The sequence below is a fragment of the Arthrobacter sp. S2(2024) genome, from assembly GCF_036662515.1.
Taxonomy (GTDB): Bacteria; Actinomycetota; Actinomycetes; order Actinomycetales; family Micrococcaceae; genus Arthrobacter.
In genome coordinates, this window is the sequence record NZ_JAYKZI010000011.1 from 1 (window position 1) to 57,253 (window position 57,253).

General features: G+C 65.3%; 50 protein-coding genes. 12 read left to right on the forward strand and 38 right to left on the reverse strand.

Annotated elements, in window-relative coordinates:
* Positions 1-475: 475 nt before the first annotated feature.
* Positions 476-1,786, reverse strand: coding sequence for a tyrosine--tRNA ligase (gene tyrS / locus VLA65_RS17315; protein ID WP_332603235.1), 1,311 nt, complete (start codon positions 1,784-1,786; stop codon positions 476-478).
* Positions 1,787-1,830: 44 nt separating this feature from the next.
* Positions 1,831-4,059, reverse strand: a complete 2,229-nt coding sequence (locus tag VLA65_RS17320; RefSeq protein WP_059387784.1) for an AAA family ATPase — start codon at positions 4,057-4,059, stop codon at positions 1,831-1,833.
* A gap of 158 nt (positions 4,060-4,217) precedes the next feature.
* Between VLA65_RS17320 and VLA65_RS17325 the strand changes: the two genes are divergently transcribed.
* Positions 4,218-4,853: a GNAT family N-acetyltransferase gene (locus tag VLA65_RS17325; RefSeq protein WP_084784356.1), complete on the forward strand. Its 636-nt coding sequence runs from the start codon at positions 4,218-4,220 to the stop codon at positions 4,851-4,853.
* Between the two features lie 19 nt (positions 4,854-4,872).
* Here VLA65_RS17325 and VLA65_RS17330 read toward each other — a convergent pair whose 3' ends face one another.
* Positions 4,873-5,535 carry a DNA-3-methyladenine glycosylase gene (locus tag VLA65_RS17330; RefSeq protein ID WP_284989295.1) on the reverse strand — a complete coding sequence of 221 codons (663 nt, stop codon included), beginning with the start codon at positions 5,533-5,535 and terminating at the stop codon, positions 4,873-4,875.
* A gap of 94 nt (positions 5,536-5,629) precedes the next feature.
* Here VLA65_RS17330 and VLA65_RS17335 point away from each other — a divergent pair, with 94 nt between their 5' ends.
* Positions 5,630-7,195, forward strand: coding sequence for an AlkA N-terminal domain-containing protein (locus VLA65_RS17335; RefSeq protein ID WP_332603236.1), 1,566 nt, complete (start codon positions 5,630-5,632; stop codon positions 7,193-7,195).
* On the opposite strand, the gene VLA65_RS17340 is transcribed toward VLA65_RS17335, so the two are convergent.
* The 9 genes from VLA65_RS17340 to argC form a co-directional block, all read right to left on the reverse strand.
* The gene (locus VLA65_RS17340) at positions 7,101-7,838 is read right to left on the reverse strand and encodes a maleylpyruvate isomerase family mycothiol-dependent enzyme (RefSeq protein WP_332603237.1); all 738 of its coding nucleotides are present in this window, start codon (positions 7,836-7,838) and stop codon (positions 7,101-7,103) included. The genes VLA65_RS17335 and VLA65_RS17340 overlap by 95 nt on opposite strands.
* Positions 7,839-7,964: 126 nt before the next feature.
* A complete protein-coding gene (gene argH, locus VLA65_RS17345) occupies positions 7,965-9,437 on the reverse strand; it encodes an argininosuccinate lyase (RefSeq protein ID WP_332603238.1) in 1,473 nt (490 codons plus the stop codon).
* Positions 9,434-10,639, reverse strand: coding sequence for an argininosuccinate synthase (locus VLA65_RS17350; protein ID WP_236816785.1), 1,206 nt, complete (start codon positions 10,637-10,639; stop codon positions 9,434-9,436). Before VLA65_RS17350 ends, argH begins: the two co-directional genes overlap by 4 nt.
* Before the next feature lie 103 nt (positions 10,640-10,742).
* Positions 10,743-11,279 carry an arginine repressor gene (locus VLA65_RS17355; protein WP_284989299.1) on the reverse strand — a complete coding sequence of 179 codons (537 nt, stop codon included), beginning with the start codon at positions 11,277-11,279 and terminating at the stop codon, positions 10,743-10,745.
* Positions 11,279-12,277, reverse strand: a complete 999-nt coding sequence (argF, locus tag VLA65_RS17360; RefSeq protein WP_332603239.1) for an ornithine carbamoyltransferase — start codon at positions 12,275-12,277, stop codon at positions 11,279-11,281. Before argF ends, VLA65_RS17355 begins: the two co-directional genes overlap by 1 nt.
* The gene (locus VLA65_RS17365) at positions 12,274-13,566 is read right to left on the reverse strand and encodes an acetylornithine transaminase (RefSeq protein WP_284989301.1); all 1,293 of its coding nucleotides are present in this window, start codon (positions 13,564-13,566) and stop codon (positions 12,274-12,276) included. Before VLA65_RS17365 ends, argF begins: the two co-directional genes overlap by 4 nt.
* Positions 13,563-14,507 carry an acetylglutamate kinase gene (argB, locus tag VLA65_RS17370; protein ID WP_059387787.1) on the reverse strand — a complete coding sequence of 315 codons (945 nt, stop codon included), beginning with the start codon at positions 14,505-14,507 and terminating at the stop codon, positions 13,563-13,565. The genes VLA65_RS17365 and argB overlap by 4 nt, the downstream gene beginning before the upstream one ends.
* Before the next feature lie 11 nt (positions 14,508-14,518).
* Positions 14,519-15,685, reverse strand: a complete 1,167-nt coding sequence (argJ, locus tag VLA65_RS17375) for a bifunctional glutamate N-acetyltransferase/amino-acid acetyltransferase ArgJ (RefSeq protein ID WP_284989303.1) — start codon at positions 15,683-15,685, stop codon at positions 14,519-14,521.
* The gene (gene argC / locus VLA65_RS17380; RefSeq protein ID WP_306962901.1) at positions 15,682-16,713 is read right to left on the reverse strand and encodes an N-acetyl-gamma-glutamyl-phosphate reductase; all 1,032 of its coding nucleotides are present in this window, start codon (positions 16,711-16,713) and stop codon (positions 15,682-15,684) included. Before argC ends, argJ begins: the two co-directional genes overlap by 4 nt.
* A 185-nt stretch (positions 16,714-16,898) precedes the next feature.
* Between argC and VLA65_RS17385 the strand changes: the two genes are divergently transcribed.
* From VLA65_RS17385 to VLA65_RS17400, 4 genes are all read left to right on the forward strand, one after another.
* Positions 16,899-17,987, forward strand: coding sequence for a fatty acid desaturase family protein (locus VLA65_RS17385; RefSeq protein ID WP_059387786.1), 1,089 nt, complete (start codon positions 16,899-16,901; stop codon positions 17,985-17,987).
* Positions 17,988-18,122: 135 nt separating this feature from the next.
* A complete protein-coding gene (locus VLA65_RS17390; protein ID WP_332603240.1) occupies positions 18,123-19,088 on the forward strand; it encodes a quinone oxidoreductase family protein in 966 nt (321 codons plus the stop codon).
* 65 nt (positions 19,089-19,153) lie between these two features.
* Entirely contained in the window at positions 19,154-23,086 is a 3,933-nt protein-coding gene (locus VLA65_RS17395) for a Pls/PosA family non-ribosomal peptide synthetase (RefSeq protein ID WP_332603241.1), read from the forward strand.
* Between the two features lie 81 nt (positions 23,087-23,167).
* Positions 23,168-24,565 (forward strand): M1 family metallopeptidase, encoded by a 1,398-nt coding sequence (locus tag VLA65_RS17400; protein WP_332603242.1) that lies wholly within the window; start codon positions 23,168-23,170, stop codon positions 24,563-24,565.
* Between the two features lie 26 nt (positions 24,566-24,591).
* On the opposite strand, the gene VLA65_RS17405 is transcribed toward VLA65_RS17400, so the two are convergent.
* From VLA65_RS17405 to pheS, 3 genes are all read right to left on the reverse strand, one after another.
* Positions 24,592-25,155 (reverse strand): 4'-phosphopantetheinyl transferase family protein, encoded by a 564-nt coding sequence (locus VLA65_RS17405; RefSeq protein ID WP_306962889.1) that lies wholly within the window; start codon positions 25,153-25,155, stop codon positions 24,592-24,594.
* A 128-nt stretch (positions 25,156-25,283) separates the two neighbouring features.
* Positions 25,284-27,833: a phenylalanine--tRNA ligase subunit beta gene (pheT, locus tag VLA65_RS17410; RefSeq protein ID WP_306962888.1), complete on the reverse strand. Its 2,550-nt coding sequence runs from the start codon at positions 27,831-27,833 to the stop codon at positions 25,284-25,286.
* Positions 27,834-27,835: 2 nt separating this feature from the next.
* A complete protein-coding gene (gene pheS, locus VLA65_RS17415; protein ID WP_078105647.1) occupies positions 27,836-28,897 on the reverse strand; it encodes a phenylalanine--tRNA ligase subunit alpha in 1,062 nt (353 codons plus the stop codon).
* Between the two features lie 186 nt (positions 28,898-29,083).
* On the opposite strand from pheS, the gene VLA65_RS17420 reads away from it, so the two are divergent.
* Complete coding sequence (locus tag VLA65_RS17420; RefSeq protein ID WP_332603243.1) at positions 29,084-29,734, forward strand: SIMPL domain-containing protein; 651 nt, start codon at positions 29,084-29,086, stop codon at positions 29,732-29,734.
* 32 nt (positions 29,735-29,766) lie between these two features.
* Here VLA65_RS17420 and pcp read toward each other — a convergent pair whose 3' ends face one another.
* The gene (pcp, locus tag VLA65_RS17425; RefSeq protein WP_332603244.1) at positions 29,767-30,414 is read right to left on the reverse strand and encodes a pyroglutamyl-peptidase I; all 648 of its coding nucleotides are present in this window, start codon (positions 30,412-30,414) and stop codon (positions 29,767-29,769) included.
* Between the two features lie 111 nt (positions 30,415-30,525).
* Here pcp and VLA65_RS17430 point away from each other — a divergent pair, with 111 nt between their 5' ends.
* Positions 30,526-31,620, forward strand: a complete 1,095-nt coding sequence (locus tag VLA65_RS17430; RefSeq protein WP_332603245.1) for an Rv2578c family radical SAM protein — start codon at positions 30,526-30,528, stop codon at positions 31,618-31,620.
* Here VLA65_RS17430 and VLA65_RS17435 read toward each other — a convergent pair.
* Positions 31,617-32,057, reverse strand: a complete 441-nt coding sequence (locus VLA65_RS17435) for a (deoxy)nucleoside triphosphate pyrophosphohydrolase (protein ID WP_059387790.1) — start codon at positions 32,055-32,057, stop codon at positions 31,617-31,619. The genes VLA65_RS17430 and VLA65_RS17435 overlap by 4 nt on opposite strands.
* A gap of 144 nt (positions 32,058-32,201) precedes the next feature.
* Here VLA65_RS17435 and VLA65_RS17440 point away from each other — a divergent pair, with 144 nt between their 5' ends.
* Positions 32,202-33,410: an MFS transporter gene (locus VLA65_RS17440; RefSeq protein ID WP_306962879.1), complete on the forward strand. Its 1,209-nt coding sequence runs from the start codon at positions 32,202-32,204 to the stop codon at positions 33,408-33,410.
* Here the strand turns inward: VLA65_RS17440 and VLA65_RS17445 are convergent.
* From VLA65_RS17445 to infC, 5 genes are all read right to left on the reverse strand, one after another.
* The gene (locus VLA65_RS17445; RefSeq protein ID WP_284989314.1) at positions 33,407-34,324 is read right to left on the reverse strand and encodes a cation diffusion facilitator family transporter; all 918 of its coding nucleotides are present in this window, start codon (positions 34,322-34,324) and stop codon (positions 33,407-33,409) included. The genes VLA65_RS17440 and VLA65_RS17445 overlap by 4 nt on opposite strands.
* A gap of 102 nt (positions 34,325-34,426) precedes the next feature.
* Positions 34,427-35,323, reverse strand: a complete 897-nt coding sequence (locus VLA65_RS17450; protein ID WP_284989315.1) for a TrmH family RNA methyltransferase — start codon at positions 35,321-35,323, stop codon at positions 34,427-34,429.
* 26 nt (positions 35,324-35,349) lie between these two features.
* On the reverse strand, positions 35,350-36,030 hold the full coding sequence (rplT, locus tag VLA65_RS17455) for a 50S ribosomal protein L20, sunset domain variant (protein WP_332603246.1): 681 nt from the start codon (positions 36,028-36,030) through the stop codon (positions 35,350-35,352).
* A gap of 117 nt (positions 36,031-36,147) precedes the next feature.
* Positions 36,148-36,342 (reverse strand): 50S ribosomal protein L35, encoded by a 195-nt coding sequence (gene rpmI, locus VLA65_RS17460; protein WP_059387794.1) that lies wholly within the window; start codon positions 36,340-36,342, stop codon positions 36,148-36,150.
* A gap of 117 nt (positions 36,343-36,459) precedes the next feature.
* Entirely contained in the window at positions 36,460-37,503 is a 1,044-nt protein-coding gene (gene infC, locus VLA65_RS17465; RefSeq protein WP_442880323.1) for a translation initiation factor IF-3, read from the reverse strand.
* A gap of 378 nt (positions 37,504-37,881) precedes the next feature.
* Between infC and VLA65_RS17470 the strand changes: the two genes are divergently transcribed.
* Positions 37,882-38,268 (forward strand): DUF1844 domain-containing protein, encoded by a 387-nt coding sequence (locus tag VLA65_RS17470; RefSeq protein ID WP_284989317.1) that lies wholly within the window; start codon positions 37,882-37,884, stop codon positions 38,266-38,268.
* An 81-nt stretch (positions 38,269-38,349) separates the two neighbouring features.
* On the opposite strand, the gene VLA65_RS17475 is transcribed toward VLA65_RS17470, so the two are convergent.
* The 8 genes from VLA65_RS17475 to VLA65_RS17510 all read right to left on the reverse strand — a co-directional run bounded on the left by VLA65_RS17475 (position 38,350) and on the right by VLA65_RS17510 (position 44,586).
* Positions 38,350-39,684: an MFS transporter gene (locus VLA65_RS17475; RefSeq protein ID WP_332603248.1), complete on the reverse strand. Its 1,335-nt coding sequence runs from the start codon at positions 39,682-39,684 to the stop codon at positions 38,350-38,352.
* A 57-nt stretch (positions 39,685-39,741) separates the two neighbouring features.
* Entirely contained in the window at positions 39,742-40,644 is a 903-nt protein-coding gene (locus tag VLA65_RS17480; RefSeq protein WP_332603249.1) for an SseB family protein, read from the reverse strand.
* Positions 40,644-41,390, reverse strand: a complete 747-nt coding sequence (gene priA / locus VLA65_RS17485) for a bifunctional 1-(5-phosphoribosyl)-5-((5-phosphoribosylamino)methylideneamino)imidazole-4-carboxamide isomerase/phosphoribosylanthranilate isomerase PriA (protein WP_059387797.1) — start codon at positions 41,388-41,390, stop codon at positions 40,644-40,646. Before priA ends, VLA65_RS17480 begins: the two co-directional genes overlap by 1 nt.
* 45 nt (positions 41,391-41,435) lie before the next feature.
* Positions 41,436-41,594, reverse strand: a complete 159-nt coding sequence (locus tag VLA65_RS17490; RefSeq protein ID WP_172465499.1) for a hypothetical protein — start codon at positions 41,592-41,594, stop codon at positions 41,436-41,438.
* A gap of 1 nt (position 41,595) precedes the next feature.
* Complete coding sequence (gene hisH, locus VLA65_RS17495) at positions 41,596-42,351, reverse strand: imidazole glycerol phosphate synthase subunit HisH (protein WP_059387798.1); 756 nt, start codon at positions 42,349-42,351, stop codon at positions 41,596-41,598.
* Positions 42,348-42,974 (reverse strand): imidazoleglycerol-phosphate dehydratase HisB, encoded by a 627-nt coding sequence (hisB, locus tag VLA65_RS17500; protein ID WP_332603250.1) that lies wholly within the window; start codon positions 42,972-42,974, stop codon positions 42,348-42,350. The genes hisH and hisB overlap by 4 nt, the downstream gene beginning before the upstream one ends.
* Before the next feature lie 43 nt (positions 42,975-43,017).
* On the reverse strand, positions 43,018-44,136 hold the full coding sequence (locus VLA65_RS17505) for a histidinol-phosphate transaminase (protein WP_284989322.1): 1,119 nt from the start codon (positions 44,134-44,136) through the stop codon (positions 43,018-43,020).
* A gap of 90 nt (positions 44,137-44,226) precedes the next feature.
* A complete protein-coding gene (locus VLA65_RS17510; RefSeq protein WP_332603251.1) occupies positions 44,227-44,586 on the reverse strand; it encodes a LysM peptidoglycan-binding domain-containing protein in 360 nt (119 codons plus the stop codon).
* A gap of 367 nt (positions 44,587-44,953) precedes the next feature.
* Here VLA65_RS17510 and lexA point away from each other — a divergent pair, with 367 nt between their 5' ends.
* The gene (gene lexA, locus VLA65_RS17515) at positions 44,954-45,703 is read left to right on the forward strand and encodes a transcriptional repressor LexA (protein ID WP_059387803.1); all 750 of its coding nucleotides are present in this window, start codon (positions 44,954-44,956) and stop codon (positions 45,701-45,703) included.
* Positions 45,704-45,745: 42 nt separating this feature from the next.
* Here the strand turns inward: lexA and VLA65_RS17520 are convergent, their stop codons facing one another.
* Both VLA65_RS17520 and hflX read right to left on the reverse strand, forming a co-directional pair.
* Entirely contained in the window at positions 45,746-47,809 is a 2,064-nt protein-coding gene (locus VLA65_RS17520) for an ATP-dependent DNA helicase (RefSeq protein ID WP_332603252.1), read from the reverse strand.
* Positions 47,802-49,364, reverse strand: coding sequence for a GTPase HflX (hflX, locus tag VLA65_RS17525; RefSeq protein ID WP_284753588.1), 1,563 nt, complete (start codon positions 49,362-49,364; stop codon positions 47,802-47,804). The genes VLA65_RS17520 and hflX overlap by 8 nt, the downstream gene beginning before the upstream one ends.
* A 402-nt stretch (positions 49,365-49,766) precedes the next feature.
* On the opposite strand from hflX, the gene VLA65_RS17530 reads away from it, so the two are divergent.
* Complete coding sequence (locus VLA65_RS17530; protein WP_332603253.1) at positions 49,767-50,381, forward strand: class I SAM-dependent methyltransferase; 615 nt, start codon at positions 49,767-49,769, stop codon at positions 50,379-50,381.
* On the opposite strand, the gene dapF is transcribed toward VLA65_RS17530, so the two are convergent.
* The 6 genes from dapF to recA form a co-directional block, all read right to left on the reverse strand.
* Entirely contained in the window at positions 50,362-51,330 is a 969-nt protein-coding gene (gene dapF, locus VLA65_RS17535) for a diaminopimelate epimerase (protein WP_332603254.1), read from the reverse strand. The two genes, VLA65_RS17530 and dapF, sit on opposite strands and share 20 nt — an antisense overlap.
* Positions 51,331-51,361: 31 nt before the next feature.
* On the reverse strand, positions 51,362-52,303 hold the full coding sequence (miaA, locus tag VLA65_RS17540; protein ID WP_332603255.1) for a tRNA (adenosine(37)-N6)-dimethylallyltransferase MiaA: 942 nt from the start codon (positions 52,301-52,303) through the stop codon (positions 51,362-51,364).
* Positions 52,304-52,309: 6 nt separating this feature from the next.
* Positions 52,310-53,905, reverse strand: a complete 1,596-nt coding sequence (gene miaB / locus VLA65_RS17545; RefSeq protein ID WP_284989327.1) for a tRNA (N6-isopentenyl adenosine(37)-C2)-methylthiotransferase MiaB — start codon at positions 53,903-53,905, stop codon at positions 52,310-52,312.
* Positions 53,906-53,927: 22 nt separating this feature from the next.
* Positions 53,928-55,181, reverse strand: a complete 1,254-nt coding sequence (locus tag VLA65_RS17550) for a lytic transglycosylase domain-containing protein (protein WP_332603256.1) — start codon at positions 55,179-55,181, stop codon at positions 53,928-53,930.
* Positions 55,182-55,309: 128 nt separating this feature from the next.
* Complete coding sequence (locus tag VLA65_RS17555; protein WP_332603257.1) at positions 55,310-55,900, reverse strand: regulatory protein RecX; 591 nt, start codon at positions 55,898-55,900, stop codon at positions 55,310-55,312.
* A gap of 64 nt (positions 55,901-55,964) precedes the next feature.
* Entirely contained in the window at positions 55,965-57,014 is a 1,050-nt protein-coding gene (recA, locus tag VLA65_RS17560) for a recombinase RecA (protein WP_059387807.1), read from the reverse strand.
* Between the last annotated feature and the right edge of the window lie 239 nt (positions 57,015-57,253).

Here is a 57,253-nt window from a genome sequence, read left to right on the forward strand (position 1 = left end):
TGAAAACCAGACCCCACCCACAGGGGCGGACAAGGCCCGGCAAAATCAACCAATTCATAAAAACAAATCGGTATCAACAAACTTGGCACACTATTGAGTTCTCAAACAACAGACACAATCCGAATACTCCTCGGAACAAATTCGATGTTCCGCATTTCCTCGCTGCGATGTTTCTACTTTATTTCATTCATTTCAACTTTGCAAATCCAGGATTTCTCCAGAAATTTACCCAAGTGAATCGAATTTTCCCCACAGAGTCGATAAATTATCCGATTTCCAGACTTTTGGTCTAAACCGAATTATTCACATTCAATGGGATTTTGTTCGCAATTTATCCGCTTCAGCGGCAGCGACTCAGAAAACGATACACGCTCCCCCGGAGCCGCGCAAGTCGGCTTGGAGGAGCGTGCAATAGAACATGGAACAGCCCGTCTGGCGCGCCCACACAAGAACACACCGTGGAGCTAAGTAGGCGTCAGACGGTCACTTCGACGGTGGCCAGATTCTTCTTGCCGCGGCGCAGCAAAAGGTACCGGCCGTGTAGCAGTTCCGCCTGGTCGATGACGGCGTCGGGGTCGGTCACCTTGCTGTTGTTCACGTAGGCGCCGCCCTCCCCCACCGTGCGGCGGGCAGCGGACTTGCTCTCGGACAATCCAGACGCAACCAAGAGGTCGATGATCCCGAGGCCATCCAGGCCGATCGAGGCAGACGGCAGCTCTGCAGTTGCCGACGCCAAGGTCACTTCGTCCAGAACCGAGAGATCGCCATTTCCGAACAGTGCAGCCGAAGCAGCGATCACTTTCTCCGTCGCGTCCACTCCGTGCACCAGTGAAGTGACCTCGAAAGCGAGCCTGCGCTGGCCTTCGCGGGCGAACGGGCGCTCGGCAACAGCGGCTGCGAGTTCCTCAATCTCGGCGCGGCTAAGGAACGTGAAGACCTTGAGGCGGTCAACGACGTCGGCATCCGCAGTGTTGAGCCAGAACTGGTAGAAGGCGTACGGGCTGCACATGTGGGCGTCGAGCCAAATGGCGTTGCCTTCGCTCTTACCGAACTTGGTGCCGTCAGAGTTGGTGATGAGGGGCGTCCCCAGGGCGTGGACAACCTTGCCGTCGACCTTGCGGATCAGCTCCGTGCCACTGGTGAGGTTGCCCCACTGGTCCGAGCCACCCGTCTGCAGCACGCAACCGTAGTCGCGGTTGAGCTGGAGGTAGTCCATGCCCTGCAGGATCTGGTAGCTGAATTCGGTGTAGCTGATGCCCTCGTCGGAACTGAGACGGGAGGCAACTGCATCCTTGCGGAGCATGGTGCCCACGCGGAAGTGCTTGCCGATTTCGCGCAGGAAATCGATGGCGCTCAGGGGCGCGGTCCAGTCAAGGTTGTTCACCATGCGTGCGGCATTGTCGCCCTCGAAGCTGAGGAAGCGTCGGACCTGGGCCTGAAGGTAGCCGACCCACTCCGACACGGTGTCCTTGGTGTTCAAGGTGCGTTCCGCCGTCGGGCGCGGATCGCCGATCAGTCCGGTGGAGCCGCCCACCAGGCCGAGCGGCTTGTGGCCGGCCAACTGCAGGCGGCGCATGAGCAGGAGCTGGACAAGGTTGCCAAGGTGCAGTGACGGAGCCGTGGGGTCGAAGCCACAGTAATACGTGATCGGGTCCCCGGCGAGCAGCTTTTCCAGTTCCGTTTCATCAGTGGAAACGTGGATCAGGCCGCGCCATTTGAGCTCTTGCCAGATATTGGCAAAGCCCGGGTCGTTGTGCTGGGACTCGAGGTTGTTTACGTGTGACACGAGTTCTAAGTTAGCAGGATTGCCCTTCGGCTTGCTCGCATGGCTCAGCGCTCGATACCCGCCGGCAGTGGCGCCGCGGTAATGAGGCGCAGCCGCTGCGTCGGACGGGTCATGGCAACGTAGAGATCGCCCACCTTGCCATGCTCGTGATTGAGCATCGCGGCTGGCTCAAGAACAACCACGCCGTCGAACTCCAGGCCCTTGGCTTCCTTGGGGCTGATGACCACGATGTCCTGGGAGTAGCTGCCCGCTCCGGTGCCCACACGGTGACCGTAGACCCCACGGAGGGCGGCTGCAGCCCGAGGCAGGAGGGCGCCGTCGGCAATCACGGCCAGGAGGCCGCCGTCGATCGCTTCCAGTTCCTCCGGAAGGATTTCGACGAGCCGGTCTACCATCCCCGCTTCGTCGACGCGGTCCACGATCGGTGACCATTTGCCTTCGCGAACGGCCTTGGGAGCAGAAACAACCAGCCCAGCGCGGTTCGCCATGCGGACTGCCGCTTCGGCGATCTGCGAGGGAGTCCGGTAGTTGACGGTGAGTTCTTCGAGCTGCCAGCGGTCCCCGAACGACGGCGCGAGGGCACTTTGCCAGGAATTCGCACCGGCGGAGGAACTCGTCTGGGCGATGTCGCCGACGATCGTGAAGGACTTCAGCGGGCAGCGGCGGACCAAAAGCCGCCACTGCATGGGCGAGAGCTCCTGCGCTTCGTCAACCACGATGTGTCCGAACGCCCACGAACGGTCGCTCGTGGCCCGTTCTGCGGCGGTCAGCCGTGTTTCGCGTTCCTGGTTCTGGTCTGCCAGTTCTTCGGCCGTCATCAACACGTCGACGCCCATGGCCTCCATGTTGACCAGTGTCTGCTTGGCGTTGGCGATGTCGCGGGCACGGTCGTGTTCTTGCTGGGCCAGTCCCCTGCCCGCAGCAGGATCGAGCTCGCCGAGGAGTTCAGCGGCCTCGTCGAGCAGCGGAACATCGGCTTCCGTCCACGGTGCATCCGCGGGGCGAAGCAGGAGGGCACGCTGCGCCGGCGTGAGGTGCGGGGTGCAGGCCTCCAGGATGGCTGGCTTGCTGAAGAGCTCGGAAACGAGCTTCTCGGGAGTCATGGGCATCCAGCACAAGTTCAGGACGATCCTGACGTCGCGTGCCGAGCGGACGTCCTCAGCGAGGTAGGAACGGTCGGCATTGTTGCCGATGTTCGATTCCTCGACGATCTCCGTCAGCTGCTCCGTGAGTTCGCGCAGCAGGATCTTGACGAACGTCACGCGCGCTTCATTGTGCGGCTTGCCGGTGGCGCGTGCCCTGTCCCGGGCGCGGCGGACTTGCCGCACGGACAGCGTGAGCTTGCGCGAGTCAACCTCGAGGATGCGGTCCTCGGCGGGAGTCCGCTGGCGGTTGGCCACGGCATTCGCAATCACGTCGGCCATGTTCAGCTTGCCCTTGAGGGCTGCGACGTCGGGATCCTGTTCCGGGACGGCGTGGATACCGGGCATGAGGCGGCCCAGGCTCGCCATGACGACTCCGGTCTCGCCGAGGGACGGCAGGACCCGCTCGATGTAGTGCATGAACGACGACGAAGGTCCAACAAGCAGCACACCTGCCGACTTCAGGCGGTCACGGTGGGTGTACAACAGGTAGGCGGCGCGGTGGAGCGCGACCGCCGTCTTGCCGGTACCGGGGCCGCCTTGGACAACCAAGGCACCCGACATGGACGAACGGATAATCCGGTCCTGCTCGGACTGGATGGTGCCGACGATGTCCGACATGCGGCCGGTGCGCTTGGAATTCAGGGCGGCAAGGAGTGCGCCCTCGCCCTGGAGCGAGGCGTTGTCCGCCAGCATGCTGGCATCCAGGACATCGTCCTCGATCGCTTTGACCTCCCGGCCCTGCAGGATCAGGTGACGACGACGGCGGACGCCCTGCCGGTCGAAAGCGGTCGCCTGGTAGAAGTGGCCGGCTTCGGGGGCGCGCCAGTCGACCATAAGCCGCTGGAGATCCGCCGTGGACAGTCCGATGCGGCCGATGTACTGCGCCTCGCCGCTGTCCAGGTCAAGGCGTCCGAACACGAGACGGTCGTCGACGGCGTCCAGCTGGGCGAGCCGGTCCTCGTACAGTGCCGCGAAGGCGTCCCTTTCGGAAACGTTCTGCATGGTGCCCACCGCTCCGGCGCGCCGGACCTGCGCCAGCTGTTGGCGCTTTTCCTCCCGCAGCTCATCCAGGCGCGAGTAGAGACCGGCCACGTACTCCCGCTCGTGGATCAAATCAGCGTCGTGCATCGAAACGTTCCCCTATCGAAAAAGACGGACCGTCCATTCTACAGCGGTTTTGCTTGACGTGGGTGAAACTGCCCGCACGCCGGTGCGTCACACAATGTTCACCCGGCGCTAACCTCCTGAGCTTTTCCATCCGCACCAAGTGGTGCTTCAATGCTGCAATGCAGCACGACGTTGCCCTGACCCGACACGGCATCAGCCTGGTCCCGCTCTCCCCCGCACATGCCGGTCCGCTCTTCGATTTTGTGGACTCCGGGATGTGGTCCGGCATGGCCGCTGAGCAGCCCTTGAGTGCCGCGGAACTGGCCGAACTCTTCGCGGCCCGCCTCGAAGATCCGGCGACCATGCCGTTCGCCGTCGTCGAACAGCGGACGGGAGCGCTGCTCGGAACCACATCCCTGTGCGAGTACAGTCCGCGCCAGCAGCGCTTGGAAATCGGCGGCACTTTTTACGGGCGCCCATTCTGGGGCAGCCACGTCAATCCGGCCGCGAAGCAACTGCTGTTGGCGTACTCCTTCGATGTGCTGGACGTCCACCGGGTGGCCTTCCGCTGCGATGCCCGCAATACGCGCAGCGCCTCGGCCATTCAGCGGCTTGGTGCCAGCTACGAGGGCACGCTGCGGGGGCACCGCTTCGCTCCCGACGGGAGCCGTTGCGACACCGCCGTGTTCTCGATCCTGCGCGAAGAATGGCCCCACGTGCGCGAGTCCCTGCTTGGCCGCCTCGCGCCGTTCGAGCTGGCCGACAACCAGTGTGCATATGTCGCGGAGCCTGCCCGGACCGAACACGCCGCTTGAAGAATTCCTCCGTGGGCCCCTACAAACGCTTCCCGACGGTGCGGCTGCGGCCCGGCTTGTAGCGGGACACCGTGGGATCCCCGGAGAGCCAAAAGCGCCACGGGTAGTCGGCGGAACCGCCGTCGCCCGATACTCCGACCCGGAGCCCGCTCGCGACTGCCGATGGCGCCGCCGGAGTGACCGGAAGTTCGAGGCCGAAGGGCTCGGCCAAGGCATCCCGGCCGCTGTCCGCCGTCGTCAGCCCCATGGCGGACGCCAGCCGGGCGGGCCCGCTGGCAAGATCGGTCGGCGATTTCGACGCCGGACGGCGGGACTGTGCCAAGGCTTGGCCGGCCACCACCTCCCCTGCCCGCAACAGCAGCGCGGACGCAACGCCGTCGGGACCGCAGACAATGTTGGCGCAATAGTGCATGCCATACGTGAAGTAGACATAGAGGTGGCCTGCCGGACCGAACATGGGAGCGTTCCGGGCGGTGGGGCCGCCGAAGGTATGGGATCCAGGGTCGGGTTGGGCCGATCCCCGCGGGCCCAGATACGCTTCCACTTCGCTGAGCCGGACGGACACCGTGCCCTCGGGAGTCCGGTGGCTCAGCACGGCACCGAGGAGCAAGGGGGCAACGTGCCGCGGATCACCGGAAAGAATGGCCCTGATGGCCTCCGGTGACGCACCCTGCGTTGTCATGCCCAGACCCTAGCAAAAATCCGCCAACCGGGCCGTGGCCGGCAATGTCCGATTTCCGCTAGGACGCGCCTGCCGATGCTGAAAGGATGAAGTCATGGACTTTTGGCAACGCTACCGTGCGATCGATGCGCGGGATCCCCGGTTCGACGGCCAGTTCTTCACCGCCGTCCGCTCGACGGGCATCTATTGCCGGCCGTCGTGCCCGGCACGGACACCCAAGGCAGAAAACGTGACGTTCTACGAAACCTCGGCCGCCGCCCACGAGGCCGGGTACAGGGCCTGCAAACGCTGCCTGCCGGAGGCGGTTCCGGGTACGCCTGCGTGGAACCTGCGCTCGGACGTCGCCGGCAGGGCGATGCGGCTCATCAACGACGGCGCGATCTCCCGGGTGGGCGTCGAAGGGCTCGCCGCCAGGCTGGGCTACTCCTCCCGCCAGCTCAACAGGATCCTCAGCCACGAACTCGGGGCCGGGCCGCTGTCCTTGGCGCGGGCCAGCCGGGCGCAGACGGCCAGAACGCTTCTGGTCTCCACCTCGATGAAACTTTCGGACGTGGCGTTCGCCGCCGGGTTCAACAGTGTCCGCCAGTTCAACGACACCATCAACGAAGTCTTCGCCCTGACTCCCACGGCACTCCGGGCCACCGCCAAGCCCCTAGGCCATCACGGCAAGCAGGGTGAGGCCACTTCCTTGACCCTCAACCTCCCGTACCGGGAGCCTTTCGACACGGGGATTTTCGATTTCCTCGCGGCCCGCGCGATTCCCGGCGTCGAACTGGCAGGCCCCACCAGTTATACGCGGACCCTCCGCTTGCCCCGTGGCAACGCAGTGTTCGCAGTGGAGTACGACGCCGGGGCGCGCGGCGGCGCGCTGACCCTCGCCGTCAGCACCTTGGATCTCCACGATCTTCCCGTGCTCCTTAGCCGGGTGCGGCGATTGTTCGATCTCGACGCCGATCCCGTGGCCGTCGACGAGGCGTTGGCCTCCGATGCCAGGCTCTGCCCGTCAGTTCGCGATACGCCCGGGATCAGGGTTCCGGGCGCCGTGGATCCCCAGGAACTGCTGATCCGGGCGATGATCGGCCAGCAAATCACCGTAGCCGCCGCACGCACCGCTTTGAGCCAACTGTCCGACGCCGGGACCCGCTTGCCGGAAGGGCACCCGGGACACGCGCTGGGCCTGGACCGTCTCTTCCCCACGGCCGGGGAAATCGCACGCTCGGGCCGGGAACTACTGAAAGGCCCCCAGCGCCGCATAGATTCCGTGCTTGCCGCGGCAGCAGCCATGGCCAGCGGGGAACTCGACTTCGACTATGGCGACGACCCCCAAACGCTCGCGGACAAACTATTGCCGTTGCCCGGCGTCGGACCATGGACCGTGGGCTACGTGGCGATGAGGGTCATCGGCGACCCGGACGTCTTCCTCGCCAACGACGCAGCCGTCCGGAACGGCCTCAAGAACTTGGCCGCCTCGGAGGGCCTGCCTACAGACTTCCGCAACGTGAGCCCGTGGCGTTCCTACGCCACGATGCATCTGTGGAGGGCAGCGGCAAGCAAACGCGGCAGCGCTATCGTGTCGCGGGAACGCTCGATGGCCACGGGAGAAGCTCCGGCAAGTCAACACCGTCCGCGTCGGCAGAGGCACGCAGGCTCCCCAGGGTAGGCGTGCGGCCGGCGAGCCAGGCGGCAATATCCGTGATCATGCCGTTGATGGCAACGGACTGCCGCCCCGAGCCGATGACCACCTGCGGCAGGCCCAGGGGCTGAAGCACGAATTTCTGGTCTGCGGGCACGCGGGCCGAGAGGAAATCGAAAAGGTGCTCGCAGAATTGCCGGCTCCAGGCTTCCGGTCCGCGACCGATTCCCAGGTCCGTGACATGGATGACCAGTTCGCGCCAGAGCGCCAGGCCGCCGTCGAGCACTGTTCCGTTCCGGAAGCTGATCCGGGTGTTCCAGCCGGACTCCACAAGCCTCTCGAAGGCCCGCAGGGCCCGCGAGAGGGCCGCTTCGGTGGCGTCACGGTGTTCGGCAAGGCTATGGCTAGCCGCCAGCTCAATCGCCTTCGTACGGCCCTCGTAGCCGCCGTCGTAGATGTCGATGGTCTCGCCGCGTGCGGCGTATTCCAGTTGCCTGGCCATGGCGTTCGAGATACCGGCAATGTGAGCCAGTACGTGGCCGCGGGTCCACCCGGGCAGCTCGGAGGGAGCTGCAACATCGGCGTCGTCGAGTTTGGCGACAACGTCGGTGACAGTGCCGGCTGCTTTGTGGAGCTCGGCAAGAAGCGCTGAGGTAGTGATCTCGGTCATAGCGCCATAGTATCCGACAGGGTTAATGACTGTTAACGAGGATTAACTGGCAGCGGCGGGCATTTCGCTGCAGCCTTTGCGAAAAAGACTGCCTCGAAATACCCGCCGGCGTTGGCCTTCTTTTCGTTACTCCGCGTACTTCCGCACCGCCGCGAGCTCCGCTTCGAGGGCAAGCAGTTGGCGCTCGACGGCGGCCGGGGCCGTTCCGCCTTGGGAGTTGCGGCTGTTGAGTGAACCTTCGGTGCTGAGCACGGTGCGGACCTCGGGAGTCAAGTGCTCCGAAATGCCCGCGTACTCTTCGTCCGTCAGGTCCCACAGCTCGACGCTGCGCCCTTCAGCCAGCTTCACCGCCGCACCGGAGAGCTCGTGCGCCTCGCGGAACGGCACTCCCTGGCGGACAAGCCACTCGGCGATGTCCGTGGCAAGCGCGAAGCCCTGCGGTGCCAGCGATGCCATGCGCTCGGTGTTGAAAGTGAGCGTGGCGATCATGCCGGAGACGGCCGGGAGCAGCACCTCCAAGGTGTCCGCGGCGTCGAATACCGGTTCCTTGTCTTCCTGCAGATCGCGGTTGTACGCGAGCGGCAGGCCCTTGAGCGTTGCCAACAGCCCGGTCAGGTTGCCGATGAGGCGCCCTGCCTTGCCGCGGGCGAGCTCGGCGACGTCCGGGTTCTTCTTCTGCGGCATGATCGACGACCCCGTGGAGTAAGAATCATGGAGCGTGACGAAGGAGAACTCCTTGGTGGCCCATAGAATGACTTCCTCGGAGACCCGCGACAGGTCCACGCCGATCATCGAGCAGATCCACGCGAACTCGGCGAAGACATCGCGCGAGGCAGTGCCGTCGATCGAGTTGTGGACCGCCGAGAAGAAGCCGAGGTCCGAAGCGACGGCCTCGGGATCCAGGCCGAGCGAGGAACCTGCCAGGGCACCGGAACCGTAGGGCGAGACACCGGCGCGCTTGTCCCAGTCCTGGAACCGCTGCACGTCGCGCAACAGTGCCCAGGCATGGGCCAGCAGGTGGTGGCTCAGCAGGACAGGCTGGGCATGCTGCAGGTGCGTCCGGCCGGGCATGGCAACGCCCTGGTGGGCCTTGGCCTGATCAACGAGGGCGTCGATCGTGGCGAGCACGCCGCGGGCGATGATGCGGGCGTGGTCGCGCAGGAACATGCGGCCCAACGTGGCCACCTGGTCGTTGCGCGAACGGCCTGCCCGGAGCTTGCCGCCCAGGTGGGTTCCCGCGCGCTCAATGAGCCCGCGTTCGAGGGAACCGTGGACGTCCTCATCGCTCTCGGCCGGCTGGTAGGCGCCGCTCGCGACGTCGTCATCCAGCTGGGTGAGCGCCGCGAGCATGCCTTCTAGTTCGGCGTCGTCCAGCAGCCCGGCCTTGTGCAGCACGCGGGCATGGGCCTTGGAGCCGGCGATGTCGTAGCGGGCCAGCCGCCAGTCGAAATGCGTGGACTTGCTCAGCGCCGCAAGCGCGTCCGCGGGACCGCCGGCGAACCGGCCGCCCCACAGCGCGCCAGTGTTCGTTGCCGAACGCTCCCCAACCTCGCTGCGCTCGGCCGGGGACCCCGGCGTCCGTGGGCCCACCGACGTCATTTGCCCGACACCCGCAGGTCGCGGCCTGCGGCGACCTTGGAGGACATTCCCCACAGCTCGATGAAGCCCTTGGCCTGCGACTGGTCGAAGGTGTCGCCGGTGTCGTAGGTGGCGAGGTCGAAGTCGTAGAGCGAGGTGTCGGAGCGGCGGCCGTTGACGATGGCCTGGCCGCCGTGCAGGACCATGCGGATGTCGCCGGAGACGTACTTCTGGGTGTCCTCGATGAAGGCGTCCAGGGAGCGCTTGAGCGGGGAGAACCACTGGCCGTCGTAGACCAGTTCGGACCAGCGCTGGCCGACGGTGGCCTTGAAGCGGGCCTGCTCGCGCTCGATGGTGACGTCCTCGAGGTGCTTGTGGGCGGTGATGAGGGCCATCGCGCCCGGAGCTTCGTAGATTTCGCGGGACTTGATGCCCACCAGGCGGTCCTCGACGACGTCGATGCGGCCAACGCCTTGGGCACCGGCGCGGCGGTTCAGTTCCTGGATGACCTGGAGCGGAGTGTGCTTGACGCCGTCGATGGCCACGGGGACGCCGGCTTCGAAGGTGATGGTGACTTCGTCCGGTGCCGGCGGGAATTCCGGGGTGGCCGTGTAGTCGTAGATGTCCTTGGTGGGGGCGTTCCAGATGTCCTCGAGGTAGCCGGTTTCGACGGCGCGTCCCCAGACGTTCTGGTCGATCGAGTACGGGTTCTTCTTGGTGGTCTCGATCGGCAGTCCCTTTTCCTCGGCGAAGGCGATGGCCTTGTCGCGGGTCAGGGCGAGGTCGCGGACGGGTGCGATGCATTTCAAGTCCGGGCCCAGCGTCTGGATGCCGACCTCGAAGCGGACCTGGTCGTTGCCCTTGCCCGTGCAACCGTGCGCAACGGTGGTGGCACCGAATTCGCGGGCGGCCTTGACGAGGTGCTTAACGATCACGGGGCGCGAGATCGCCGAAACCAGCGGGTAGTGGCCCTGGTAGAGGGCGTTGGCCTTCAGCGTGGGCATGGCGTATTCGTTGGCGAATTCGTCGCGGGCGTCGGCCACGTAGGCCTCGACGGCGCCGCAGCCGAGGGCGCGCTGGCGGATGGTCTCCAGCGACTCGCCGCCCTGTCCGACGTCGACGGCCACGGCGATGACCTCGGCCCCGGTGGCTTCACCGATCCAGCCGATGGCTACGGAAGTATCAAGGCCACCGGAGTAGGCCAGAACAATGCGCTCAGTCACGAGAGTGCTCCTTTGTTGTTGCTTGGTTCTTTTGAGTCAAAGCTTGGTTCGGGCCGAAGGCCCGGGTGGAACAGCGCCGGAATGGTTCACTTGCCGGGCTGGACTAGTTCCCCGGTCCGGCTTCCTGGGCCAGCTGGAGGAAACGGGCTGCCAGCTCGGCGCCGCCGTCGGGATCCCTGGCAACCAAAAGCAAGGTGTCGTCGCCTGCGATCGTACCCAATACCGACGGCATCACCGAGTGGTCGATGGCCAAGGCGAGGAAGTTCGCGGCACCCGGTGGCGTCCGCAGCACCACGATATTGCCCGACGCCTCGGCGGTCACCAACAGCTCACCGCAAAGGCGCGACAGGCGAGCGTCCAGGATTTCCTGGGTGACACCGCTTTTCGCATTGCGGTCGCCACCCTCGCCGGGCACTGCGTAGACCAGCGCGCCGTCCTTGCCGCGCACGCGGACCGCCCCAAGTTCCACGAGGTCCCGGGAGAGTGTCGCCTGCGTGACCTGCACGCCGTCGTCCGCCAGCAGTGCCGCGAGCTCGGCCTGCGAGCGCACGGACTCGCCCGTCAGGATCGCGGTGATCCGCGCTTGCCGGGCAGTCTTGGTGGCAGGGCTGGCACCTTGCGACGCAGGATGGGTGGACACTAGAACGTGCTCTCCCCGGTGCCCTCAACGGGGGAAAGGCCGTCGACGAATGCGAGTCCCGACTTGTGCATCAGCCACGCCATGAGCGCTTTCTGGGCGTGCAAGCGGTTCTCGGCTTCGTCCCAGACGATGGACTGGGGCCCGTCGATGACGCCGGCGGAAATTTCATAGCCTCGGTACGCAGGCAGGCAGTGGAGCACGACGGCGTCCGGTGCGGCGTGTTCCATGGCCGCCTCGTCCACGGAGTACTCGCGGAAGAGCTGCATCCGGGCTTCTTTTTCGGCTTCCTGGCCCATGGACACCCACGTGTCGGTGGCGACGACGTCGGCGTCGTTCAGGGCTTCCTTGGCGTCGGTGGTGATGAGCACGGAACCGCCGGTCTCGGCAGCGCGCTCCTCCGCTGCCGCCACGATCTCGGCCGCGGGCAGGTAGCCTTCCGGGCCCGAGATCCTGACGTGCATGCCCGCCGTGACGCCTGCCAAGAGATACGAGTTGGCCATGTTGTTCGCAGCGTCGCCCAGGTAGGCCATGGTGAGGCCCTTGAGTTCGCCCTTGTGCTCCTTGACTGCCAGGAGGTCCGCGAGCAACTGGCAGGGGTGGTAGTCGTCGCACAGGGCATTGATGACGGGAACCTTGGAGTTTTCGGCCATTGCTACGAGGCCGGAGTGCGCGGACGTACGCCAGACGATGGTGGAGACCATGCGTTCGAGGACCTTTGCGGTGTCCTCCACGGATTCCTTGTGGCCGATCTGCGCCTCGCCCGGATTGATGATGAGCGCGTTCCCGCCCATGTCCGCGATTCCGGTAGCGAAGGACACACGGGTCCGGGTGGAGGTCTTGTCGAAGATGACAGCGACGGTCTTGCGCCCATTGCCGGCAGCTGCGAACGGCTGGACGCTGTACGGAGCGGCCTTCATTCGAACGGCGAGCTCAAGCACTTCGGCTTGCTCGGCCGGTGTGAGGTCCGTGTCCTTGAGGAAATGACGTGTGGTCTTCACTGTGCGTCCTTAGCGGTCAGGGGTGCAGCGTTCTGGGCTGCCGCCGCCTGGATAATGCCGGGCAGCGCGTCGAGGAAACGGTCGGCCTGCTCGGTGGTCAGGATGAGCGGCGGAGCCAGCCGGATGGTTCGCGGGCCCGGGCTGTTGATGATGAAGCCCGCGTCGAGCGCGGCAGTCACCATGGCAGGCGCAATGTCGGCGTCAAGGTCGAAACCGATCAGGAGGCCTTCGCCCCGCACTTCGGTGACTGCGTCGACGTCGGACAGTCCGGCCCGCAAGCGAGCGCCGACGCTAAGAACGTTCGCCAGCACGCCCTGGCTTTCGATGGCATGCAAGGTGGCGAGGGCGGCGGCAGTTGCCACCGGGTTCCCGCCGAAGGTGGTGCCGTGCTGGCCGGCGGTCAGGAGCGACGACGTCGGCTCCCCGAAGGTGATGAGCGCGCCGACCGGGAAGCCGCCGCCCAGGCCCTTGGCGAGGGTCACGGCGTCGGGCACGATTCCGGCGTCTTCGCTGGCCAGCCACTTGCCGGTGCGCCCGATGCCGGTCTGGACCTCGTCCAGGATCAGCAGCGCGCCGGCGGCGGTGGTGGCTTCGCGGGCAGCCCGCAGGTACTCGACGCTGAGCGGGCGGACGCCCGCTTCGCCCTGGATGGGCTCAAGGAACACGGCCGCTGTGCTTTCGTCGACGGCGGCACGGAGCGCCTCGATGTCGCCGAACGGGATGTGGACCACGCCTCCGGGCAACGGCTCGAACGGCGCCCGGTAGGCTTCCTTGGCGGTCAGGGCCAGGGCGCCCATGGTGCGGCCATGGAAGGCACCTTCCAGGGCGATGATCTTGGTGCGCGTGGCAGAACTGTTGCGCCGAGCCAGCTTGAACGCGGCCTCGTTGGCCTCGGTGCCGGAGTTGGCGAAGAACACCTTGGAGCCGGCAGGAGCCTTGGTGATGGCCAGGAGCTTCTCGGCGAGCGCGATCTGCGTGGGGCTCGTGAAGAAATTGGAGACGTGCCCCAGCGTGGCCAGCTGGCTGGAGATGACAGAGGTGACGAACGGGTGGGCATGGCCCAGCGCGTTCACGGCAATCCCGCCGAGGAGGTCCAGGTATTCCTTGCCGTCGGCGTCCCACACGAGGGCTCCCGCGCCACGGACCAGGACCCGCTGCGGGGTGCCGAAGACGCCCATGAGCGAAGAAGAGTAACGGGCAAGCCAGTCGCTTCCCGTGCTCTGGGAAACGAGCGTGGTTGCGGCGGCCTCCGCAGCGCCGGTCGGGCTCAAACCAACAGTTTCGTTCATGCGTTCACTTCCTCGTCGGGGACAACTTGGGTTCCGATGCCCGCGGTCGTAAAGGTTTCCAGGAGCATGGAGTGCGGCAGGCGGCCATCCACGATGTGCGCCCGCTCGACTCCTTCATCGATGGCCTTCAGGCAGGCCGTCATTTTCGGGATCATGCCGGACTCCAGGCGCGGCAGCATCTCCCGCAATTCCGTGGCCGTCAGCGAGGAAATGAGCGAGGACTTGTCCGGCCAGTTGGCGTAGAGGCCCTCGACGTCGGTCAGGATGACGAGCTTGGATGCGCCCAGTGCCGAGGCAACCGCCGCTGCTGCCGTGTCCGCGTTGACGTTAAGCACTTGTCCGGTAGTGGAGCCGGTGCCATCCCCTTCGTCAAGGATCTCGGGGGCGACCGTCGAAATCACCGGGATGCGGCCGGCGTCGAGGATGTCCTCGATACCCCTGGGATCAACGCCCACCACTTCGCCCACCAAGCCGAGGTCCACTTCCTCGCCGTCCACCACGGTGCCGGTGCGCACGGCACGCAGGAGTCCGCCGTCTTCACCGGACATCCCGACCGCATAGGGTCCGTGGGAGTTGATGAGGCCCACGAGCTCGCGGCCCACTTGTCCGGTAAGCACCATACGGACCACGTCCATGGCCTCGGGAGTGGTGACGCGCAGGCCGCCCTTGAATTCGGATTCGATGCCCAGGCGGCCAAGCATCGAGTTGATCTGCGGGCCTCCCCCGTGCACGACGACCGGGTGGATACCCACGTGGTGCAGGAAGACGATATCCTCGGCGAAGGCGCGTCGGAGTTCCTCGTTGACCATGGCGTTGCCGCCGTACTTGATCACCATGGTGGTACCGGCGAAGCGTTGGATCCACGGCAGTGCCTCGATCAGCGTCGCGGCCTTGTCCTGGGCATCGCTCATGGAGGTATTTTCGCGGGTGTGCGCAGTCATGGTCATCCCGTCTAGCTCGAGTAGGCGCTGTTCTCGTGCACGTACTCGTGCGTGAGGTCGTTGGTCCAGATGGTGGCCTCGGCGTCGCCGGCCTGCAGGTCGATTTCCACGAGCACCTCGCGGGGCTCGAGATCCACCAGGTTTCGGTCGTCGCCGATGCTGCCGTTGCGACAGATCTGGATGCCGTTCATGGAGACGTTGAGCTGGTCCGGTTCGAAGACGGCGTCCGTGGTGCCCACCGAGGACAGGACGCGGCCCCAGTTGGGGTCCTTGCCGAAGATGGCGGTCTTGAAGAGGTTGGAGCGGGCCACTGAACGGCTGACGATTTCGGCGTCGCGCTCGCTCGCCGCGTTGAATGTGCGGATGGCGATGTCGTGGCTGGCACCTTCTGCGTCGCCGATCAACTTGCGGGCAAGCTCGGCACACACCTGGGTGATTCCTGCGCCAAGCTGCTCGGCGGACGGGATGGCCTCGGAGGCCCCGGAGGCCAACAGGACGACCGTGTCGTTGGTGGACATGCAGCCGTCCGAGTCGGTGCGGTCGAAGGTGACGCGCGTGGCGTCGCGGAGGACGACGTCGAGCTCTTCCGCCGGGACCTGGGCATCAGTGGTGAGCACCACGAGCATGGTTGCGAGGCCTGGCGCCAGCATGCCGGCGCCCTTCGCGATGCCGCCGACGGTGAACGAGTTGCCTTCGGAGTCGGTGCCGCTGAAGACTGCTTCCTTCGCCACGCTGTCCGTGGTCATGATCGCCGTAGCGGCGGCAGGACCGCCGTTCTCGGAGAGTTCCGCGAACGCCGCTTCGATGCCCGGGATGATCTTGTCCATGGGCAGCTGCTCACCGATCAGTCCGGTGGAGCAGACCACGACGTCGGAGGCGGAGATCCCGAGCACGGCTGCCACTTTCTCTGCGGTTGCGTGCGTATTTTGGAATCCCTGCGGACCGGTGCAGGCGTTGGCGCCGCCGGAATTCAGCACCACTGCGTCAACGCGCCCGTCGGAGAGGACCTGCCGTGACCAGTGCACGGGTGCCGCGGCCACGCGGTTCGAGGTGAAAACGGCTGCCGCGGCTTTCAGGGGGCCGTCGTTGACAACCAGGGCAAGGTCCGGATTCCCGGACGCCTTGATGCCGGCTTTGACACCTGCGGCCCGGAATCCCTGGGGGGCGGTGATGGTCACGGGGCAACTCCTTGGACGTTGAGGCCGGCGGATTCGTCCAGGCCGAGGGCAATATTCATGGACTGCACGGCGCCGCCGGCGGTCCCTTTGGTCAGGTTATCGATGGCGCACGTGACAACCACGCGGCCGGAATGCTCGTCGAAGGCCAACTGCATGACTGCGTGGTTGGAACCCTGCACCGATTTAGTGGTGGGCCACTGCCCTTCGGGCAACAGGTGGACGAACGGTTCGTCGTCGTAGGCTTCGGCCCAGGCACTGCGCAGTTCGGCGGCCGTGACCCCGGCCTTGACCTTTGCTGTCGCCGTGCTCAGGATGCCGCGGCTCATGGGCGCGAGGGTGGGAGTGAAGGACACGGTGACTGGTTCACCGGCCGCGTTGGAAAGTCCTTGTTCGATCTCGGGGGTGTGGCGGTGTCCGCCGCCCACGCCATAAGGACTCATGGACCCCATGACCTCGGAACCGATGAGGTTCACCTTGGCTGCCTTGCCGGCACCCGAGGTGCCGGAAGCAGACACAATCACGACGTCGTCCGGCTGGAGAAGCTTGTTGGCGAAGCCGGGCGTGAGGGCGAGAAGGGCCGACGTCGGGTAGCAACCGGGCACCGCAATCCGCTTCGCCCCCTTGAGTGCGTCGCGCTGGCCGGGAAGCTCCGGAAGCCCGTAGGGCCAGGTCCCTGCGTGGGCGGAGCCGTAGAACTTTTCCCACGCCGCGGGGTCTTCGAGCCGGTGGTCAGCGCCGGCGTCGATCACCAGTGTGCCTTCGGGCAGCTGCGCCGCGATCTCAGCCGAGGCTCCGTGCGGGAGGGCCAGGAACACGACGTCGTGGCCAGCGAGGTTTTCCACGCTGGTGTCCTCGAGAATCCGGCTGGCCAAACCGTGGAGATGCGGCTGCAACTCCCCTAGTCTGGAACCGGCATTGCTGTGCGCGGTGATGGCGCCGATGGTGACGTCCGGATGGCCCGCCAGGAGGCGCAGCACCTCTCCCCCGGCATAGCCGCTGGCACCGGAGACGGCAACAGAAATAGTCATGGCACGACTATACAGCAAAACTATTCATGGTTGCCGATATTTATGCACGACCTTTTTAGGGCTTTCTGTAGCAGCCCGGCTCGGGGCGCCGATTTGGGAGCGTATGCTGAATAGAGGGTGATCTAGACCGTGCAGCCGATCGTCGGTTGCAGCGTTGCCCGTTATGTATTACGGGGCAACTGCATATGTCACAGACCTCCACCACTGAACGTCCTAGCAAGGTCGTCCGGCCACCCAACGCCGTCGTGCTCAGCTATTCCGAGCTTCTCAAGACGGTCCGCGCGGAGGGGCTTTTGAAGCGCCGCGTCGGCTTTTATATCAGCGTTTTCGCTTCCCTGGTCCTCCTGCTGACCGGCACCTGGTTCGGCTTCGCGCTGATCGGCCCCAGCTGGTACCAGCTACTCATCGCCGCAGCCCTGGGCATCCTTTGTACCCAGTTGAGCTTCCTGGCACATGAGGCCGGCCACCGCCAGATTTTTGCCTCCCGCAGGGCCAACGACTGGTCCGCGCGTATCCTGGCCACGTCGGTTGCCGGCATCAGTTACTCCTGGTGGGAACAGAAGCACGGCGCGCACCACAACAGCCCGAACGTTATTTCCAAGGACCCGGACATCAAGACCGGCGCCCTGGCCTTCCACGTTGAAGCCGCTGCCGGCAGGCAGGGACGCTTCGCGTTCCTCACGCGCAGGCAGGGCTGGTTCTTCTTCCCGCTCCTCCTCCTGCTGGGCATCAGCCTGCAGTGGGAGTCCTTGATGTACATCTGCCGGCCCGGAGCCATCAAGCACCGCTGGGTGGAGACGCCCATCCTCCTGGCACGGCTTCTCGCCCTGCCGGTCCTCGCCTTTACCTTCCTGCCGCTTGGCATGGCATTTGCCTTCCTGGGCGTCCAGATCATGGTGTTCGGCTTCTACATGGGTGCTTCCTTCGCCCCGAACCATAAGGGCATGCCGGTTCTGCCGGAAGACTCCCGCGTCGATTTCCTGCGTCGCCAGATCCTGACTGCCAGGAACATCTCCGGCGGCCCCTTCATGAACATCCTCCTAGGCGGCCTCAACCACCAGGCCGAACACCACCTGTTCCCGGACATGGCCCGCCCCCACTTGCGCCGTGCCTCGGAGATCGTCCGAAGCTACTGCGAAAAGCACTCGATTGCCTACACCGAAACCACGTTGATGCAGTCATACGCCATCGTCGTGCGCTACCTCAATGAGGTCGGACTCGCCGCGGGCCGCGGCTTTGACTGCCCCGTCGCTTCCGCGCACGGCAGGGGCTGACACGCCCGGAAGTCATCCGGACACATTACGGCGAACCACCGCCCCGAGCCGCTGACTGGACACTCGACGGACTCCGCTCCCTAGGATGGTTGTGTGAATGCGGGCACGAAAGTGCCTCGACGGAGAAGGAGACCCATGACGCACGCAATCATTGCCCGGAAAGCCGGAGGACCCGAAGTCCTCGAACTCACCGAGGCAGAGGTCCCGGTTCCGGGTCCGCGCCAACTCCTTGTCAAAGTTGCAGCCGCCGGAGTGAACTTCATCGACACATATCAGCGCAGCGGCATCTACAAGGTTGAGTATCCATTCACCCCCGGCTCCGAGTCGGCAGGCACCGTAGTTGCCATCGGCGCGGACGTGGTGGATTTCACCGTCGGCGACAGGATCGCTACCGCTGAAGGATCCCGCAGCTACGCGGAGTACACCCTGGTGGACGCCGACAAAGCGCTTCCGGTACCGGACGGCGTCGACGACCACACCGCGGCAGCCCTGCCGCTGCAAGGAATGACCGCGCATTACCTGATCAACTCGTCTTTCCGCGTAGAGCCGGGCCACACCGTCCTGACCCATGCCGGCGCCGGCGGCGTGGGACTCATCCTGACGCAGTTGCTCAAGGCCCGGGGTGCCCGCGTCATCACCACAGTCTCGTCGGACGAGAAGGAAGCCCTGGCCCGGGAAGCCGGCGCGGACGAGGTCCTGCGCTACAGCGGATTTGCGGACAAGGTCCGCGAGCTCACCGACGGCGAAGGCGTCAACGTGGTGTACGACGGCGTCGGCAAGGAGACTTTCGACGGATCCCTCGCGAGCCTTCGCATCCGCGGCGCACTCGTCTTGTTCGGGGCAGCGTCCGGACCCGTGCCCCCGTTCGACCCGCAGCGACTGAACGCAGGCGGATCGTTGTCCCTGACACGCCCGACGCTTGGCCATTTCCTCCAAAACCCGCAGGAACGGCACTGGCGTTCGGCCGAAGTCTTCCGCGCTGCCGCCAGCGGCGCCCTCAAAGTCCGGGTTGGCGGAACCTACCCGCTCGCCGAGGCCGCCCAGGCCCATCGCGACCTGGAAGCGCGCAACACCACAGGCAAACTACTGTTGGTCCCATAAATCGAAGCAAATGCCACGCGGCCGCTGACACTTTTTGTTCACCTCAATCCGAGAAACTTGGGAACGTGACCCAGGAACATGAAATCCCGGCGGACAGCCTGGAACTCAAAGTCGTGCATCTCCCCCAGCTGCAAGGCTCGGCAGCCGCCCCTCCAGCGCGCACACTCGTCGAGATCCTCCAGGACACGGCCCGGACATTCCCGGAAGCGTCTGCCCTCGATGACGGGCACAAGTCGCTGAGTTACTCCGAACTCATGGCTCAGGTGCGCGGTTTTGCGGCGACGCTCAACGCAGCCGGACTGGGGCCGGGAGACAAGATCGGCGTGCGGGTCCCTTCCGGATCCAACGATCTGTACATTGCCATCCTGGCGATCCTCTCGATTGCGGCCGCCTACGTGCCCGTGGACGCGGACGATCCCGAGGAACGGGCACGGCTGGTTTTCGGAGAAGCCAAGGTATCTGCCGTTGTCACCAAGGGCCGCAAGATCGAAGTGTCCGGGGAGCGCCCGGCACCGCACCCGGCTCCGCGCACCCCAGGGCTGGACGACGATTCGTGGGTCATCTTCACCTCAGGTTCCACCGGCACGCCCAAGGGCGTGGCGGTGCAGCACCGTTCCTCCGCTGCCTTTGTTGACGCCGAAGCCCGGATCTTCCTCCAGGAGGATCCGATCGGTCCGCAGGACCGGGTCCTCGCCGGCCTTTCAGTGGCCTTCGACGCGTCCTGCGAAGAGATGTGGCTTGCATGGCGGCACGGTGCCTGCCTGGTCCCGGCACCGCGCGCCCTCGTGCGTTCCGGCATGGACCTCGGCCCATGGCTCATCAACCACGGCATCACAGTGGTGTCCACCGTTCCGACGCTCGCGGCCCTGTGGCCGGCCGAAGCCCTTGAGAACGTGCGCCTGCTTATTTTCGGCGGCGAGGCCTGCCCGCCCGAACTCGCCGAGCGCCTCGCGGTGGAAGGCCGCGAAGTGTGGAACACCTACGGCCCCACCGAAGCGACCGTCGTGGCGTGCGCGGCTCCCCTCGGCGGGGACGGCCCCGTCCGTATCGGACTGCCGCTGGACGGCTGGGACCTCGCCGTCGTCGACGCCGCAGGGGTTCCGGTGGCGGAAGGCGGGACGGGCGAACTGATCATCGGCGGCGTCGGACTGGCCCGCTACCTGGATCCGGCCAAGGACGCCGAAAAGTACGCCCCCATGCCATCCCTTGGATGGGAACGGGCGTATCGCTCGGGCGACCTCGTCCGCTACGAGGAAGCCGGCCTCATCTTCCAAGGCCGCGCGGACGAACAGGTCAAGCTTGGCGGCAGGCGCATCGAACTCGGCGAGATCGACGCCGCCCTGCAGGCCCTCCCGGGAGTCGCCGGTGCCGCGGCCGCAGTCCGCACGACGGCGGCGGGGAACCAGATACTGGTCGGCTACCTGGCTCCAGCCGGACCTGAGGACATCGACCTCGCAGCTTCCCGCGAGCTCCTGACGGAAAGCCTGCCCGCCGCGCTGATCCCCCTGCTGACGGTCGTGGATTCGCTTCCAACGAAGACCAGCGGCAAAGTAGACCGGCATTCCCTTCCGTGGCCGTTGGCGGGCGCAGGCGCCGCGGATGCCGACAAGGCACCACTCAACCTTTCCGAAGACGCCCAATGGGTGGTTGAGCAATGGGAAAGCGTCCTCGGCTCGAGCGTCACCTCGCTCGACGCCGACTTCTTCGCCTACGGTGGCGGCTCCCTCGCCGCCGCCCAACTGGTCTCGGCGCTGCGCGTGCGCTATCCCACCATCACGGTGGCCGAAATCTACGCGACACCCCGCGTCGGCGCCCTGGTCGACGCCGCGCGGCAGTCTTTGCCCGAAGGCGGCATACAGGGGCCGGCGGCGAAACGCACGGTTCGCCCCACCTCCCGGAAATCGCAGGTCTTCCAGACCCTGATGGGGATCTTCCTCAACATCCTGGTTGGCATGCGCTGGCTCACGTATCTCATGGCCGCGAACCATTTGCTGGCCGACCTCGCCGGTTTCACAGCCGCTCCCGTGGTGTCCTGGTGGTGGATCCTGGCGTCTTGGCTGGTGTTCGTGAGCCCGCCCGGACGCATGGGCATCTCGATCCTGGCCGCGCGAACCCTCTTGCGTGGGGTCCAACCCGGAACCTACCCGCGATCGGGCAAAGTCCACTTGAAGCTGTGGCTGGCCGAACAGATCCAGGACCTTTCGAGCGCCATCAGCCTTGCCAGCGCTCCGTGGGTTCCCTACTACGCCAGGGCACTGGGGGCGAAGATAGGGAACAACGTCCATTTGCACTCCCTTCCTCCCGTCACAGGACTGCTGTCGTTGGGCAGCGGCTGCAACATCGAACCCGAAGTGGACCTCTCCGCCTGGTGGATCGACGGTGACTTTGTCCACATCGGCGCCATCCATGTAGGTGCCGGGGCCACAGTCGGCTCCCGCAGCACGCTGATGCCAGGAACCAGCATCGGCGCGGGCGCGCGGGTGGAGCCCGGTTCCGCGGTGTTGGGCAAGGTCAAGGCCGGGCACCTCGTTGCCGGATCCCCCGCCGAACGCCGTGGCAAAGCCAAGAATGGATGGCCCGAGACCCCCTCGTCGCACCACCTGATCGGCCGGCTCTGGTTTGCGGCGTTCGCTGCCGCCTCGGCGCTGCTCGCCTTGATTCCGTACATTTCGGCATTCGTCGCCGCGATCGTCATCCTGGTCTTCATCCAAGGCCGGAGCTCGCTGCAGGATGCCTTCCCTGAACTCCTGCTTGCCATTCCCCTGGCTGCACTCGCCTGGTTCCTGTGCAATCTCCTGCTGATCCTGGCGACTACCCGGATGCTCGGCGTCGGTCTCAAGGAGGGATACTATCGCGTCCGCAGCCGCGTCGGTTGGCAGGTTTGGGCCACTGAACGGGTCTTGGACATGGCCCGGGATCTGCTCTTCCCCATCTACGCCAGCCTCTTCACGCCCGTGTGGCTGCGCCTGCTGGGCGCCAAAGTAGGCCGCAATGTGGAGGCTTCCACGGTGCTGCTGCTGCCACGCATGACGACCATCGGCGACGGCGCGTTCCTCGCCGACGACACCATGGTGGCCTCCTACGAGCTCGGCGGCGGCTGGATGAAGATCGGACCGGCCAAGATCGGCAAACGCTCGTTCCTCGGCAACTCCGGCATGACCGCCGCAGGACGCAGCGTGCCCAAGAACTCACTCGTCGCGGTCCTGTCGGCCACGCCGGCCAAGGCCAAATCGGGCACCTCCTGGCTGGGCAGTCCGCCCGTCAGGCTGCGCCGGACCGCCGTCAACGCAGATCTGAGCCTCACCTTCAACCCGCCGCTGGCCCTCAAGACCAAACGGGCCCTGTGGGAACTATGCCGGCTGGTGCCGGTCATCCTGACCGTGGGGATCGCCGTCGGCATCATGCTGGCCCTCGACTGGATCGCCACCGAGACCTCCTACTGGCTTGCCGCCGTCCTCGGAGGCGTCGTGGTCCTCGCGGCCGGCGCGGTGGCCGCGGCAAGTTCGGTCGCCGCGAAATGGATACTGGTGGGGCGCATCAAAGAGGGCGAGCACCCCCTGTGGAGCTCATTCATCTGGCGCAACGAAGTGGTGGACACCTTCATCGAGATGGTCAGTGCTCCATGGTTCGCACGTTCGGCATCCGGCACGCCTGCGTTGGTGTGGTGGCTCCGTGCCCTCGGGGCGAAAATCGGCCGGGGTACCTGGTGCGAGAGCTACTGGCTCCCCGAAGCCGACCTCGTCACGCTCGGCGAAAGCTCCACGGTCAACCGTGGCTGCGTGGTCCAGACACACCTCTTCCATGACCGCATCATGAGCATCGATACCGTGGTCCTCGGGGATGGCGCCACGATGGGTCCGCACGGTGTCATCCTGCCGCGCGCAAGTATCGGGGCCGGCGGAACGGTGGGACCGGCGTCGCTGGTTATGCGTGGCGAGACGGTTCCCGCGGGCACATACTGGATGGGCAACCCGGTCAGCCCGTGGTCCGGACCGTAGCGTAGATTGGCAAGAGGGCGTGAAATACCGGCCCGTGACACGACCGCAGCACAACAAGCTACACGGAGGCAGCCAGCGCACATGAGCCGCAGCGAACCCGGAACAACCCAAGCGCAGGAAACAACCGCGACTGCCGCCGATCCCTACACCCTGCACCACGGGAGCACGGCATTCCAGGTGCTGAGGTACGAGCTGGACCTGGACTATAGCCTGGGCAGCAACCGGCTCAACGGCCGCGCCATGCTCCGTTGCATAACCCTCGAAGACACGGACTCCGTAGTCTTGGACCTGGTGGGCCTGAGGGCTTCCAAAATCCTGGTTGACGGCAAGAAAGTGCCGAAGTTCAGCCCGCGCGGCGAGCACCTCGTGATCACCGTCAAAGACCGCTTGCGGGCAGGCCAGCACTTCACGGTTGAACTCCGCTACGACGGCAACCCGAAGCCGCGCCGGGGCCTGTGGGGCGAAGTCGGGTGGGAAGAGCTCGAGGACGGCGTGCTGGTTGCCGGGCAGCCGAACGGCGCCGCGTCCTGGTTCCCGTGCAACGACCATCCGCGGCACAAGTCCAGCTACTTGATCAGCATCACCACCGACGACAACTACCGGGCCATCTGCAACGGCCGCCTCGTCTCCCACAGCAGGAAATCAAGCCGCGAAACCTGGGTCTACGAACAAGCCGAGCCGATGGCAAGCTATCTCGCCACGGTGCAAATCGGACGCTACCGGGTTCACCAGCTCAGCCCCGCCCTCGACGGCGTCCGCGCCGGGACTGCCCATCACGCCGAAGCCCTGCGGCAGGCTCCGGTGCCCCAGTTCGTCGCGGTCTCCCCCGGTTTATTGACCGAGGCCCGTGAAGGCCTGGCACGGCAGGCCGACATGATGCGCACCTTTGTGGAGTGTTTCGGTCCGTATCCCTTTGCCGAATACACGGCCGTGGTGACCGAGGACGAACTGGAAATCCCGCTTGAGGCCCAGACGCTCTCGATCTTCGGCCGGAACCACATGGTGCAATCGTGGGACGCGCAGCGCCTCATCGCCCACGAGCTGTCCCATCAGTGGTTCGGCAACTCGCTCACGGTGAGCAGCTGGAGGGACATCTGGCTGCACGAGGGCTTCGCCTGCTACGCGGAGTGGATCTGGTCCGAGGAAGCCGGCGTCATGTCCCTCGCCAACCGCGCAAAGACGGCGTGGCGCAAGCTCGACATGGGCGCCCAGGACCTGGTGATCGGGGACCCCGGGCCGGAGCACATGTTCGATGACCGCGTCTACAAGCGCGGAGCCCTTGCCCTCCATGCCGTCCGTCGTGCATGCGGAGACGCTGCGTTTTTCGGGTTGCTGCGGCATTGGACCGAGGCCAAGCGCCACAGCTCGGTCTCCACGGAGGAATTCATCGCTGCGGCCAACGCCTACGTCCCGGGACTCGACGCGGCCAGTGTCCTGGAACCGTGGCTGTACCAAGCAGACCTGCCCGCTTTCAGCTGACCCTGGAATTCAGCTAAGCCAAGGACTCAGCGGGACGTTGCCGCGAGCGCGGCGAGGAGTCCGGCCGGAAGATCCCGGCCGTCAGCGCTGGCCGGGAGCTCCAGATCCCACAGCCCCGGCCGTTCAAGCACCTCGAGGGAATCCGGCGCCACCCTGAGCCCTTCGCCTGTCATCTTCAACCAGGCTTCCTTGCGCGCCCACAATCGTGCCCGCTCTTGGGCCCGACGTCCGGGTTCCAGCGCGGCGAGATGGCGCCGCTCCCGTGCGGTCAGGGCAACGTCGTCGAAGCCGACGAACTCCGTGCCCGCCGCATTTTCCAGGTCGACGCCCACCCGCAGCCCGGGCCCGGGATACGCGACGGCGGCAAACAGCACCCAGCCCGACGACCGTGAGGCGCTGAGCGCCAGGGGTGCGGGGCCGCCGTCGAGCACGTATCCGGGCCGGCCATGCGCGATGTCCGGACCAGAACCGCAGTCCGGGCACTCATAGGCCGCCTTGAGCTTCGAGGCGGGAACACCCAGAAGGGTGGCGGCGAAGTCTTGCTGCGCCAGCCTGGATGCCAGGAACTCCAGGCGCAGGGTCGCAGCCATGGCGTCTCCCCTTAGGGTTTCGGCCGGAGACAGCAATTCCGCCGCTATCTTTTCGATGGCGGCGGAATCGGCAAGATCCAGGGACTGGATGTGAACAGCCAGCCCCTGGATGCCCGGGTTGATACTCGTCAGCGCTGGACTGCTCCGAACCGCTCTGCGGCGACGGCGACGGCGGCCTCGCGTGCCTCCGAGGCCTCGTCGGCGGTCAAGGTGCGGTCCGTGGCACGGAACCGCAGCCCGAAGGCTAGCGATTTCTTGCCGTCTTCGATCCCTTGGCCTGCGTAGACATCGAACAGGGCAACGTCTTCGAGGAGGTCGCCGGCGCCTTCCCGCAGGGCAGCCAGTACGGCGTCCGCCGGAACGTCCTGCGGCACCACGAGGGCAACGTCCTGCGTGGCGACCGGGAAGCCCGAGATGTGCTTGGCAACAATGACGTCCGGAGCAGCATCGAACAGTGCGTCCGCGTTGAGCTCAAGGGCCACGGAGCGCGCCGGCATGTCATGTGCTGCGAGCAGCTTGGGGTGCAATTCGCCCGCGTAGCCCACGACGTCGCCCGAGCGAAGCGCCAACTGGGCGGCACGGCCCGGGTGGAACGCCTGGTGGCTGCCTTGGCTGACCACGAGTTCCACGCCGAGGACGTCGCCGACGAGCCGCGCAACGTCCAGGGCGTCAGCCCAGTCCCAGGCACGCGGGGTGTGGGCCGCGGCTGCCGGGGAATCATGGCCGGTCAAAACAGCGGCGATGTGCAGCGGCTGGTCCGGGACGCCGTCGTACAGTCCGTCAAGGACCTCGTCGGTTGGCTTGACTCCCAGCGGCGGGATGGATGCCGTGCCCAGCTGACCGTCGGGGAGGAACACCGAGCCTGCCTCGAAGAGGGCGAGGTCCCGGAAACCGCGGGAGTGGTTGCGGCGGGCCACCTCGATCAGGCCGGGAAGCACGGAGGTACGCAGGTAACCGTGTTCCTCGCTGATCGGGTTGGCCAATTTGAGGGCGGTGCGTGCCGCGCCCTCTTCCGCCACGCCGAAGGTGTCGTTGGCCGACTTGGAGACGAACGGGTAAGAGAGGACCTCGGTGAGCCCGGCGTCGGCGAGGGCCTGGACCACGCGGCGCTTTTGCTGCTGGGTCCGGGTCAGGCCGCGCCCTGGAGGTGCCACGGGTAGGGTCGCCGGGATGTTGTCGTAGCCCACCAGCCTCGCGATTTCCTCGGAAAGGTCTTCCTTGGTTTCCAGGTCATTGCGCCAGCTCGGTGCCGTGACCACATAGGAGCCGCCCACTTCGTCCTTCAGGACGATGGCGCCCAGGTCCTTGAGGGAACCCGTGATCTGTTCTTCCGTGAAGTCGATGCCGATCCGGGAGGCCGCGTAGCCGGCAGGCAGCTCGATGGTCACGGCGTCAGGTGCCGTCCCGACGTCGGTACCGGCTTCGTCCGCCGTCCCGCCGGCGAGTTCCACCAGGAGGTCCACGACGCGCTGGGCGGCAACGTTGGCAACCTGCCAATCCACTCCGCGTTCGAAGCGCTTGGACGCCTCTGACGGCAGCTTGTGCCTGCGGCGCGAGCGCCCGATCGAGACCTCGTCGAAGTGCGCGGCCTCGACCAGGACGTTGGTGGTCGAATCGGAAACCTCGGTATTGGCTCCGCCCATGACGCCCGCGATGCCGATTGCGCCGGAGTCGTCGGTGATCAGGAGGTCTTCGACGTCGAGCGAACGCACTTTGTCGTCGAGGGTGGTGATCTTCTCCCCCGCGACGGCGCGGCGGACCACGATATCGCCCGAAAGCTTGTCGAGGTCGTAGCAGTGGTTCGGCTGGCCGAGTTCGAGCATCACGTAGTTGGAGATGTCCACAGGCAGCGAAATGGAGCGGATGCCGGCCAAGCGCAGCCGGGAGACCATCCACGGCGGGGTGGGGCGGGTGGCGTCCACGCCGCGAACCGTGCGGGCCACGAAGCGGTCGCAACCGGGCTTCCCGTAGATGGGGGCGTCGTCGTTGAGCTTGACGCCGTAGCCGCCGGAGAGCGCGGCGGGGGCATTGACCTTGGCAGCCGGGTCCGTGAAGACGGTTCCGGTGGCGTGGGCGTACTCGCGGGCCACGCCGCGGATCGAGAACGCGTAGCCGCGGTCCGGAGTGACATTGATTTCGGCGGCTTCGTCGTAGAGGCCAAGGAGGGACATGGCGTCGGTGCCGATTTCGGGATCCAGGCCGATGCGGGAAAGCACCAGGATGCCGTCGTGGTCCTCGCCGATGCCGAGTTCACGGACGGAGGCGATCATGCCCGCGGACAGGTGCCCGTAGGTCTTGCGCGCGGAAATGTGGAAGTCACCCGGGAGCACAGCTCCCGGGAGGGTCACTACAACCTTGTCTCCCTCGACGAAGTTGTGGGCACCGCAAATGATGCCCTGCACGCCGGAGGGATCGATGCCCTTGCCGGTCAGGGTCTGCTCCTGGCCTTCGGGGACCACGCGGACCTGGCACCAGTTGATGGTCTTGCCGTTGCTCTGCGGTTCCTTGACGAGGCTCAGGACCTGGCCCACCACGATGGGACCCTTGAGTTCGTCCGTGGGGCGGTGGACAGCTTCTTCTTCAAAGCCGACCTTGACCAGTTCCGCCATGACGTCTTCGGCCGTGGCGTCGGCCGGAACCTGCGCGAATTCACGCAGCCATGAAAGTGGGATACGCACTGTTAGATCTCCATCCCGAAGTGCTCGCTGAAACGTACATCGCCTTCGATCATGTCGCGCATGTCGCCGACCTCGTTGCGGAACATGAGCGTGCGCTCGATGCCCATGCCGAAGGCAAAACCTGAATACTCGTCCGGGTCGATGCCGGCAGCGCGCAGGACGTTGGGATTGACCATGCCGCAGCCGCCCCATTCGATCCAGCGGGGGCCGCCCTTGGCACCGGGGTGCCAAATGTCCAACTCCGCGGACGGCTCGGTGAACGGGAAGTAGTTGGGACGCAGGCGGATCTGTGCCTCGTCACCGAACATCTGGCGGGCGAAGTGCTCCAAGGTGCCGCGCAGGTCGGCCATGCTCAGCTTCTTGTCAATGGCCAGGCCCTCGAACTGGTGGAACACGGGTGTGTGCGTGGCATCGAGTTCATCGGTGCGGAATACCTTGCCCGGGCACAGCACATAGATGGGTACTTCGCGCTCCAACATGGACCGGACCTGTACCGGGGACGTGTGCGTGCGCATGAGCAGGTGCGCCTCGGGAGGTTCCACGAAGAAGGTGTCCTGCATTTCGCGCGCCGGGTGGTCCGGCTTGAAGTTGAGGGCGTCGAAGTTGAACCACTCGGACTCGACCTCCGGTCCTTCGGCGATTTCCCAGCCCATGCCGACGAAGATGTCCGCCACGCGGTCCTGCAGCGTGGAGAGCGGGTGGCGGGCACCGGCGCGGCGCCGCCGCGGCGCTGCCGTGACATCGACGGTTTCCTCGACAAGGATGCGGGCGTCGTTTTCGGCTTCGAGCACAGCGGTCCGTGCTGCGAGCGCCTGGTTGACGCGGCCACGGGAGGAACCCATGAGCTTGCCTGCGGCGGCCTTCTGCTCCTTGGGCAGGCCGCCGATTTCACGGTTGGCAAGGCTCAAGGGCGATTTCTCGCCGGTGTGCGCCAAGCGGACGGCTTTGAGTTCTTCGAGGGAGGATGCAGCGGCAATCGCGGCGACGGCTTCCTCAACGGCAGCGGTGATGGCGGCTTCATCCAGAGGGTTCGGGATGGCAGCGCCCGGCAAAGTGTCAGTCATCTACTGTTCTTAGCTACGAGTCGGAAATGGTCTTCACCAGGCAGGGCCATGGCAAAAGCAGGAGCGATGCTCGCTGGACGCGTCCGGCGGGCACTAACAACCAGTCTAGTAGAAGGGTCCCGCGGGGATTTAACCCGTGACCCTGCCTCATCGATTCATCGGCGCGCCCGGGGCTAGCATGGCCTCATGACACCGGTCCGCACCATCACTGTCACCGGAGAGGGAACCGCGGAAGCCGTTCCCGACCTGCTCACGCTCACGCTCGCCGTCGAGGTCAGGCGCGACGCCGCCGAAGCGGCCTATGGCGATGCGGGAGCGATCGTCTCGGCGGTGACCGACGCGTTACAAGGGCACGGCGTGGCCGGTCCCGACTTGCGGACCAGCGGCCTCAATCTTCGCGCCGACCTTGTGTGGGCTGAGAACCAGGGGCAAAAGGTCAGCGGTTATGTTGCGTCAACCACCCTGGTTGCCAGGGTCGGCCCGCCGTCGGCGGCCCCCGCGGCCATCTCCGCCGCGGTGGCGGCGGGCGGCGACAACCTTCGCATCCACGGGATCGAACAGGGATTCACGGATGCCTCGGCCGTTGCGGCACGGGCACAGGAGGCTGCCTGGCGGGAGGCCGAAGCGAAGGCGGCCCGCTTCGCCGCGCTTGCCGGCGGCCGCTTGGGGCTCGTCCTCTCCATCGATCAGCGGCCGGAGCATGGATCTCCGGTGCCCATGATGGCCGGTATGCAGCGTGCTTCAACGAGCGAAGGCGTGCCCATCGAAGCGGGATCGGTGGCGGTTTCCGCGAGCGTGGTGGTGCAGTGGGAGCTGGATTCGACGGCGCCAGCCTAGTGAACAGCGCCAGCCAAGTGAACGGCGCCGGCCTAGTGAACCGCCCCTGCGGACAGCTTGGTGTCCACCGGAGTCTCAAGCTCAGCGCGAACGACGACGGCGATCCCCCGCCCCATGTCCCGCGTCGCCATCCCAGGCGTCGCACTACCCTGCGGAAGTCGGGCTTCGTCATAGGGAACGTGGATGAAGCCGCCCCGCGCGCGGGGCGGAACGGCTCCGGCGAGTTCGTGCATCAGGGCATAGAACACGTGGTTGCACACGTAGGTCCCGGCAGTCTGCGAGACCTCGGCACGGATTCCGGCGATCTGGAGCGCCCGGAGCGCGGACTTCACCGGGAGTGTGCTGAAGTACGCCGCGGGACCTTCGGGGACTACCGGCTCGTCGATGGGCCTGTTTCCGGCGTTGTCCGGAATCCTGGCGTCATCGCAGTTGATGGCCACGCGTTCCAAGGAGAGCCGGTCCCGGCCGCCGGCGAGCCCCACGCAGATGACCAGCTCCGGGCGCAGCCTCTCCACGGCCTCGCGCAGGACCGCGGCGGATTCACCGAAAACGCACGGCAGTTCGAGCGCTTCCACGTCATGGCCTTCGGAGCGCAAGATCTCCTGTGCTTCGAGGACGGCAGCCCACGAGGGATTGCTGGAATCGCCGCCAAAAGGCTCGAATCCCGTCAGCAGAATCATGCACCCAGCCTAGCAACGGCTGAGCGATTTCCAGGTGGCTCGTTCGATCCTTAACCGGCCTTCTTTCAACCGACCTTGACAAGTGTTCGAACATATATTCGAATGGAGGTCATGAGATGGGACGCACAGGCACTTTCACCACAACGTGGTCCGGCACCCGGAGACAACAGCAGCAGCGGTCCGTCCGGAGCCGCCCCAGCAACGGACGCACTGCTGCCGCTGGCCGGGCTTGTGCGTTCCGTCTCAACCCCCGAATTCTCCGGAGTCACCTTTCATGAGGTCACCGCCAAATCGGTGCTCAACAAGGTGGCGTCCGGTTCCCAGATGCCCTTCGAATGGACGGTCAACCCGTACCGCGGATGCAGCCATGCCTGTGTCTACTGTTTTGCGCGCAAGAGCCACACCTATCTGGAGTTCGACGCCGGACACGATTTCGATTCCCAGGTGATCGTGAAGATCAACGCGGCAGAGGTCTTGCGCAAGGAACTGTCCAAGCCTTCGTGGGGCCACCATCATGTGGCCCTCGGCACCAACACGGATCCGTATCAGCGGGCAGAAGGCCGCTACCAGCTGATGCCTGGGATCATCCGGGCCCTGGCCGATTCCGGTACTCCGTTCTCCATCCTCACCAAGGGAACCCTCCTGGGCCGCGACATCCCCCTCCTCAAGCACGCCGCCAGCCACGTGCCCGTGGACCTGGGCATCTCCCTAGCCATGACTGACGAAGCCCTGGCCTCGGCAGTGGAGCCCGGCACACCCGCGCCGCGCGCCAGGCTCAAGCTCATCCGGCGGCTGCGCGAGGCCGGGCTGCCGTGCGGTGTCATGGCCATGCCCATCCTGCCGTGGCTGACGGACAGCGATGATGCACTGGAGTCGCTCTTCACGGCGCTCTCCGGGGCCGGCGCCACTGGCGTCACGGCCGGGGCGTTGTACCTGAAGCCGGGCACGCGGGAATGGTTCATGCAATGGCTGGCGGCGAACCACCCCGAGCTCGTTGGCAAGTACCGGCGCCTCTATGGCCAAGGCTCGTATGCCTCGAAGGAATACAGGACCTGGCTAAGCGGCCGTATCAACTACTTCAAGGCCCGTCACGGTTTCTCCGGGAGCAGCGGTTTCAGCCACAGGAACGCGGCGGCGGGCAAGGAGACGCCCGCTTCGCTTCCACCTGCTTCCTTTCCAACAACGGGCCAGTCCACGCTTTTCTAGTTGAGCAGGCCGGAGGCCACCCGTTCCAGCAGTGCACGGACAATCGGCAGGTCGGCAGGAATCCACGGCAAGGTCAACGCCTCGTCGCCATTGCCAAGCGGAACCCACCGGAGTTCATCGTGGTCCTGGAGCGGACGCGGCTCGCCGTCGAGCAGTTCGGCGAACCATACCCTCATGACGGCGCGCTCGTTCAGCGGCCAAGCGGCGCCCGCGTCAGGCTCCACCTCAGACCCGAGCCGGACAGTGATCCCGAGTTCCTCGAGCAACTCGCGGTGCAGCGCGTCTTCGAAGGATTCCCCGGCCTCCAGCTTGCCGCCCGGGAACTCCCACATTCCCGCGAATTGCGGTGGGGCGCTGCGCCTCGCGGCGAGCAGCCGTTTCGGATTTTCAAGGGAATCGACGACGGCGGCGCCCGCCACGCTTATCAGTCCAGTCACCGCAACAGTCTATTGGCCCTCCGGTCATCACCCCCGCTATGGAAGTTGTCACATTCAGGGCTATTCACCCAGGACTCGCACTAAGCTTGAAAGTCGGCTTTATTCCCTTCGAGTGGCCTCCCGCTCGCCCCAAGAAACAGGACGATGACCACTACTGCTGTCACCAAGACCTCCCAAAAGACCCGAAGCCGTCACGTGGCGCTGGCGATCTTCGCCCTTGCCATGGGTGGATTTGCCATCGGGACCACGGAGTTCACCATGATGGGCTTGCTCAAGGAGATCGAGCAGGGACTCCACATCAGCACTCCCGAGGCCGGGAACCTGATTTCGGCCTACGCCTTGGGTGTCGTGGTGGGGGCGCCCATCTTCGCGGCACTTGGTGCCCGGCTCCCCCGCAAGCAACTTGCCCTGGGGCTCATGCTGTTCCTGTCGATAGCGAACCTGACGTCCTTCATCGCACCGGACTACGGAACCATGGTGGTCACGAGGTTTGCCTCGGGACTGCCCCATGGCGCCTTCTTCGGAATCGCCGCGGTCATCGCCGCGAGCCTGGTTGCTCCCACCAAGCGCGGCTGGGCGATTTCGATGGTCATGGGCGGACTGACCGTCTCCAACGTCATCGGTGTTCCCGCGGCGACGTGGCTCGGCCAGACTTTCGGGTGGCGCCTTCTCTTCGTGGTGGTGGGCATCATCGGCCTGGCCACGAGTGTGTTGCTCTGGAAGTTCGTCCCCTTTGAGCCAGCCCACCCGGAGGCAAGCATCCGCCGGGAACTTGGTGCCCTCAAACGCATCCAGGTGTGGTTGGCATTGCTGATCGGAATCATCGGTTTTGGCGGCTTCTTCGCCACCTACACGTACATCTCCCACACCATGACGTCCGTGGCCGGCATCCCGGAGGCGCTGATACCCCTCGTGGTGGCCCTGTACGGACTGGGCATGGTGGCAGGCAACATCCTGGGCGGCCGCATCGCCGATAAGTCGGTCATGGGAACCATCTACCGGGTGCTGCCCCTCATCGCCTTGGCGCTGGTGGCCTACGCGGTCGCGGCCCACTGGGCGTGGTCGGCGTTCGTCATGGTCTTCATCGTGGGCGGCATCGGCTCCATGCTCATCCCGCCCTTGCAAACGCGCCTGCTCGACGCTTCGCCGGACGCGCCGTCCTTGGCCTCTTCGCTCAACCACTCCGCGCTCAACATCGCCAACGCCCTTGGCGCATTCCTCGGCGGGGTGGTCATCGCCTGGGGCTGGGGATACGTTGCCCCTGCCCTTGTCGGGGCCGTCCTGGCGATCCTGGGGCTCGGCGTCGCGGGCATCAGCGGCTGGTTGGAACGCAAGAAGCCGCTGGCTGCCTAGACCTGGACACGCTCTACGTCGGGCTCGAGGTAGATGACCCGGGCGATCGGTACCGCGGTGCGGATCCTGAGTTCGGCGGCGTCGATCGCTGTCGCAATCGCCTGCCCCGTATCTGCCGCGCCCACGCTGATCTTCGCAGCGACCAGCAACTCTTCCGGGCCCAAATGCATGGTCTTGAGGTGGATAATGCGCGTTCCATCCGACTCAATGGCTTCCGTGATCCGCGCATTGTCCTCTTTGGTGGCAGATTCGCCGAGCAGCAAGGACTTGGTTTCCACCGCGAGCACCACGGCGATTCCCACAAGGAGCAGGCCGATCATTCCGGTGCCCGCGGCGTCCCACAAGCCGTTGCCCGTGATGAGGGTCAGGCTCACGCCGAACAGCGCGAAAACGAGGCCCAGAAGGGCTCCGAAATCCTCCAGGAGGATCACGGGCAGTTCCGGTTGCTTGGCGTTGCGGATGAACTTGATCCAGCTTTGTTTGCCGCGCAAGGGATTGGATTCGTGGATGGCGGTCCGGAACGAGAAGGATTCCGCCACAATAGCGCCGAGCAGCACGGCCAGGGGTACCCACCAGAAATCGCCTTCAATGGCATGGGGGTGCTGGAACTTCTCCCAGGATTCATAGAGCGCAAAGAGTCCGCCAACGCTGAACAGCACGATCGAGACGATGAAGGCGTAAATGTAGCGCTCACGGCCATAGCCGAACGGGTGCTCGGGACTCGCTGCGCGCTGTGCGCGCTTCCCGCCAAGCAGCAGGAGCAACTGGTTGCCGGAGTCGGCGACGGAGTGGATTGCCTCGGCCAACATGGACGACGACATCGTCAGGACGAATGCGACGAACTTGAGCACAGCGATCGCCAGGTTGGCACTCAATGCCGCCACGATTGCCTTGGTACCGCCATTTGCAGCCACGGAGGCTCCACCTCTTCTTCGATTCAGGGGATGTGAGTGAAAGGCACGAACAGACCGCGAGGTCGCGTTCCTGCAAGCAATACCGTACCTGCAGCGGGAGTGTCAGGAGGCTTGCTGCGAGCGTGCGCTGGCGTAGAGGCAAACCGTGGCTGCTGTGCCAAGGTTCAGGCTTTCCGCCGAACCGTAGACGGGCACTGCGACACGATGGTCGGCAAGGGCAAGCTCGGAGTCTGAAAGTCCTTGCGCCTCGTTGCCGAAAAGCCAGGCGGTCGGGGCTTCGAGGGCGTAGGCGGAAGTCGCTGCTGACGCACCCAGGCGGCGCGCCGCGTTCTCGTCCTGAAGTTTGTCCAGGTTGAGGGTGCCGTAACCGTCCGCTGCGAGAATCCCGATGCCGCGCTCCTTGCAGCCGGCCACGAGTTCCCCGACGTCCGCACCCAACACAACCGGTAGGTGGAAGAGCGAACCTGCCGTGGACCGCACAGCCTTCGGGTTGTAAATGTCAACGCTGGAGGCCGTCAGGACCACGGCATCCGCCCCGGCGGCATCAGCGGCCCGAAGCACCGTGCCCGCGTTGCCGGGGTCGCGCACCTGGCACATGACGGCGATCAGCCGCGGCCCGGCGTCGAGCACTGATTCAAGGCTGACGTCCACAAAGCTGCAGACGGCCACAATCCCTTGGGGATTGACGGTGTCCGCCATGGCGGCCAGGACATCGTCGTTCGCGAGCCGCAAGGCAACGCCGTCGGCGAGTTCGGCGAGTTCAGGGAGCCGGTCAAGGCAGCTTTCGCTCGCGAACACTTCGTGTACGACGCCGGACTCCCCCGCCGCGGTCCGCTCCCGGTGCAGGACCAGCGCCTCGCGAACGGCCTGGGGGCCTTCCGCGAGGAACCGCCCGCGCTTTAAACGGGCCGGGCGCCCTGCAAGCTTTGCGACATCCCTGACCCGATCGGCTCGGGGGTTGGACATCGGAAGTTCTTGCGGGCGCCCGGTTTCGTTCATATAAAGAACTTTAGTGGCAGTTGCGACTAGTTCTTGATCTGCTGGCGGGCTTCGCCACCGGCAGGCTCAAAGCCTGCAGCCTTTGCGGCCTCAACGGTGGAGAACCAGTACTCGGCAACAGTTACGTCGTACCAGGTGGAACCCGGAACGTGGTACTTGTTGGACTCGGCGTTGCCCTTGATGGCGTGGCCTTCCGGTGCGGCTTCGCCCTCAACGGCGACAACAGCGCCTTCGATGGCCGGCTTCTCGGAGGCAGAGGCCTTGACGGCGGTAGCGGTCTTCGCAGCCGGAGAAGCCTTGGCGGCAGCCTTCGGAGCGGCCTCGGCCTTGGCGGCCGGAGCGGAAGTGTCGGCAGGCAGGGAGTCCTTGGCAACCTTGACCAGCGCGGCGAAAGCGTTGGCGTCGGAAACGGCCAGCTCTGCCAGCATGCGGCGGTCAACCTCGACCTCAGCGGCCTTCAGGCCCTGGATCAGACGGTTGTAGGTCAGGCCGTTGGCGCGGGATGCAGCGTTGATGCGCTGGATCCAGAGGCGACGGAAGTCACCCTTCTTCTTGCGGCGGTCGCCGTAGCTGTACACAAACGAGTGCAGCAGCTGCTCTTTTGCCTTGCGGTACAGGCGAGACCGCTGACCGCGGTAACCCTTGGCCCGTTCAAGGACAACCCGACGCTTCTTGTGGGCGTTTACCGCCCGCTTCACACGTGCCACGTGCGTACTCCTTCAAAATTCTTATCCCAAGCTGCTACTGCCGGAAACCCGGCCGGCCTGAGAAGGCTTTGGTGTAGTCGGCGGCTACCGGATGGCAGCAACCAGAAAACTTGGAACTTAGACGCCGAGCATCTTCTTGATGACCTTGGCATCGCCCTTGAAGACGATCTTGTCGCCGGCAAGGCGACGGGTCAGGGTGGAGGACTTGTGCTCCAGGTAGTGGCGGCGGTTGGCCTGCTGACGCTTCAGCTTGCCGGTGCCGGTCAGCTTGAAGCGCTTCTTAGCACCACTGTGGGTCTTCATCTTCGGCATGGGAACCGATCTCCTTACGTGTCCGCAGACTGGGTCTGCAGTTCTTTCGTGCAGCCACCCCATAGGGGGCGGCTGCTGCTTTCGTGCCGGGCGGAGGGAATGCCTCCTGCGGCGTGACTAGTTGGTCTTGCGTGCCGCTGGCTTCGGAGCGGCCTTGGGGGCTGCCGGCCGAGCTGCAGGCTTCGGAACCGCGGGCTTCGCCATCGGTTTCGGTACTGGTGTGGCAGCAGGCTTGGGGGCAGCCGGCACAACAGGCTTCGAAGCTGCCTGCTCAGGTGCCTTTGCCGGTGCCGGTGCCTTTGCGGGCGCCGGCGCGACAACGGGAGCTGCTTCAACCGCGGGAGCCTTTTCGACAACTGGAGCTGCTTCAACTACAGGAGCTGCTTCAACTACAGGAGCCTTCTCGACAACCGGAGCTGCTTCAACCACGGGAGCCTCTTCGACAACCGTTTCCTCAGCGACCGGAGTCTCTTCGACTTCAGCGGCCTCCGCCTCAACGGCTTCCGATACGGTCTCCTCGGCCTGGGTTTCCTCGGCCTGGGCCAGGAGTTCCGCCGGCAGCAAGTCCGCGAGTAACTGGGTCAGGGGAGCATCCTCGCCTGAAACGTCAATCCGGCCTGCGGCCTTGGCTTCATTCTGGGCCTTGGCCTCTGCACGCTGCGCCGCGCGGCGGGCCTCGGCCTTGGCCTCGGCCTTGTTTTTCAGCGGACCGATCACCATGACCATGTTGCGGCCATCGATGCGCGGGCTGGACTCAATCACGCCGACTTCGGCAACGTCCTCAGCGAAGCGCTGCAACAGGCGGATGCCCATTTCAGGGCGCTGCTGCTCACGTCCGCGGAACTGGATCATGGCTTTCACCTTGTCACCGGCACCCAGGAAGCGAAGCGCGTGGCCGCGCTTGGTCTCGTAGTCGTGGGTATCGATCTTCAGGCGGAAGCGGATTTCCTTGAGGACCGTGTTGGTCTGGTTCTTGCGGGCCTCACGGGCTTTAACAGCGGCTTCGTACTTGTACTTGCCGAAGTCCATCAGCTTGCACACCGGAGGCTTCGCCTGCGGTGCAACTTCAACGAGATCCAGGTCAGCCTCGGCAGCCAGACGCAGGGCGTCCTCAATACGGACGATTCCAACCTGTTCGCCGGCAGGGCCGACCAAACGCACCTCGGGGACGCGGATACGCTCATTGATTCTTGGCTCGCTAATGTCAAAGCTCCTGTTGTTGTGATGAGTATTCCACCGGCAAATAGAGAAGGCCCCCAATTGCTGGCGCAATCGAAGGCCTCGAAGATCGGAAACGGCCCCTCAAGGGAGGCGTTCGCACCGTCCAAGGCTGACCTTGAACGGTGTCCGACCAGGTACCCGGCAACTTACATCCCCGAAGGGAAACGGCTGACGCGGGTGGGAGAGAACTCCGCTTGCAAACTGAAAATCAATTCTACAGAAATCGGCAACCAACCGCACATTAACGGTGGGTGGCCGAGCGCTGCGTGAGCCATGGAAAATGGCAACTTCCAGTCGGTCTGTGACAAGCTTACCAGCATGAGCACTTCAGACAGCAATTCCCTCGACCACGAGCCCGCCGGCACTGGTGCCGGAGTAAGCCAGCAGATCCGCGACATTTCGGAAGTTCCGGCTGTTGAGGTCATCACCACCGGCGCCGTTCACCTCATGAGCGCGGCAGCCGTCAAAGTGGGCTTGGCCGACGACCCCGAGGCCGAAGAGCTCAAGGACCTGGACGAGGCCCGCAAGCTGATCACCGCCTTGGCCGGACTCGTCACCGCCGCAGCACCGGAAATCGGTTCGCAGCACGCCGGCCCCTTGCGCGACGGCCTCCGCTCCCTGCAGCTTGCGTTCCGCGAGGCGTCCCTGATCCCGGACGAGCCGGGCAAGGGCCCGGGCGAAAAGTTCACCGGCCCGGTCAACTGATCCGGACTATCTGTACGACCGCGACGGCGGGCTGGCCCCCTTGGCCGGCCCGCCGTCGTCGTTTGGCGGCTTAGGCGCGACTCAGGTGGCGGGGTCTCCCGCGCCCGCCTGGGTGATGGTCATGCTCCGGCGCCGACGCAGCTGGAGGAACAACCCGGCAAGGCACAACACCACTCCCGCCGTCCCGATGGCGACGAAGCCGGCCCACGGCCCCACGCCGTCGATGAAGAGGCCCGCGACGGGCGAACCGAAAGCCACGCCTGCAGTGAGGGCCGAGCCGTACCAGCCCATGGCCTCGCCGCGCCGCTCCTCATCCACGATGTCGGCGACCTTTTCCGACGCCGCGGACAGCACCGGCGCGCAGAGCAGGCCGGGAAGCAGAGACAACAATGCAAGGGTCCACGTGTCCCCGGCGAAGCCCATCGGGATGGTCAATGCCGCCATTCCCAGCAGGAGCAGGATGGGCGAGACGGGCCGGTGCATGGCGCCGTAGATGAGCCCGCCGACTACCGATGAGGCGCACCAGAAGAAGAAGACAATTCCGATCTCGCTCTCGTGCCCGCCGCGCTGCAGCACTGCGACGATTCCGACGTCGGTGCCGCTCAGGACCATTCCGGATCCTGCGGCGACGGCGAACACGGCGGCTACCGCCGCGGTGAACCATGTGAAGTTCCGGGCCATCTTTCCCCGCAGCCCGGAAGGTTGCGACACTGTCGGAGCCATCTCCGAAGCGGCCTCCTGAAGATGGGCCGGAGCCGATGCCACCACCGCGGCTTCGGCCGCATGAAGCTCATCGGCATCCCGGTCAGCCGTCTGGCCGGCGTCCAGGACGCCCTCGCTGCGGGTGGGCGGGTTGAACCAGAGAAGGAAGAGCCCGGCGGCCGAAGTGCACACACCCACGATGGTCAGGCCGAGGACCGTGAACCCGCTGGTAGCCACGACCGCGCCCACCGCGGGGCCGATCATGAAGACCACTTCGGTGCCAATGGAGTCCAGCGCATAGGCCGAACGCCGCTGCTCGCCGTCAACCAGCACCCCCAGGGACTGGCGGATGACGCTGAAGATGGGCAGCGTCAACAGGCCCCCGACGAAGACAAGTGGGAGGATCCATTCGTAACTGACGTGCGGCACCACGGACCAAATCACCAACTCAGACACAACGGAAGGAATAAGCGCCTTGCGCAGGCCGACAGTGTCCACGCGCCGCCCCCGCCACGGAGCGCCGATCGCGATGCCGATGGTGAATACCGCCGCGGCAGCACCGGCGGCGGCATATCCCTTGCCCAAAGTCAGCACGATGTGCAGGGTGAGCAGGACTCCCGCTGCCGAGTGCGGTATGCGGGCCACCATGCCCACCAGCAGGAGACGCCGCACGGACGTGATGGACAGCATATCCCGGTAGAGAGAGAAATTCACGAGCTCATCCTCTGTTCTGCCGAGGGCAGGACAAGGACGTTCCCCCTGTGCCTTCGGCTACTGTGCCGCCCGCTGCAAGCTGACCTCGATCGAGTCAACCCGCTCGGCGAACAATTCGTTCTGCGCCCAACGCCCGTTCAGTCCGGAGACGAGATCCTGCACCGCGGCGGCGTCCAGGCCGTCTTCGAGGTACAGCACCACGCGCAATTCGGGGCCGGGTCCCCCGCCGGCCATGGCCGATCCGTCAGCCGTGCGCGAAGCCATTCCAGATCCCGGCCGCACCTCCAGGCGCCGCACGGCCGGGTACATCCCTGCCAGGGAATTGAGAGCAGACTCCAGTTCATCATCAAGGTACGACGGCGTCCAGTCGCGCTGCTGTGCCAGTGACCACATGGCAGGCCGGCGGACGACGAAGGTGACCTCCGAACCGGGATCCAGGACGAGCAACTGGGCCCCTTCGGAGACGGCAGACAGGGCCGCCCGGGCCGCATAAACAGCGACGGGACGGGCCTGCGGATGCCAGGCTTCAAGGGCGGCCGCCGACGTGAACACAGGCATGGCCGTGCGGCCATCCGGCGCCTTCAATGTCACGAGCGCCATGTCGGCCTGCTTGTCCGCATGGAGTCCGTCCACGCCCTCGGCTTCCTCAGCGAGCTGGGCCACCACCGGGACGAACACCCTCGCCGTTGCCAACGAAGCCACCACACCGGCCTCGCTGCCGGTTCCGGCGAGCAGTGCCGCGACGGCGGCGAGGTAGCCGGCGTCGGCCATTCCGTCGTCGTCCTCGAAATTATGGATCTTGGCGGCGTCGCCGCTCAGGTCGCGGCCTGCCCAGGGCTGGCCGGCGGAATCGCCTGCGCCGCCAGCACCTGCCAGGGCCGCAGCGATGTGCCCGGGCAACTGCCGTGCGGCCGGAGTCGAAGCCCGGTCAGCAGCCGGGGACTGTGGATCCTGCGACATCAGCGGCGGCCGGCGACGTCCAGGGCTTCCGGGAGCGTAAAGGCACCGGCATACAGCGCCTTGCCGACGATCGCTCCTTCGACCCCAAGCGGTACGAGCTCCCGCAGGACGCGCAGGTCCTCAAGGCTGGAGATGCCGCCCGACGCGACAACGGGCTTGCCGGTCTTTTCGACCATCTGGCGCAACAGCTCGACGTTGGGTCCCTGCAGTGTCCCGTCCTTCGTGACGTCGGTGACCACGTAACGGGCGCAGCCGGCATCCTCAAGGCGGGCCAGCACCTCCCAGAGGTCCCCGCCTTCCTTGGTCCAGCCCCGGCCTGCGAGCGTCGTTCCACGGACGTCGAGCCCGACGGCGATCTTGTCACCGAAGCGGTCGATGGCCCGGCGGGTCCATTCCGGATTCTCCAGCGCGGCGGTTCCGAGGTTCACGCGGGCGACGCCGAGCTCAAGCGCGCGCTCAAGGGATTCGTCGTCGCGCAGTCCGCCGGACAGCTCCACCTTGACGTTCAGCTGCGAGACGACCTCGCTGATGAGGCCGGCGTTGTTGCCGCGTCCGAACGCCGCGTCAAGGTCCACCATGTGCACCCACTCGGCTCCGGCGTTCTGCCAGTTCAGCGCCGCTTCCAGCGGGGTGCCGTAACTGGTCTCGGAGCCGGCTTCTCCCTGAAGGAGACGAACGGCCTGGCCGTCCACGATGTCGACGGCGGGCAGGAGTTCCAGAACGGGCAGTTCGGAGGCGGTAGTCATTGAAGTCCTCGGTGTTGTGGGGACGGGCGTCAGTTGCCCGGCAACTTATTTTGCAGGCAAAGTGAAGAGGTAGGCGGCCAGCAGAGCCAAGCCGGCGAGTACGTAGAACGAAATGGAGACCCAGGCGGGGCGTTTCTGCTGGTGGAAGGAGATTCCGCCGCCAACCAGCAGCCCGGCCGCGCCCATGAAGATAACGGACCACATATCAGGCAGCGCCTCCGGCCTCGGTCGGCTGCGGCTGGGTTTTTGCTTGCGGGCGCAAACCCTCAACCCAGTTTCGCAGGAGCCGGGCTCCGGCGTCGCCCGACTTCTCGGGGTGGAATTGCGTGGCACACAACGGTCCGTTTTCCACGGCGGCGATGAAGGGGGCGCCGTGTTCGGACCACGTCACCTTCGGCGGAGCCATGCGGGGCTGGACAACGTCGAATTCCCACTTCTGTACGCCATACGAGTGCACAAAATAGAAGCGTTCATGCTCGACGCCGGCGAACAGCTTCGAGCCTTCCGGCACGTCCACAGTGTTCCAGCCCATGTGCGGCACAACGGGGGCAGGCAGGAGTTCCACTTTGCCGGGCCACTCGCCCATGCCTTCGGCCTCGGTACCGTGCTCCACTCCGGCCTCGAACAGGACCTGGAGCCCTACGCAGATACCCAGGACTGGCCGGCCTCCGGCAACGCGACGGCCGATCATCCGGATCGCGTCCACTGCCTTGAGTTCACGCATCACCGTTTCGAAGGCGCCGACGCCGGGGACCAGGAGACCGTCGGCGTTCAGGACGTCTTCGGGTTTGGCGCTCAACGTGACTGCCGCTCCGGCACGCTCAAGCGCGCGGACCGCCGAGCGGACGTTGCCCGAGCCGTAGTCAAGAACCGTTACGGTCGGCTTTCCCTCGGGCGAGACGATGCGGCTGGCAGCCTTCGGATCGACCACAGCGCCGTCCTTGAGGATCTGCCCACTCACAAGGCACCCTTGGTGGACGGAATGCCTTCGACACGGGGGTCGGACTCGACGGCGGAACGGAGTGCACGGGCAAAGGCCTTGAACTGGGCCTCCACGATGTGGTGCGGATCCCGGCCGGCCAGGACACTCATGTGGAGGCAGATACCGGCGTGCAAGGTGATGGCCTCAAAGACGTGGCGGGTCAGCGAACCGGTGAAGTGTCCACCGATCAGGTGGTATTCCTGCCCTGCGGGCTCACCGCCGTGGACCAGGTAAGGACGTCCGGAGACGTCGACGACGGCGTGGGCCAACGCTTCATCCAACGGGACCGTGGCCTCGCCGAACCGACGGATCCCTGCTTTGTTACCCAAGGCGGTGCGCAGGACCTCGCCGAAGGTAATGGCAACGTCCTCCACGGTGTGGTGGGCGTCGATGTGGGTGTCTCCGCTCGCCTTGACGGTCATGTCGATGAGCGAATGCTTGCAGAGCGCCGTCAGCATGTGGTCATAGAACGGCACCGAGGTGCTGATATCCGAGACGCCCGTGCCGTCGAGGTTGATTTCAACCAGGACGGAGGATTCGCTGGTGGTGCGTTCCATGCGTGCTGTCCGGGCGGCCGCCGTGCTGGCGCCGTTTTCGCTCATCGATATGTCCTTAGGAGGAAGGAGTGGTGGGACTTGTTCAAGTCTAGGCCGGTGCGGAGACCTGGCCGTCCAGCAAGGCTTCGAGCGCCTTGAGGAATGCAGTGGTTTCAGGCTCCGTGCCCGCGGTGACGCGGAGGTGGCCCGGGATGCCGACGTCGCGGATCAGGACTCCGCGCTCCAGCAGGCCTTGCCACAGGGCGTGGGGATTCTCGATTCCGCCGAAAAATACGTAGTTCGAATCGGAGGCGGCCGGCTTGAAGCCCATGCGGGTCAACTCGCTGACAATGCGATCGCGCTGGACCTTGATGTCCTCGACGTCGGCCATGAGGGCTTCGCGGTGACGGAGGGCCGCCAGTGCGGTCGCCTGCGTGATGGCGGAGAGGTGGTACGGAAGGCGTACCAGACGGATCGCGTCGGCGACCTCGGGGGCAGCTGCCATGTAGCCGATGCGCGCACCGGCAAGGGCGAACGCCTTGCTCATGGTCCGGGACACAATAAGGCGCTCCCGGCCGGGGAGGAGCGTCAACGCGCTTGGCGTGTTGTCGTGGGCGAACTCGTGGTAGGCCTCGTCCACGATCACCACGGTCCGGCTCGCCTCGCCGGCGTCGTACACGGCTTCGACAACGTCCAGGCCAAGTCCCGTGCCGGTGGGGTTGTTCGGGGAGCAAAGGAACACGACATTCGGCTTGAGTTCACGGACTTGCGCGGCCGCCGAGGCCGCATCGAGGCCATAGTCTTCAGCGCGAACACCAGCGATGTATGCAGTGTCGGTTCCGCTCGCGAGCAAAGGGTACATGGAGTACGTCGGCGGGAAACCGAGCGCGGACCTGCCCGGGCCGCCGAAGACCTGGAGGATCTGCTGGAGTACTTCATTGGAGCCGTTGGCTGCCCAGATGTTCTCGGCCGAAAGGTCGTGGCCAAGGTATTCCGCAAGGGCCTCGCGCAATTCGGTGAACTCGCGGTCCGGATAGCGGTTCAGTCCGGTGGCGGCTGCCGCGACCGCTTCGGTGATGGCCGCCTGGACGTCCGCTGGGACGCCATGCGTGTTTTCGTTGACGTTGAGCAAAATCGGAACATCAAGCTGCGGCGCGCCATAGGGGCTCAGGCCGCGAAGGTTGGTCCGGAGGGGAAGTCGGTCAAGTCGCTCAAGCTGGTCACTCACCATGACAGTTTAAGGTGCCGCGGCGGATGCCCTGAAACTGTGACGGCACGGAGACCGTCCAGGGGCCGGGCAACCCGGTCCAAGTTGCCGCTAAGTCGAAGGAATGAACAGCTGCTGGCCGGGCACGATGTGGCCGTCCTGGAGGTTGTTCAGCTGGATGATCTCCGCAACGACGTCGCGTGGATCTCGGGACGGTGCGGCGCTTCCCGCAATCCCCCACAAGGACTGGCCCACTTGTACCGTGACGCTCGTGCTTGAGGTGGGCTGCAGTTCAGCGGCGGAATCAGCAGCCTTGGCCGGCGAATTCAGGAATCCCGCCAAGCTAAGGAGCGCTGCAACCAGGAGCATGGCCGGGACGCCGAAGAAGACCATGCGGCCCCTGCGGGTCAGGCGGAGCCGGCCCGCCGGCGCACTGTGGCCGGGTGTGTGGGTGATGGTGATTGCGGACATGAGCTGAGCCCTTCTGAACAATGCCGCGTTCCGGAATCTCTGGTTGCGGCTGCCAATTCTTGCCTTCATTCAGTGCTTGCAGGACGGTTGTTCGTTGTTGTCTTCGAACGATTCGGGCGAACACCCGGACCCCACATCACTTTTATAGAACACATATTCGAACCTTGCTACGACATTTTTAGCACTTATCAACGAACGATGTCGAGACTCGCTAGAACAAATGTTTGATAAACGCCTGCGCCTGCCCTACGTTTGAGTGAAGGAACGAGCACTGAATCAGTGCAACAGGAGGGTCTGACATTTCAGGCCGACAGTCCCGGCAAGCCCCTCAGGGCCGCGCGGACGGAACGGAAGGGTGTTGGCGAACATGGCAGCGAAAGCCACTGGCAGCGGGTCGGCCTCAGCGCGGAGCCAGCAGCCGCAGAAGGCCCCCAAGAGCCTGACCGTCCGCCAGAAGAAAATCCTGGAGACCATCCAACGTTCAGTGAACGATCACGGGTATCCGCCGTCGATGCGCGAAATCGGAGACACGGTCGGCTTGGCCAGCTTGTCCAGCGTCACCCACCAGTTGTCGCAGCTCGAGAAGCTCGGTTATCTTCGCCGCGATCCCAAGCGTCCACGCGCCATGGAAGTCCTCATGCCGTTGACCCTGGACGGCGGCTCTGTCATCCCCGGCGTTGAAGCGCCGGCGAAACTCCGCAGCGCCGGCGGCCTGGCCGTCACGGAACTCGCGAGTGCCAGTGACACGGCCATGGTTCCCCTCGTCGGGCGCATTGCTGCCGGTGGACCCATCCTGGCCGACCAGACCGTTGAGGACGTCCTGCCTCTGCCCCGGCAATTGGTAGGCCATGGCGAGCTCTTCATGCTCAAGGTCGCCGGTGATTCCATGATCGACGCCGCTATCTGCGATGGAGACTGGGTGGTAGTGCGGCGTCAAAACGACGCACTCAACGGCGACATCGTGGCCGCACTCCTGGACGACGAAGCCACCGTCAAGACCTTCCGGCAGCGCGACGGCCACACGTGGCTGCTCCCGCAGAACACGCAGTACGAACCCATCCTGGGCGACCATGCCACCATCATGGGCAAAGTCGTCTCGGTCCTGCGCTCACTCTAGGACGCGCTCGCTCTAAGGCACCCTCACCCAAGGGCCCCTGCCTTAGGCCGTGGCCGACGCGGCGTAAAGACGTTCGAGGGCACCGCGCACCACTGAACGGTCCGTGGTGGGCCAGAAGGGCGGCAACGCTGCCCTGAGGAAGTTGCCGTAGCGCTCCGTCGAAAGCCGTGAATCCAGTACTGCCACGACGCCCTTGTCCCCCGTTGAACGGATGAGGCGGCCGGCCCCTTGTGCCAGCCGAATGGCCGCGTGCGTTGCAGACACTGCCATGAAACCGTTGCCCCCGGCCTGGGCGACCGCGCGGGACCGTGCCGTTATCAGGGGATCGTCCGGGCGAGGGAACGGGATCCGGTCAATCACGACCAGCCGGCAAGAACCGCCGGGAACGTCGACGCCCTGCCAGAGGGACATGGTGCCGAACAGGCAGGTGTCCTCCTCCTCGGCAAACTGCCTGACCAGCGCGGCCATGGTCGATTCTCCCTGGCACAGGATGTCCACATCCAGGCGCGACCGCATCGCTTCCGCGGCGTCCTCAGCCGCACGACGGGAAGAGAACAGGCACAAAGCTCCGCCGTGCGAGGCCTTGATGAGCTCTTCAAGTTCGTCCAACGCTTCGGGCGAGGTGCCGCGACCCGGCTTGGGCAGGTGCTTGGCGACGTACAGCATGCCCTGCTTCGGGTAGTCGAAGGGCGAGCCGACATCCACGCCCGTCCAGCTGGGGGCGCCCTGGCCAGTCAAGCCCAGCCCTCCGGCTGTGGCCTCGAATGCAGACCCGATAGCCAAAGTGGCAGAGGTCAACACCACGGTATGGCCCGCGAAGAGCCCTTCGCGGAGGCGTCCGGCGACGCTGAGCGGCGCGATGTTGATGAGCGCCGGCGAGTCCTCGTCGGGGGCCGTGTAGCCCTGCTGGGGATCGAAGCTGCTGTTCCGGGAGAGCCACACGACTTCCCTGTTTTCCCGGGCGGAGAGCAGCCGTTCGCACAACTCGAGGATCAGCATGAGCCGTGAGCGCGCGAGCTGACGTCCGCCGTCGACCGCGTTGGACGAATCCCCCTTCGAATCGGAAAGCGCCGCACGGCACGCTTCCCGGAGCTGGTCCACGCCATCAAGTTGTTCGTCATTGAGCCCGTTGGGCAAGAGGCCGGACGGCGCTCCCATGATCGCGAGTTCCAAACGATCCGCGGCGGCGTTCAGCGCGTCCACGGTGATGGCCGTGTGTTTGCGGGCGCTGGAGGCCGCGGCATGGATCATCGCCACGGACAGCTGCCCGGACACGGCACCGGTCACACGGTCCTGGAGCTCGTGTGCTTCGTCCACCACCACGACGTCGTATTCGGGCAGGACGGCCAGCCCTTCAAAGGCGCTGACGGCGAGCATCGCGTGGTTGGTGACCACGACGTCGGACTCCGCGGCGCGGTGGCGGGCGAGCTCGCTGAAGCACTCCTCGGCCATCGGACACTTTTGCGCTCCGAGGCACTCCATGGACGTGACGGATACCTGGCGCCAGGCCCGGTCCGTCACGCCCGGCATGAGTTCGTCGCGGTCCCCCGTCGTGGTCTTCGCCGCCCATTCACGCAGCCGCACGACTTCCTTGCCAAGCTGCGAGGCAGGCCCGCCGATGGCTGCGGCCAGATGCGGAACGCTGGTGTCCTCGCCAAGGGAGAACAGCTGCCCCTCAGCCGGTTCCTCGCTGGGGAACCCGCCCTCCAGCTTGTGCCGGCAGACATAGTTGGCCCGGCCTTTGACCAGGGCGATGCTGACCGGGCGCTCCAGCTCCGGATTGATGGTTTCCAGGAGCCGGGGCAGATCCCGGCCCACGATCTGCGTCTGCAGGGCCAAGGTGGCCGTGGACACGAGCGTGGGCTTGTTGCTCTCCATCGAGTGCGCAATCAACGGAATCAGGTACGCAAGGGACTTGCCAGTGCCAGTGCCCGCCTGGACCAGGAGGTGTTCGCCGGTCTCGATCGCCCGCGCCACCTGCCTGGCCATCTGGTGCTGGCCCGTGCGGTTTTGGCCTCCCATGCCGGCAACGGCTTTGTCCAGGAGTTCGAGGGCGGTCCGTTCCCCCACGGTTTCGCCGCGCTCCCCCGCCTCTGGATCAACCATTGCTGACGAACGACTCCAACTCGGCTGCCAGGTTCTCGTGGACCATGGCCACCACGCGGGTGCCTTCCTCCTCATGCTCAAGGCTGAGGATTTCGGCGTCGGTGTTGTGCAGCTTGTTGATGAGCTCGCCGCGGTTGTACGGAATCAGGACTTCAAGGCGCACGCCAGGGCGCGGAATAGCCTCGCTGATAGCCCCGAGGAGCTCGGCAATGCCCTGCCCGGTGCGGGTGGACACGACGACGTGGCGTGGCTCTTTTTGCTTGAGCCGCTCAATGACGAACGGATCAGCGGCGTCCGCCTTGTTCAGGACGATGATTTCCGGGATCTTCCGGGCATCTACTTCGCTGAACACCGTGCGGACGGCCGCGATCTGGCCTTCCGGATCGGGATGCGAAACGTCCACCACGTGGAGGATCAGATCGGCGTCGGCCACTTCTTCCAGCGTGGAGCGGAAAGCCTCCACGAGCTGGGTGGGCAGCGAACGCACGAAGCCGACGGTGTCCGAGAGCGTGTAGCCGATTCCGTCAGGGGTCTGGGCCTTGCGCACCGTCGGATCCAGGGTGGCGAACAACGCGTTCTCCACGAGGACACCGGCATCCGTCAGGCGGTTGAGCAGTGACGACTTTCCGGCGTTCGTGTAACCGGCGATGGCAACCGAAGGAACGGCATTACGACGGCGGTTGGCCCGCTTGGTCTCGCGCGATGGCTTCATGGCGGCGATTTCGCGCCGTAGCTTGGCCATGCGTGTGCGGATTCGGCGGCGGTCCAGTTCGATCTTGGTTTCACCAGGACCACGGGAACCCATGCCGGCACCGGCGCCACCCACCTGGCCACCGGCCTGGCGGGACATGGAATCGCCCCAACCACGCAGGCGCGGCAACAGGTATTCCAACTGTGCGAGCTCAACCTGGGCCTTGCCCTCGCGGCTCTTGGCATGCTGCGCGAAGATGTCGAGGATCAACGTGGTGCGGTCCACCACCTTGACCTTGACGATGTCTTCAAGGCCGCGCCGCTGGGATGGCGCCAGTTCGGCGTCGACCACCACGGTATCGGCTCCTGTGGACATCACGATGTCCTTGAGCTCCATGGCTTTGCCTGAGCCAAGGAAGGTGCCGGGGTCCGGTTTCATGCGGCGCTGGACGATGCCGTCCAAGACTTCCGAGCCGGCGGTTTCGGCCAAGGCGGCGAGCTCCCTCAGGGAATTCTCGGCGTCGGCCAGGGTGCCTTCGGTCCAGAGGCCTGCCAGCACGACGCGCTCAAGGCGCAGCTGCCGGTATTCGACCTCGGTAACATCTTCAAGTTCCGTGGACAGCCCGGCGGTACGGCGCAGGGCCCGGCGTTCGGCCAGGTCCTCTTGATCGCCGTCGTAGATGCTGTGTTCTTCGTCCAGGCGGGAAATTGCCTGGGCTTTGCCAAACACGCCCCGGGGTTCGTCGCGGTCCTGAACTATGGCAGGTGCGTCCTTGGAGAGAATCCGGTCGATGACAGCCTGGATTTCTTCAGGACTCATGTCCTGGGCGTCGGAATCGGGTCCGGTGTTCTTCTGCGTGGTCATGGTCTCCTTTTAGGGGGTTCGGCACTTCCAGAATAGTGCCGATTCGTCTCTTGTGGCGCGGAATTCGCGCAGGGCTGATGCCTGGCAAGCCTCTGCCGATGGCCTGGGGTCTCCATCCGGACGGGCTGCGCGGATTGCGAACACAGATCCCAGGGGCGGGAGGGGACGATCTGCTGAGTGTCCAAGCGTCAAGAACGGCGTCTGGAACGGACATGCCAAGGCGGAATGGCGCTGCACATACTGCAGGCCTGCGTCGCGGGCGGTGCCGGCTACACGGAGTCGGTTACTCGGAGATCAAGAACATGCAAACCACGCTATCAGACCTCGTCAAGTCCGGGCCGGGGCGGTTTGGAGCAGTGCGCGGTTTCCCTTGCCCGCTGCTGGCAACTAATCTGGCAAGCTATGGAGTCTGCTCACTATTTCAGCGCACAGCCCGCGGGGCCGTTCACCCGCAAGCCCCTCACGGTGGAACTGGCCGGCGCGACCCGCCGGCTCCAGACAGCGGGCGGCATCTTCAGCCCCGACGGGATCGACAAGGGAACCGCGATCCTTCTCTCCGAGGTTCCACCGCCGGCGCCGCAGGGAAACCTGTTGGACATCGGCTGCGGCTGGGGTCCCATTGCGTTGACCATGGGGCTCATGGCGCCGCACGCTCAGGTCCACGCCGTCGACGTCAACGAACGCTGCGTCACCTTGACCAACGAGAACGCCGCGCTCCTGGAGCTCGGGAATGTCACCGCGAGCCTGCCCGACGAGGTCGATCCCGCCGTGACGTTCGACACTATCTGGTCAAACCCGCCCATCCGTATCGGCAAGGATGAACTCCACAGCCTGCTGCTCACCTGGCTGCCGCGGCTCGCTCCGGGTGGAAACGCCTGGCTCGTGGTGCAGAAGAACCTTGGCGCGGACTCGCTTCAGCGCTGGCTGGCCGATACCCTCGATGGTTCCTTCGCGGTGTCCCGGGAAAGCACGTCGAAATCCTTCCGCGTCCTGCGGGTCAGGAAAGCGTCCCGCTAGCGACAATCACGGCGGGGCCGCTGAGCTCCACGTGTTCGCGGTCGCTTTCTCCGGGGAAGAACCGCACGCCGACGACGCCGCCCGGCACGTTGACGCGCCACGTGTCGGGAGCACCTTCCCCGGCCCAGTGCCGGATGGCGACGGCGGCCGCGCAGGCGCCGGTGCCGCACGATTGGGTCTCACCGACGCCGCGTTCGTGCACTCGCATCGTGATGTTGCCTACGCCTTCGTGGACGAGGGGCTCAGCGGGAACCACGAATTCGACGTTGGTGCCGTTGGCCGGCTTGGGATCGACGACGGGCGCCTTGAAGAGCTGCGTGGATTTGAGCTCTGAAAGTTCGGCCAACGCCACCACAGTGTGCGGATTGCCCATGCTGACAGAAAGGGCAGGCCGGGCCACTTCCAGTCCGTCGGCGCTGACGAGGGAGTCCATGGCCTTGGTAGTGGCATCCTTGGGGAAAATGAACTCCCACGGACCCATATCCACCGCATAGCCTTCAGGGGTCCGGACAATCTTCTTGATGCCGCCGCGCGTCCCGATGGTCAGGGATTCACCGGCGTTGAGGGTGACAAGTCCTTGCTCGATCAGGAATTGGACGAAGACGCGGACTCCGTTGCCGCACATTTCGGACAACGAGCCGTCGCCGTTGCGGTAGTCCATGAACCACTCGGCAGCGGAATCCGCTTCGAGCAGCTGGAGGCCTTCAGGCAGGAATCGTGAAGGGACTGCCCGGATGAGCCCGTCCCCGCCAATGCCCAGGTGGCGGTTGCAGAGCGCTGCGACCTGCTCCGGAGAGATCTGGTGTGCGTCTTCGGGGTCCGCAATGAGGACGAAGTCGTTGCCCGTACCGTGCCCCTTGGAGAAGGCCAGCCCGTGAAGACCGGAGGCGGGTACGGAACCGCCGGCAGCGGCAGGCTGCGGGGCGGAAAATGCAAGGGTTTCATCCATGGCTCAAGGCTACCTGTACTGGGGGTTGCGCCTAAATCACCGACGCCGGACTCGCGCAGATTTCTGCGGCTTTGGCCACCAAATCCGTATCCTGCCAGTCCAGCCAGTGGATCCGGGGGTCCGCCCGGAACCACGTGAGTTGGCGCCGGGCGAATTGCCGGGTGGCCACGATGGTTTCTTCGGCCGCGGCAGCTGTGTCGGATTCGCCGTCGAGGACCTTCAGGAACTGCGCGTATCCGAGCGCCCGCGATGCCGTCTTGCCTTGCCGCAGTCCGACGGCGTCCAGCCGCGCGACCTCTTCAAGAAGTCCCGCGTCGACCATCTTCAGCACGCGCTCGGCCAAACGCTCGCGCAGCACTCCGCGGTCGACGTCGAGCCCTATCTGCACGGCCGGCTGGAAATACTCGCGCTGCGGCATGAAGGAGCTGAACGGGCGGCCGGTGAGCTCGAAGACTTCCAGCGCGCGGATGACGCGGCGGGCGTCGCCGAGCCTGCCGGCGGACACGGGGTCGATGCGCTGCAGCCGTTCCTTGAGGCTTGGAAGACCCGAGGTTTCGTGCTCCTGCTCCAGCCGCTGCCGCACGCCGGGGTCCGTGCCGGGAAATTCCAGGACATCCAAGGCTGCCCGGACGTAGAGGCCGGAGCCGCCCACCAGGATGGCGCGCTTGCCTCGGCCATGGATATCACGGACGGCGGCGCGGCAGTCGGCCTGGAAAGCGGAGACGCTGGCTTCCTCGGTGACCTCCATCGTGTCCAGGAGGTGGTGGGGCACTCCCCTGCGTTCGGCGACGGTGATCTTGGCCGTGCCGATGTCCATTCCACGGTAGAACTGCATGGCATCGGCGTTGATGACCTCGCCGTCGAGCGCGAGGGCGAGGTGGACGGCGAGATCGGACTTGCCGGAACCGGTGGGGCCGACGACGGCGATCACGGGCGGATTCGGATCAGCTGACCCGGCCGGTACTGCTGCCATGCCGGGCTAACCGCGTCGTACGGGGAGCGACGGCATACCGAGGGAGACGGCCCTTGAACCTGAAGACCCGATGCCGCCGGACCCTGCGCCCGAGGCACTCGGGGCTGGAGCGCCGCAGGAATCGGCCTGCGAGCGGTCCCACGCGTCGCCGGCACGGGAGCGCCTCAAGCTGTAGTCCGCCGTTGTCGCCGGATCGGAGACGAGGTGGAAGGCAGCTGCCTCGGTGATGGTCACGGTGACGAAATCGCCGGGCCGCGGAGTCTCTGCGCCTTCCGGCACGGAGAAGTGGACCAGGCGCTGGTCCTGGGAACGACCCGAAAGGCGATGCGTTTCCTCGGCCTTGCGGCCGGATTGGGCCGTGACAAGCAGTTCAACCCGGCGTCCGAGCTGTTTCGCGTTCTCCTCGGCCGCGATGCGGTCCTGGAGGGCCGTCAGCCGCTCGTAGCGTTCCTGGACAACGGCCTTGGGCAGCTGGTCCGGAAGGTCCGCGGCCGGGGTGCCCGGGCGCTTGGAGTACTGGAAGGTGAAGGCTGAGGCGAAGCGTGACTTCTCGACGACGTCGAGCGTGGCTTGGAAGTCCTCTTCCGTCTCGCCGGGGAAGCCCACGATGATGTCCGTGGTGATCGCGGCGTGGGGAATCTTGTCGCGGACCTTGTCCAGGATCCCCAGGAACTTGGTCGAACGGTAGGAGCGGCGCATGTCCTTGAGGACCTTGTCCGAACCGGACTGGAGGGGCATGTGCAACTGCGGCATGACATTGGCGGTCTCGGCCATCGCGTCGATGACGTCGTCGGTGAAGGCAGCCGGGTGCGGGCTCGTGAAACGGACACGCTCGAGGCCTTCGATATCACCGCAGGCGCGGAGCAGTTTGGAGAAAGCCAAACGGTCCCCGAATTCCACGCCGTAGGAGTTCACGTTCTGCCCGAGCAGCGTCACCTCGACGGCGCCGTCGTCCACCAACGCCTGGATTTCGGCGAGGATCTCGCCGGGACGTCGGTCCTTCTCCTTGCCGCGGAGCGACGGCACGATGCAGAAGGTGCAGGTGTTGTTGCACCCGACGGAGATGGAAACCCAGCCCGAGTACACGGAGTCGCGCTTGGTCGGCAAGGTGGAGGGGAAGACGTCCAGCGACTCCAGGATTTCCAGCTGTGCCTCGTTGTTGTGGCGGGCCCTGTCCAGCAACGCCGGGAGCGCCCCTACATTGTGGGTCCCGAACACTGCGTCCACCCACGGCGCCTTGCGCACGATGGTTTCGCGGTCCTTTTGCGCAAGGCATCCGCCGACGGCAATCTGCATTCCAGGATGGGCGGCCTTGACCTGTTTGAGTTCCCCGAGGTTGCCGTAAAGCTTGTTGTCGGCGTTCTCACGGACGGCGCAGGTGTTGAAAACCACGACGTCGGCGACGCCGCCGTCGAACGGCACGTACCCTGCATCCTCGAGGAGCCCTGCCATGCGCTCGGAATCATGGACATTCATTTGGCAACCGAAGGTGCGGACCTGGTAGGTGCGCTTCGCCGCGTGCTCGGGTGCCGGATCGACGACAGGGCCCGGAGCGGGCTGCTGAACGGGGGCTGGTGCTGGTGCTGCAGAAGGGGAACTCACCAATCTAGGGTAGCCCCTCGGACTAGTACCAGTTGAAGCCCATCTCATGCTGCCAAGCGTTGCAGGGCGAACCGTAACGGTCGCGGATATAGCCGAGGCCCCAATCGATCTGGGTCCGGTAGTTGCTAAGCCAGTCGCTGCCTGCCGAATAGTACTTGTCCGGCGGCAGCGCCTGCGCTACACCGTAAGCGCCGCTGCTGGGATTGGTGGCGTCCGTCATCCAGCTTGATTCCTGGGTCCACAGCAAGGACAGGCACTGCATTTGGTCCTGGCCCCAACCATAGGCGCCGAGCCGGGAGGACGCGTATTGCCGTGCGCCGGCGGGGTCGTTGACGACGTTTCCCCCGCCACCGCCACCCCCGCCTACGAAGCCGCCGCCTCCTCCACTGCTGATGGGCGGCTGGACCGCTTGCTGGTTGTTGGCGGCGGCCGCTGCGGCGGCCGCTGCGGCTGCCGCTGCGTCGGCTATCGCCTTGCGCTGCGCCGCCTCCCTCTTGGCCTCCTGGGCGGCCTGGTACGCGGCAAGCGCAACCTGGCCTTCTTGATATTTCTGTGCGACAGCGGCAGAAGTGGAGGTCAAGGACGCGAGTTGGGCCACCATGGTCTTTCGCTGGCCGTCCGTGGCGGCCACGCTGTCTTCGGCTGCCCGCCTTGCAGACTCTGCGGCCTGGGCCTTTGCCGCGGCATCGCTGTCCAACTGGGCCAGCACATCGCGGGCGGCTTGTTCCTGGGCGGTTGCGGCGGCAGATGCCCGGGACGCGCTCAGGGCATCATCGTGCAGCTTCGCCGTACGATCCAGGACCCTGTTCAGCAAGGCGAAATTTTGAATGTTGTCCGGCGCGATGGCGGCGTTCGCAAGGGACCAGGGACCGGGATCGAAGCCGCCCGACTCGTATGCCTGGACCACCAGGGAGGACGTGGCCTTTCTCAAGGAATCCGCTTTTGCCTTGGCCTGTTGGGACGCCTCGGCCAGTTTCTGGGTGACTGCCTGCTGGTGCAGCAGGGCGTCATGGGCCTTGGCGTACTCAGTTCCGGCCTTGATGGCCGCCGCGCCGAGCTCTCCGGATTTCTGTTGAAGTCCAGCCAATAACTGGTTGATGCGGTCTACTTCGGCGCTTGCGGCAGCCTCGTTCCCTTGGGCTTGCTGTACTTCTGCCCAGCTGGGATAGCCCGACGGCGGGGCATCGTCGTCCGCCGAAGCCGGGCCTGCTTGGAGAAGCGACGCGACAAGCAAGGGCACAATGATTGCCGAAAGCCGTAGCGACAACGGATTCATTGGATCTGACCTGCCTCCCGACTCGGAACACTAGTCCAGAACCTTAGCCGACAGGCACCCAGAAGCCACCCAACCCCGCCGCCGGGGACAATACTCACAGGCAGCTCTCAGTTTCTCCGAGACACCGTTTAGCCGATGTCCTCTGCTTCAGGACCGCCTGCTTCAGGACCGTGTGCTTCAGGACCGCCGTACTCTCCCGCGCCATAGGAGCCAGGCTCCTGCGCCAAGGTTTCGTCCAAGACCTCGCCGACAATCCGGAATGCCGTGGATGGCTGGTAACCCTTGCGGGCAAGCATCGACGCGAGCCGCCGGGTTTGCTTGTCCCGCTCGGCCCTGTCGGAAAGGTCCGTCCCGGCCCGCAAACGGCGTGCGACCAGATCCCTGGCCGCGTTCCGCTCGTCGTCGTCACTCACTTGCGCGAGCGCCTGCTCCGCGGTTTCAGTGTCGATGCCTTTGTCCGCCAATTCGCGCCTCAAGGCACCCCGGGCGAGTTTCCTCGACTGGGAACGGCTGCGGACCCACATCTCGGCGAAATCGGCGTCATCAATGAGCCGGACTTCCTCGAAGCGGTCCAGCACGGCTTCGGCCACCTCGTCAGGCACGTTCCGTTCGGCCAGTTTGCGGGCAAGCTGAAGCCTGCTCTTGGGCGAGTTGGTCAGTTGCCGCAAAACAATGGACCGGGCTACCGATTCCGGATTGGCCTCAGGGTCCGCCGCCACGGACGAATCCGCAGACGGGCCCCACGACCGGGAAGAACTTGAGGAACGGGAGCGGCCCTGGCGCTTAGCCGTCAACGGCCTTCAGCTTCGGAGATTTTTCGGCTTCGGCAGGCTTGACTACTCCGACGCCAAGCTTCTCCTTGATGAGCCGCTCGAGGTCCGCAGCCAACTCCGGGTTGTCCCGCAGGAAACGGCGCGAATTCTCCATACCCTGGCCCAGCTGGTCACCGTCGTAAGTGAACCACGAACCGGACTTCTTGATGATGCCGTGCTCGACGCCCATGTCGATGATGCCGCCCTCGCGGGAAATACCCTGGCCGTAGATGATGTCGAACTCCGCGATCTTGAAGGGCGGAGCCATCTTGTTCTTGACGATCTTGGCCTTGGTCCGGTTACCTACCGAATCCGCGCCTTCCTTCAGCGTCTGGATACGGCGGACGTCGATGCGGATGGACGCGTAGAACTTCAGGGCCTTGCCACCGGTGGTGGTCTCAGGGGAACCGAAGAAAACGCCGATCTTCTCGCGGAGCTGGTTGATGAAGATGGCAGTCGTCTTGGTCTGGCTCAGCCGGCCGGTGATCTTACGCAGGGCCTGGCTCATAAGGCGGGCCTGAAGGCCGACGTGGGAGTCGCCCATTTCGCCTTCGATTTCAGCGCGGGGAACCAATGCGGCGACGGAGTCGATCACGACGATATCCAAGGAGCCGGAGCCGATCAGCATGTCCATGATCTCCAAGGCCTGCTCACCGGTATCCGGCTGCGAAACCAGCAGCGCGTCGGTATCGACGCCCAGCTTCGCCGCGTACTCGGGATCGAGGGCGTGCTCGGCGTCGATGAAGGCTGCGATGCCGCCCTGGCGCTGGGCGTTGGCCACAGCGTGAAGCGCGACGGTGGTCTTACCCGAGGATTCCGGGCCGTAGATTTCCACGATACGGCCGCGCGGCAGGCCGCCAATTCCCAGGGCGACGTCCAAGGCGATGGAACCAGTGGGAATGACTTCGATGGGCGCACGGATATCGTCACCCAAGCGCATGATGGAGCCCTTGCCGAATTGCTTGTCGATTTGGGCAAGCGCTGCCTCGAGCGCCTTCTCACGATCCTGGTTTGCCGCCATGGTTCACACCTCTGATGCTTTCTCGCTGTGGACTGGCCTGAACGGCCGCTTTCCTGTCTCATCCGACGCTAGTACGAGCCGCTGACAATTTTGTGTGCGACTTCGTCTATGTGGACAACTACGGGCTTCGAATGACACGGAAACCGCTCCGTCAGGACCAATTTTCCTCTGATAGGAGCATAGCCTCATCCGAACAGATATTCGAACAAATTTGTGGGCGTGTCCGTCCAGGAACCGGA

Bases quoted from the DNA above. Each gene is read 5' to 3' on its own strand.
- VLA65_RS17400 (WP_332603242.1), top strand. From the start codon at position 23,168: ATGAGCCGCAGCGAACCCGGAACAACCCAAGCGCAGGAAACAACCGCG.
- argC (WP_306962901.1), bottom strand. From the start codon at position 16,713: ATGACTATTTCTGTTGCCGTCTCCGGTGCCAGCGGCTATGCCGGGGGA.
- VLA65_RS17385 (WP_059387786.1), top strand. From the start codon at position 16,899: ATGTCACAGACCTCCACCACTGAACGTCCTAGCAAGGTCGTCCGGCCA.
- pheS (WP_078105647.1), bottom strand. From the start codon at position 28,897: ATGACTGACACTTTGCCGGGCGCTGCCATCCCGAACCCTCTGGATGAA.
- VLA65_RS17390 (WP_332603240.1), top strand. From the start codon at position 18,123: ATGACGCACGCAATCATTGCCCGGAAAGCCGGAGGACCCGAAGTCCTC.
- VLA65_RS17320 (WP_059387784.1), bottom strand. From the start codon at position 4,059: ATGCACGACGCTGATTTGATCCACGAGCGGGAGTACGTGGCCGGTCTC.
- rpmI (WP_059387794.1), bottom strand. From the start codon at position 36,342: ATGCCGAAGATGAAGACCCACAGTGGTGCTAAGAAGCGCTTCAAGCTG.
- VLA65_RS17405 (WP_306962889.1), bottom strand. From the start codon at position 25,155: ATGGCTGCGACCCTGCGCCTGGAGTTCCTGGCATCCAGGCTGGCGCAG.
- VLA65_RS17325 (WP_084784356.1), top strand. From the start codon at position 4,218: ATGCAGCACGACGTTGCCCTGACCCGACACGGCATCAGCCTGGTCCCG.
- dapF (WP_332603254.1), bottom strand. From the start codon at position 51,330: ATGGATGAAACCCTTGCATTTTCCGCCCCGCAGCCTGCCGCTGCCGGC.
- VLA65_RS17440 (WP_306962879.1), top strand. From the start codon at position 32,202: ATGACCACTACTGCTGTCACCAAGACCTCCCAAAAGACCCGAAGCCGT.
- argH (WP_332603238.1), bottom strand. From the start codon at position 9,437: ATGACGTCGGTGGGCCCACGGACGCCGGGGTCCCCGGCCGAGCGCAGC.
- recA (WP_059387807.1), bottom strand. From the start codon at position 57,014: ATGGCGGCAAACCAGGATCGTGAGAAGGCGCTCGAGGCAGCGCTTGCC.
- VLA65_RS17520 (WP_332603252.1), bottom strand. From the start codon at position 47,809: ATGGTTGATCCAGAGGCGGGGGAGCGCGGCGAAACCGTGGGGGAACGG.
- argB (WP_059387787.1), bottom strand. From the start codon at position 14,507: ATGACTGCGCACACCCGCGAAAATACCTCCATGAGCGATGCCCAGGAC.
- VLA65_RS17490 (WP_172465499.1), bottom strand. From the start codon at position 41,594: ATGTGGTCCGTTATCTTCATGGGCGCGGCCGGGCTGCTGGTTGGCGGC.
- VLA65_RS17550 (WP_332603256.1), bottom strand. From the start codon at position 55,181: ATGAATCCGTTGTCGCTACGGCTTTCGGCAATCATTGTGCCCTTGCTT.
- VLA65_RS17430 (WP_332603245.1), top strand. From the start codon at position 30,526: ATGAGATGGGACGCACAGGCACTTTCACCACAACGTGGTCCGGCACCC.
- pcp (WP_332603244.1), bottom strand. From the start codon at position 30,414: ATGATTCTGCTGACGGGATTCGAGCCTTTTGGCGGCGATTCCAGCAAT.
- VLA65_RS17480 (WP_332603249.1), bottom strand. From the start codon at position 40,644: ATGTCGCAGGATCCACAGTCCCCGGCTGCTGACCGGGCTTCGACTCCG.
- VLA65_RS17340 (WP_332603237.1), bottom strand. From the start codon at position 7,838: ATGACCGAGATCACTACCTCAGCGCTTCTTGCCGAGCTCCACAAAGCA.
- VLA65_RS17330 (WP_284989295.1), bottom strand. From the start codon at position 5,535: ATGACAACGCAGGGTGCGTCACCGGAGGCCATCAGGGCCATTCTTTCC.
- hisB (WP_332603250.1), bottom strand. From the start codon at position 42,974: ATGAGCGAAAACGGCGCCAGCACGGCGGCCGCCCGGACAGCACGCATG.
- VLA65_RS17365 (WP_284989301.1), bottom strand. From the start codon at position 13,566: ATGAACGAAACTGTTGGTTTGAGCCCGACCGGCGCTGCGGAGGCCGCC.
- priA (WP_059387797.1), bottom strand. From the start codon at position 41,390: ATGACTACCGCCTCCGAACTGCCCGTTCTGGAACTCCTGCCCGCCGTC.
- VLA65_RS17335 (WP_332603236.1), top strand. From the start codon at position 5,630: ATGGACTTTTGGCAACGCTACCGTGCGATCGATGCGCGGGATCCCCGG.
- miaA (WP_332603255.1), bottom strand. From the start codon at position 52,303: ATGGCAGCAGTACCGGCCGGGTCAGCTGATCCGAATCCGCCCGTGATC.
- VLA65_RS17450 (WP_284989315.1), bottom strand. From the start codon at position 35,323: ATGAACGAAACCGGGCGCCCGCAAGAACTTCCGATGTCCAACCCCCGA.
- VLA65_RS17510 (WP_332603251.1), bottom strand. From the start codon at position 44,586: ATGTCCGCAATCACCATCACCCACACACCCGGCCACAGTGCGCCGGCG.
- VLA65_RS17420 (WP_332603243.1), top strand. From the start codon at position 29,084: ATGACACCGGTCCGCACCATCACTGTCACCGGAGAGGGAACCGCGGAA.
- VLA65_RS17530 (WP_332603253.1), top strand. From the start codon at position 49,767: ATGGAGTCTGCTCACTATTTCAGCGCACAGCCCGCGGGGCCGTTCACC.
- hflX (WP_284753588.1), bottom strand. From the start codon at position 49,364: ATGACCACGCAGAAGAACACCGGACCCGATTCCGACGCCCAGGACATG.
- VLA65_RS17470 (WP_284989317.1), top strand. From the start codon at position 37,882: ATGAGCACTTCAGACAGCAATTCCCTCGACCACGAGCCCGCCGGCACT.
- lexA (WP_059387803.1), top strand. From the start codon at position 44,954: ATGGCAGCGAAAGCCACTGGCAGCGGGTCGGCCTCAGCGCGGAGCCAG.